The sequence below is a fragment of the Nostoc sp. 'Peltigera membranacea cyanobiont' 210A genome (genome assembly GCF_002246015.1).
In the GTDB taxonomy this organism is placed as follows: Bacteria; Cyanobacteriota; Cyanobacteriia; order Cyanobacteriales; family Nostocaceae; genus Nostoc.
Map to the genome: position 1 here is coordinate 1 of NZ_NOLJ01000016.1, position 57,671 is coordinate 57,671.

Genomic DNA, 57,671 nt, shown 5'->3' on the forward strand with positions numbered 1-57,671 from the left:
TCGCCGATCAAATTAACCTTATTCACATTCTCCTCCTTTTGTCAACTATCTACATGTTGCATTGTTCCATAATCCTTTTCCTGACTTACTTACAGCAATGTTAAGAAACATGTGACTAATGCATAGCCCGCAAGCGGGGAGGGGAGACAAAGCGCAGCTTTGGCGGGGTGGGGTTCTTGGGGTTTAGTAAGTAATCAAGCGGACATGATATTAGTCATGATTCCAGTGTCTAACTTGGCTGGGCGTTTCGCACATACAGCCCGAAAACCCATATTTATGCTTGGCTTTGCCGTCTTACCGATTCGAGGAGTGCTGTATACACTTTCGGACAATCCCTATTTTCTCGTTTCTGTGCAAATTCTGGATGGTATTGCAGGCGGGATTTTTGGTGTGCTTTCGGTGTTGATGGTAGCTGATTTGACTAAAGGCACGGGACGCTTTAATGTTACCCAAGGGATGCTCAACACTGCCATTGGTGTTGGTGCGGGTTTGAGCAACGTGTTGGCTGGGTTTGTAGTTAAAAGTGCTGGTTACAATGTTGGTTTTTTGATTTTAGCAGCGATGCCTGCGGCGGGCTATGCCTACGCAGTTGTGGCTTTAGCAGTTTTTTGGTTCTGTGTACCTGAAACAAAAACAGGAGTTAATAGAAAAGCATTACATCAAAAGCATTTAGCGAAATCATGATTGTTTTCAGATACATCATCATTGGGCTGACTTATATCGGTTTGGGTTTAGGATATCTCCCTGGTTTGCGGATGAACCGAGCCAGTATTGCTTTAGTTGGTGCATCTTTACTGATGGCTTTCGGGGTATTAGACCTCAAAGAAGCATGGCAAGCGATAGACTATAAAACGCTGATTTTCCTGTTTGGCATGATGGTAATCAGCACAAACTTAGCTTACGCTGGTTTTTTCCAATTAACCCTTGATACAGTTACACACTTTACTCGTAGCCCTTTGGGTTTGCTAATTGTTTTAACTTTTGGCAGTGGGATTCTCTCGGCTTTTTTTCTGAATGATACCATTGCTCTAATTTTGACTCCTTTGGTTCTCGGTTTAACCCAAACTTTAAACCTCAATCCCATTCCTTACTTACTTGCCTTGGCGGGAGCAACTAATCTGGGTTCAGTAGCTACCTTAAGTGGTAATCCGCAAAATATTTTGATTGGTTCCTTCTCTGGTATCAGCTATCTCGATTTTGCGAAAGCATTGACTCCCATCGCATTAGTCAGTTTGTTAATCCAAATTGGATTATTGTGGTGGCTTTATCCTGATGTTCGTTCTACTAAATCGTGTCCGAGTGTAACCCCCGTGCGTTACCGCATATTTAAACCGTTGCTTACTAAAAGCCTATTGATCACAGGAGGACTATTAATTGCATTCTTAATGGGGATACCTCCAGCCCAAGCAACATTTGTAGCCGCTGGTTTACTCTTCATTACTAGGCGAATCAAACCGCAACGAGTTTTAAATAAAGTAGATTGGGACTTATTGGTGATGTTTTCTGGACTATTTGTTGTGACTGCTGGAGTAGAAAAATTAGGAATATTGAATTTATTTAGCGGTTTAGTTTATACTCCTATGAACATATTAGGAATTACTGCTCTCCTTTCAAATTTAGTTTCTAATGTTCCAGCCGTATTGTTACTACAACATTTAATTCCCCATCCAGATACAAAAACCTGGTTACTATTAGCAGCAGGATCTACCTTAGCAGGTAATCTAACTTTGTTAGGTTCAGTTGCTAATTTAATTGTTGCTGAGGCTGTCGCAAAACTTGGTTATCAATTGTCATTCTGGGAACATCTGCGTTTTGGTCTACCGTTAACTGTCGTGACTCTCATCCTGGCTTATTTTTGGATTTAGGGACTTCCAAATAAAAAAATACTCAAAAAACCGGCGAAAAAACTCTCTCCTTCCATACGGTTCGGATAAGGTTTTTTGATGACACGCCGCTAATTGCAAAGACGCGATAAATCGCCGTCTCTACAATAATCAGTCCTTTGTAGAGACGGCGATTTATCGCGTCTCTTTCCTTAACCCAAGCGTATTGTCTTAGTCATTAGTCATTCGTCAACAATCAAACTTAAAATTTCAGGCTCAAAGCCGCAACGTTCAAGCTCAAAGGTGCAACGTTCAGGTTCAAAGGCGCAACGTTCATGTTCAAAGGCTCAACGTTTAGGTTCAAAGGTGCAACTTCCAGGTTCAAAGGCTCAACGTTCAGGTTCAAAGGTGCAACTTCCAGGTTCAAAGGCTCAACGTTCAGGTTCAAAGGCTCAACTTTGATATTTCAAGAGGCTTCCTTGCTTCCTGCTCTTGCTTCCCATCTTTTTATCAGTCAAGTTGCGGTGATGTGATGACTTTATCCCGGAAATTTTACGGTATTTTGTAACTGTTCTGCGAGTGATTGGCAGACAAAATCGGATTTTCAAAAGCTGGGCTAATTGCTCATCAGTATAAGGATTGGCGGGTGATTCTTCTGGAATTAACTGTATTAGCATCTGTTGGATTTGTTGAGGAGTACGTCCGCCTACTCCTACAGGAACACATAGTGAATGCAATGGAATTATCCGACTGTGTTGATTGCAAACTAATATATGCCGTCCCCGCACAATCCGGCTGACTGTAGAGTTACTAAGTCCTACCGATTGAGCTATTAATTGCTGAGGGGTAGACACTAAGTCTAATTTATCCCGACTCTGCAAAAAAGCTTGCTGGCGCTCAACTAAAAATTTCCCAACTTTGAGCAGATTTTCTTGCCATTGTTGCAAAGCTGTGAGTAAATTTCTAGCTTTTTGTAATAATGCTTCTAGTTGTTGGGTATCTCGCCTTGATTTTGGTGATTACTGGAAAAGCTTAATGGCTTTGGAATTCAGACAAAAACGTTGTTTGACTTCATAGGATAAAGTGCTAAAGCATGGCGGATAAAGTTTATTTCTAACTGAGCGATCGCTTGTTCTAAGTTCAAATTTATCTGATGTTCTTGATTAAAAATGAGATGCTCTGGAAGGATGGTTCTTCCTCCAGAAAAAACTGCTGCTCTCTCTAAAGTATTTTGCAGTTCTCGCACATTTCCTGGCCAATCGTAATCTCTGAGTTTTTTTAGGGCGGTTGAGGTGATTGCTAAATTTTTAATTCCGTTTCTTAGAGCAATAGAACTTAAAAAATGTTGGGTAAGTTGTTCTAAATCTTCGGGGCGATCGCGCAAAGGTGGCAGTTCAATTCGTACTACGTTAAAGCGATAGTAAAGGTCTTCTCGAAACTGATTGAGGCGAACTAATTGCTCTAAATTCCGATTGGTGGCAGCTAAAATGCGGACATCTACAGTTTTGGTTTGGTTACTACCCAAGCGCTCGAAGGATCGAAAATGCGATCGCGTTCTTCTGGTGCTAAACCTGCGCCAGTATCTTTTACCCAAGTCACTAAGTAGTCTTGCTCTTTGCTTACACCAACCTCTACTTCACTTTCCGGTGGACTAGCTTGGATGGCATTTAAGATTAAGTTAACCATCACCTGTCCTAACTCCCGACGGCGTAGTGGTACTTGGGGCAGAGGTTCAGCAGCAGAGCGATAAAAAAGCGTTACTCCCTGTTCTTCGGCTTTGAGACGTAATAGAGAAACTGATTCAGAAGCGATCGCTTCTAGGGAAGTAATTACCATTTCTTTCTGCTGATTTTGGTCAAAATACAATAGCCGTCGCACCAGCATCTCTAAACGGTCTACTTGTTCTAGTAAACTAGCGATCGGTAAAGTCGTAATTCCCTGCTTTTTTAATTGCCGTTCTGTATATTGCAAATTGAGGCGCATACTAGCTAAGGGATTGCGGACTTCATGAGCTACCCCTGCTACCAGTTGTCCTAGAGAAGCCAAGCGCTATTAGTCTAGTGTTGGCAAAAGCTAATTCTCTCTGATTTCTGGCAACAACAGCACCTTCCAGACTTTGAAATAGTTGTACCACTAACCACAAAGCAGCTCCACTTAAACCTAAAAAAAGGATGCTGAGGATTGTTAGCTGTCGCCGCAGTGTCCAACGTTGAGGTAACACAATAGGTTGCATGGAATAAGGGTTAGAACTTCTAGAAGTGCAAAAACTATAGCGGTTCTCGTTTGGATGCAGTATCCGTTGACCCCACCCCCAACCCCTCCCCGCAAGCGGGGAGGGGAGACAAAGCGTAGCTTTGGCGGGGTGGGGTTCCGAGTGGATTACAACGAAGCGCAAAAACTATGCCAAATTCCAGTCGCTCATTCTTCATCCTGCCTTACTAGCTAGCCAGTGTCTTGTATCTATGGCACGAGTTTTGCACTCTTACAGTTATGGTTAACGATTAAATTGAATTAAAGCAGATGAATAACTCTAAAGTTCGCATTCCGAAAGAAATTGCTCCCGATGTTTTCGCCTTGGCGGCTCAGTTGTATGCCCAAGAAAATCAGGATTATTGTTTAGAAGAAATTATGCAAGCTGGGGCGGAAGTACAAATTCCTCCAGAGGTGATTCAACAAGCAATACAGCAGATTCAAGCCAAGCAAATCCGAGATCGCGATCGCCAACGCTCTTTAAAGTTAATTTTAACTCAATACAGTTCAGTTAAGCATTTCTTTCTTCTCTCAGTGTCCTCTGCGCCTCTGTGGTTCGTTAAAAAAATTGACTTTGACAAAGAGTTTTAGCCTTAACTGAACCGTATTGAATTTTAACTAGTGGCGGCATCGGAGCAGCGATCGCACTTTTCGGTTTTTGGACATACAATACTGTTGCTAGTAATGCTACACCAAGTGGGCGATCGCTAAAAGCTAATCTCCCAAGCGCCAATTTACCCAATCCTAATCCTCTAGAGATTCCCCCAGCACCCCCACCAGGATTACCCCCCGCAGCCGGAACCACTTTCACCGGAGAGGTAAAACAGTATCTGCTCAACCCTGAAGGTAAGGTGGATGGGCTATTACTCAATAACGGGCTACAGGTGAAATTTCCTCCCCAGATGGCGGACAGTTTAGTGGCGATGATTACCCCAAACACGAAAGTGAGCATTTTTGGCAATCCTGGCTTTTCCACTCGCTTCGGACAGGAAGTGAGAGCCAAAAAAATCACCAATTCTCAAACTGGACAGACTTTAGTCGAACAACCTTCCACAACCGCCCCCCAACCCCCCAACTTAAACAACTACAGTACCTTATCTGCGGAGGGAACTGCTCAGAATTGGTTGGTGGGACATCAAGGAGAAATTAACGGCGTTATTATCTCTAATGGCACAATTGTCAAATTCCCGCCCCATGTAGGCGAACAGCTAGCCAGTATCGCGAACATCGGAAACACAATTCAAGCCAAAGGATTCGGCACTCGCAATCGTTACGGACAGATTTTAGAAGCTACGGCATTGTCAGTTAATGGGCAATCTGTATCTTTGCAACCAAAAGCCATCACCAGCCCGTAATACCATTGACAAAAATCTTTGCAACAGATGAATATGCTGTCGGGGCGTTTAGCTTGACAAAGTAGTAGTTTTACTTTTGGATATTCAGGTGGCTAGTAAAAAATGAGGGTATTGCTAACTTGTTAAGTTGCCAATACCCTCACGTAGACAAACTAAGTTTTTGTAGTAGCCTATAAGTCTAAGTTACTGCCTGAGCAACTACTGCCGAAAGTGACTCATTCGCTGCTTGCTTCAACAATTCGGCTTTATCGGTCTGTTCCCAGGGCAAGTCTAAATCAGCCCGCCCAAAATGACCGTAAGCCGCGACGTCCTGATAAAAACGTCCGCCTCGTTCACTTGGTAAGTTCCGTAAGTTGAAGGTATGGATAATCCCTGCTGGACGCAGTTCAAAGTGTTTGTTGATTAATTCCAGTAAGGTTTCTTCATCCACTTTGCCAGTGCCAAAGGTATCCACTAGGATACTTGTTGGTCGTGCTACACCAATAGCATAAGATAGCTGGATTTCAACTTTTTCTGCCAACCCAGCGGCGACAATATTTTTCGCTACATAGCGAGCCGCATAAGCAGCAGAACGGTCTACCTTTGTGGGGTCTTTGCCAGAAAAAGCGCCGCCACCATGCCGTGAATAGCCACCGTAGGTATCAACGATTATTTTCCGTCCTGTCAGACCAGAATCTCCTTGAGGGCCACCAACGACAAATTTGCCAGTGGGGTTGACTAAAAAACGTGTTTCCTCATTAGGTTTAACGTCAATGTCGCCAAAAACAGGTTCGACCACTGCTGACCAGAGGTCTTGTTTAATTTTGGCTTGTACCGCCGCCTCATCCGTAATTTCCCCAATACTAGCTGTATGCTGAGTGGAAATTAGAATCGTATCAATACCTACGGGGCGTCCATCTTCGTAGACTACAGTTACTTGGGTTTTACCGTCAGGACGCAGGTATGACAATTCACCTGTTTTACGGACTGCTGCCAATCGGCGAGCAATGCGGTGGGCGAGACTGATGGGTAAGGGCATCAGTTCTGGTGTTTCGTTGCTGGCAAAGCCAAACATTATACCTTGATCGCCCGCACCAATTTTGTCAAATTGTTCATCACTATCTTGTTCGCGGGTTTCTTGGGCGGTGTTAACGCCTTGGGCAATATCGGGCGATTGTTCGTCTAAAGCCAGCAGAACGCTGGTACTGTTAGCAGAAAAGCCATTGTCAGCATTGGTGTAGCCAATTTCAGCAATTTTTTTCCGGGCGAGATTGACGAAATTTACGTTAGCTTTGGTGGTTATTTCACCAGTGATTAGCACCAAACCAGTATTAACTACGACTTCAGCGGCGACACGACTGCTAGGGTCTTGTGTCAATAGGGCATCCAGAATAGTATCAGAAATCTGATCGCAGATTTTATCTGGATGACCTTCGGTGACTGACTCAGAGGTAAATAGATATCGACGAGACAAAGGAAATTCCTCCATCGAGAGTTTTTTCGTTGACTAAATGTGGATATTTAGTTCAACTACTAATTTATGAAATCATAACAATATTTATACTTCAGTCGTTAGTATCTTCTTGATATTGATAAAAACCACTAACTATAAGGTAAATATGCGTAAGTAAGATAAATGTATGCTAATTATTTTTTAGTTAAAATGTATTTAATAACACAAAAAAAGGGAGCACCCGGAAGCGCCCCCACAAGCTTTGACACAAACACTGCTGCTTTAAACCTGAACCGCTAACTTTGCTTCCGTAGCTGTCAACCGCTCATAAGCAGCACGCATCTTCAAACCTGTAAGCACTTGGAAGAAGCCAGTTCCATTATTGGAACCTGGATACTCGCGGTGCTGGAGTAACAAGTGAGTCAATTCACCCTGATATTTTGTGGATGTATTACTGAGATGGGTTTCGATGTAAATGACTTCTTCCAAGTTGTCAAATTGACCATCAACCTCTAATACTGAGACATAGCGGCCGTAGTAAACATCTGAACCGTAGTACAGTTGCATACCAGGATAAGAACAGGTCAGCTTGCGTCCACAGGGAGTCCAATTGATTGTTGATCCTTCATCAAATAGGTAGGTTGGATCGAAGCCTTCCTTACCTTCCCGCTGAAGCATACGTACCCGTAGAACTCTGCGCTCGGTGTCGTTTTTGATCAAGTTTGTGGGCAATACCTGAAGAACCACATCAGCAAATTCTCTTTGTGGTTCGATAAATTTATCAAAGTCAGGTTTGCGGGAATTGATTTGCGCTAACACATCTTCGTAGCGATGACCGCGTTCAGCCATATCTCGCTGGATTTTCCAGGCAATTTTGACCTCATCGCTAATGTCAAAATAAACACTGAAGTCGATTAGCGATCGCACCCGCTCATCATATAAAGGATGCAGTCCTTCAACAACTATAATGTGATTCGGCTCTACCCGCTCTGGCGGGTCAATCAAGCCGGTTTCGTGGTTGTAAATCGGCTTATCAATAGCTTGACCACTTTTGAGCGCTTTAATTTGCTCATACATCAAGTCAAAATTGTTCGCCCTGGGGTCTAGCGCCGTTATTCCCGTTTCTTTGCGCTGTTTGCGATCCAAGGAGTGATAGTCATCCAAGCAGATGACTGTCATTAAATCTTCACCAAACAAATCTATCAAACGACGCAAAAACGTAGATTTACCGCAACCAGAGTCTCCGGCTACTCCAATCAGTACCACGCGTTCCGGCTTACTTGTCATAAATCTCCTCTAAAATACTAAAGTTGTGTCAATAATTTTTCACACAGCAGATTTTGAAGCCAGGAGTTTACCCCTTTGGTTTATCCTGCGTTCTTGCTACCTAGCACATCTATAAGACACCAAGCGGGTAGGCAACAAAGTAATTAAGTTGCTACTCGTCGGACTAGCCTGAATGTTGGTGCCGGTAAGTATTTAATCCTAGTGATATATTTGATTTTAACAGAAGGGGGTATCCCATACAAGATTGCTGTCAAGAAGAATTAGCGTGGTTCCTCAATCATTTTTTTGTTAATTTAGTTGTTAATTTAAAAATGGGGATCAGCACTGCCCATCAGCGTTGCACCTTTATCAGTCTGCTACTTGTGACTCTATAGAATCAAGACTATAAGGTATAATTTATTATTGCCGCAAATTTTCTAATCTTTCTAAATTGTAATTCCTCCTCGACAATACTTAATATATTCAAAGCAAAAATCTATCCAACGAATGAGGAAATAACTTGCATTACCCAAATTTTTGGCTGTAAATTTATGAATATGCTCATATAGAAGCGTTGACGTTATGGCAAAGTACTGATGCAAGGTTGACAGATTTTTCACATCAAGTGAAACTAATTACAGTTGCTTAAATTATGATTGTCTATCTCGTGATATTTGTGGCTGGAGTTGTCGTAGTTATGTAATTGTCCATAGATAGGTAATGAAGATAGCTAACAACATTCCAGAAGAGTAGTAGATTTGGAGAAGTAAAACCAATCAGAAGAAAACCTTCCTTTCTTGGCATTCTCCGATTTAAACCCCTGGAGTAAGCAAGCACAAGGGAAGCTTTTGGAGGTAAACTGAGCGGTAGCTTCCACCGATCAAAGTAGCCCTCCGAGAATATCTACTATTGTGATATTGTGAGTTGCTCATAGGGTACTAAGGTAAAAAGCTATCTCCCTGATGGGGGTGCTAGTTAACGAAAAAAAGATTAAATTGATTCATTATTAACATTCTCCACAAGACTTATCCTTTACCTTAGAAGGTGAACAGGTGTGTTTTTTGCTATGCCTGCATGTCTTTGGTGAGTGTACTTAGCAAGGCATTAATTTAATGATGCCGTTTTTCCTTCTTTCTCCAGTTTTGTGAAACGAAAATCCGGTAAACTAAAGCTGGCAAGGTAGGGGAATAGTTTTTTTTTGAAAAACGGTTAAGTAAATTATCGGAGTGGTAGAACGAATGTACAATCAAGGTGCTGTTGAGGGTGCTGCCAACACAGAATTAGGTAGCCGCATCTTCCTTTATGAAGTGGTGGGTTTGCGTCAAAGCGAAGAAACCGATCAAACCAACTACCCAATTCGGAAAAGTGGCAGTGTGTTCATCAGAGTGCCTTACAACCGCATGAATCAAGAAATGCGACGTATCACTCGTCTAGGCGGCACAATTGTTAGCATCCAGCCTGTAACTGCTCTAGAGCCAGTTAATGGTAAAGCCTCATTTGGGAGTGCTACAAGCGTTGTCAGCGAGTTAGCTACATCTGGGGAAACTGCTAACAGTGAAGGGAATGGTAAAGCCACACCTGTAAATGCTCATAGTGCTGAAGAGAACAAGGACAAGAAAGGCAACACCATGACTCAAGCGAAAGCCAAAAAAGACCACGGTGACGTTCCTGTTAACACTTACCGTCCCAATGCTCCGTTTATTGGTAAGGTAGTATCTAATGAACCGCTAGTCAAAGAAGGTGGTATTGGTATTGTTCAACACCTTAAATTTGACATTTCCGCTGGGGACTTGAAGTATATAGAAGGTCAAAGTATTGGGATTATTCCACCAGGATTAGACAAGAACGGCAAGCCGGAAAAACTTAGACTGTATTCTATCGCCTCAACTCGTCATGGCGATGATGTAGATGATAAGACAGTATCATTATGCGTCCGCCAGTTGGAATACAAGCACCCAGAAACTAGCGAAACAGTCTACGGTGTTTGCTCTACACACCTGTGTTTCCTCAAACCAGGGGAAGAAGTGAAAATTACAGGGCCAGTGGGTAAGGAAATGTTGTTACCCGATGACCCCGAAGCTAATGTGATTATGTTGGCAACCGGAACGGGTATTGCCCCGATGCGGGCTTATCTGTGGCGTCAGTTTAAAGATGCAGAAAGAGCAGCTAACCCAGAATACCAATTTAAAGGATTCTCTTGGCTAATATTTGGTGTGCCGACAACTCCAAACCTTTTATATAAGGAAGAACTGGAAGAAATTCAACAAAAATATCCTGAGAACTTCCGCCTCACTGCTGCCATCAGTCGGGAACAGAAAAATCCCCAAGGCGGTAGAATGTATATTCAAGACCGCGTAGCGGAACATGCAGATGAATTGTGGCAATTGATTAAAAATGAAAAAACCCACACCTACATCTGCGGTTTGCGCGGTATGGAAGAAGGTATTGATGCAGCCTTAACTACTGCTGCTGCTAAGGAAGGCGTAACCTGGAGTGTTTACCAGAAGGAACTCAAGAAAGCTCATCGCTGGCACGTAGAAACTTACTAATTTGGTCATTAGTCATTGGTCATTGGTCATTAGTCACTTGTACTGAGCGTTCGCGTAGCGTCTCGTAGAGAAGTCGTTGGCGTAGCCTCTCGTAGAGAAGTATTAGTTTTAGACAAAGGACAAAGAACGAAGGACAAATGACAAAGGAAGCAGGATAATCAGTAGGTAGGGCAAACGCTCTACCTACAATTGTTATTGGTGAAATTGGGTGCAAAATGGGTGTGAAACTAGGAATACTGGGATTAGGCACCGTGGGAACGGGAACAGTGCAGTTGTTGCAAGATAGCGCTGGGCGTCACCCATTGTTGCAAGAGATAGAAATTTATCGGGTGGGAGTCCGATCGCTAGATAAACCCCGTGCAGTAGAATTGTCTACGGAAGTCTTAACTACAGATTTAGAATCAATTGTCAACGATCCAGCGGTGGATATAGTTGTCGAGGTGATGGGTGGGCTGGAGCCGGCGCGATCGCTAATTCTCAAAGCTTTAAGTAATGGCAAACACGTAGTTACAGCCAATAAAGCAGCGATCGCCCGCTTCGGAGCAGAAATTTTCACTACTGCCAATCAAGCTGGCGTATACGTCATGTTAGAAGCCGCTGTGGGTGGTGGTATTCCAGTGATTCAACCCCTAAAGCAATCTTTAAGTGTTAACCGAATTCATACTGTAACAGGTATTGTTAACGGTACAACAAACTACATCCTGACGCGGATGCAAACAGAAGGCAGCAACTTCAATGATGTCTTAGCTGATGCCCAGCGCTTGGGTTATGCTGAGGCTGACCCGACAGCTGATGTCGATGGCTTAGACGCAGCTGATAAAATTGCCATCCTCGCATCATTAGGCTTTGGTGGACGCATCAACTTGCAAGACGTTTATACTGAGGGGATTCGGCAAGTCAGCAAAACAGATATTGCCTACGCCGAGAAATTGGGATTTGTGATTAAATTGTTAGCGATCGCTAAACGTGATACTCCCTCATCCCCGCTTTCTGTCAGAGTTCATCCTACCTTAGTGCCTCAAGCCCACCCTTTGGCTAGCATCAACGGCGTTTACAATGCCATTCTTGTCGAAGGAGAACCCATTGGACAAGTAATGTTTTTTGGCCCTGGTGCTGGTGCTGGTGCAACCGCCAGTGCTGTCACGTCAGATATTTTGAATTTAGTTGCTGTTCTCAAAACTAATACAGCAGTTACAAATCCATTATTAGCTTGTGGGCATCAGGAATACTGCCAAATTGCGCCGATGGCAGAATTGATAACTCGATTTTACGCCCGTTTCCTCACCAATGACCAACCCGGAGTTATCGGTAAATTGGGGACTTGCTTTGGCAACTATGGCGTTAGCTTAGAGTCAATTGTCCAAACAGGCTTTCAAGGAGAACTAGCAGAGATTGTGGTTGTTACCCATGATGTGCGGGAAGGCAATTTTAGGCAAGCTTTGGCAGAAATTCAGAATTTCTCAGCGATCGAAAGCATTCCCAGCTTACTACGTGTACTTTGAGATTAGTCGGGAGTGAAGCTCGTCAACTTGCTTTGCTCCAATTTTTAATTATCTCAAAGGATTCTTAGCTGCGAGTAAAACTTGGTTAAGTACGCAAGCTAAACTAAAAAATAAACTTCACCCAGCGCGAGGCTAGACCTATGACCTCTGCAACCGATCCATCCACCGCCCTCACTCCTTTCCCCGATCATACGCAGCTACCAGAGTCAGACGGTACATTTGTGAAAAATTGGCAAGAGCATCCCCAAAGCATCTTACTCACTGACTCAATTACACCTATCCTCAAACAATTACATCCTGAAGGTGAATATTGTATAGGTCAGGACTTAGGTATTTACTGGCGCTTGACAGATCCGCCAGAACGAGGTGCAGAAGCACCAGATTGGTTTTATGTAGGAAATGTACCGCCCTTACTCGATGGACAAACGCGGAGGTCTTATGTACTGTGGCGAGAATTTATTGCACCCTTGATTGCCTTGGAATTTGTTTCTGGGGATGGTAGTGAAGAACGGGATAAAACCCCTTGGCAGGGGAAATTCTGGATTTATGAGCAAGTAATTCATCCGGCTTTTTATGGTATTTATGAAGTGAATAAAGCCAACTTAGAAGTTTATGAATTAATTGGTGGACAATATCAGTTATTAGCAGCAAATGAACGCGGACATTATCCGATTACCCGCTTGGGAGTTGAGTTAGGTTTATGGCAAGGAGAATATCAAAACGCTCAATTGCCCTGGTTACGTTGGTGGGATTTGCAGGGTAATTTGTTGTTGACTGGTGAGGAAAGAGCCGAACAGGAAAGACAAAGAGCCGATCGCTTGACTGCCCAATTGCGATCGCTCGGTATTGAACCAGAGGTTTAAGTATTTGCTTTAAGGGTGCGATCGCGCCAATTTTAGATTTGCCTGGGGAACGTAAACAAGTAATAGACTAGGTACGTAGAGGCGCAAAAATTCGCGCCTTTATGGTTTGTCGAGATAGTAGGATTGAAGTACGCCAGCTAAAGAGTCCCATTTGCTGATGTAGTACCAATAAACATCAACAATAACTGAATGGGTGTTAATAATAAGGAGTAAGCGCCGTGGTCAATTTGAATAATTATAACGCAGAATTAGCTGATAAAGAAATTTTAGATGACGAAGACAATGATGAAGAACAATATGAAAAAGTAACTTTTCAATACGATCCAGAAAAAATAAATATCGCTACAAGGGAGCCAACCATTTTTTCATAAATGTGCTGATATATTAAGTTCATCTATAACTAAAAGATAATTTTGACCCTTACCATCTATTAAATCCCTGTATGCTAGCCCTAAAGCGCGGATGAAGTGTCCCGAATAAAATTTATACATAATAGAATTACCTTGACTTTGTGGCAATAGCTTTCCCACAAAATCAGAATAAGTATATTCGGGATGAAATACAGTCTTAATTGTATTGTCTAACATATTACTCAGTGAATCAAAATGTATTTTTAAATCATTTATTGCAATTGAACGAATCTGGTAACTTTTACCGATACCAGGACTACCAAAAATAATCTTTTGGATTGGTTTTGTTTGCTGATTCATAATTTAGGTTTAGCTTTGTTTATTATTTAGAAAATCATGCTAACTCTAACTCATATCAAAAAATTGGATAGTAAATCTTCAGTATTATTTAATACTTGTGCTTAATTTAGTAAATATAATTAATTACGCAATGTGGTTGCTAATGTAGTGAAATGAAGCAATCCTAGCCCTTGCGATTGCTTCGCTCCGGTCGCAATAGCTGTAATTAATTTTGTTGAGTTGCTTAACAAGTTCCCGTTGAGTCACTTGATTAAATAGTTTTAAAAGCTAAGTCACTTTATATACCTATTTTTTAACAATCAAGACTTGGATTCCCTAGCAAGCATAAAAAGTTGGATGAAAATATACTTAAGTATGTACTTTGGTATGCAACTTTTTCCACACCAAAGTACATACATATAAATATAGGTGATAGCACTCTACCGCAGAGACAGCACCATTATGAAATCAACTTGAAGCACAGAATTTTAAAAAAGTCAAGTTTGGTATAAATTATATTAAAAATTTTCTAGTAAGTTCTTAGGAATTATCAGAAACAGGTTTTATAAAGGGATTATAACCAAAAATTATATTACTAAGTCTGACATATAATTTTTCTGTATTCCAGCTATCCGTTGCAATCCTGTCTCATAGGGTAAATTGATTTTATCCCTTGAGAGAAAACTGAGAGAAAAACAAAATACTTAAAAAGTGGGTGACGAGGGAATCGAACCCGCAACCAATAGATTAAGAGTCTACTGCTCTACCGTTGAGCTAGTCACCCACACGAATAACAATCGTAGCATAACCTCTGATAATTTAGCTAGTGCTATGCCCAAAAAAGTAATTAAAAGGGGAATTTGACGGTGAAGGTGGTTTCACCTGCTGCACTCTCTACATAAATTGAGCCACCTAAATGTCTGACCATTTTCTGCACTAATGCCAATTCCAGCCCCGTGCCGCTATGTTTCCAAGGATCGTGTTTGGAAAGGTGATAAAAAGGTTCAAAAATCCGCGAGAGTTCATTGCTGGTAAGCTCTATTCCTGAATTGGTAATATTAAGCTCGACTGCATCCCCAATCAACTGAGCAGAGACTGCGATCGCTTCCCCGGCAGGGGTGTATTTGCAGGCATGGTTGAGCAGTTCGGTGACAATCCGCTCCAAATCAGTGATATCTGTCTCCAAAGGCGGCAGCGCGCGATCGACACTCAGGTTTAACTGCTGTCGCTGGCAGTTGGTGAGGTCTCGAAAAGACTCGATAATGGGGTGAAGCCAGCTTTGAAAGTCAATGGCAATCAAGGTTGGAGGATCGGGTTCCGCTTCGAGATATGTGAGTGTGAGTAAGTCGTTAATTAACTTACTTTCTCGCCCACACTCGTTATGCAGAATCTGCAAGAGTTGCGGTACTATTTCTATCTCTGATATTTCTGCTGGTGTGAGGACACTTTCGAGAGTTTGGACTGCAAGGCTGATGCTGGTTATTGGTGTCCGCAGTTCTTGGGAAAGAGTTCTGAGAAATTGGTTTTTGAGCCGATCGCGTTTTTCTAGTTCTTTTACCTGTGCCTGGTTTTGTTTGTAAAGCTGGGCTTGACGAATGGCGATCGCACATTCATTTGCTACCTGCTGCATTAGCTCGATTTCAAATTCGTCAAAAGCCTCTTGTGATGGTCTTGTCAACCAAATATTTCCTAAAATTCCTTGAGTATCAAAAATTGGACAAGCCATCTGGGACATAACTAGCAACTTTGGTTGCCATTCCGGCGCCATTTCCAAAAATTGCAATGGTTGTTTTTGCAACAGCGGCTGATAAACTTCAAGATGGTCTGCAATCTGTTTGGTTAATCCTTGACACTGGGGCAAATTAATACTGTATTCGTAAGCAATAGTAACTAGAGTTTGACAGGTACTGTAGAGTTCAATTTGGCAACGCTCAAGGTTTAGTAACTTTACTAATTCCTGGGTAAGTGTCTGCAATACCTGAGTTTGATCCAGACTGTCGCGGATTTGTTCTGTCATGCGTCGCACCAAGGCTTCAAAGTTTCGCACCTGCTGCAACTGACTGATGTGCTTCTGCTTCTGTAACTCCATCTTGGCTTTGAGATCCTGGAGTTGCTGATGAAGTTCTGCCTGTTGGACTGCAATGCCAATTTGAGTTGCCAACTGCTTGAGCAAGTCAGTTTCCGTTTGCTGCCATTGACGCGATTCACGGCAATGCTGGGCAATCAACAGTCCCCACATATCTTGCTTTTGGAAAATTGGCACGACGAGATTGGCTCTTATCTGCAAAGATGTCAGGAAATCTATATGGCAAGGATGCAAACCGGCTGCATAAATATCTTCGACAACTTGAATGCAACCTCGCCCGTAGAGTTCTCGATGTTTGCCACCCAAGCAGGGATCGCTGATGTTTTTTCCCAATAGGGGATCGCTGGCAGCTACAGTTGATTCGGCAATGATTACTCCACTACCATCAGCCTCGAAACGATAAATCAACACGCGATCGCAATTCAAAAATTGCCGCAGTTCAATTGTAGTCTGATGCAGAATTGTCTCTAATTCTACAGATTGGTGAATCCGTCCAGCGATCGCTTCTAGCAGTTGCTCTCGTTCAACCTGGAGTCCAACTGCTTGCTCTGCTTGCTTCACAGAGGTAATATTACTACTAGTACCAATCAATCGATAAACCTTGGAGTTAGCATCCTTTAGTGGGGTGAGAGTCGTACTCCACCAAGTGGGAACTCCCTGGAATTGCAAACATTGTTCGTAAGAAATAGTTGTGCCGAAGCTTACACAGTCAGCATAATGTTGACGCACCTTTGCAGCATCAATAGCAGAGAGAATATCCTCTGGTTTTTTGCCCCGGAGATCGTCTGAGCGAATCCCTATCCACCGTTCATGAGTGGGATTAAGTGCCACATATCGGAAATCTCCATCCTCCAAAACATCAACTACAAATATTGATGCCTGTACAGAATCGTACATGCTTAGTAGAAACTGCTCGCTACTACTTTTTTCATCTACTTCTGTGCCGAAAAGAATTTGAGGTGGTGATAATTTTGTCAACTCCATAGTTGATTCCACTGGATTTATATTCATGCGAGAGTCCCACTCTTGTATTACTGACTCTTCTAGGCGCTCTCTTGTCGTTAAGCTTGTAGTAGATGCACTTTAGCGCCTATAGCAAAGTATTGTCAGCTGTTGCTCATCGAAATTTTGATCTTTCTCTACTTCTTGTCAGAAATCTAGGAAAGCTAATAGGAGTCAGCTTAACAAAATCCTGCTTTTTGAAGGTGAAAATACATTTGCAGGTTAAGGCAAACTTACTGTAATTTATTTTTAACAGTTTTTTAAGATTATTGCATATATCTAAGTACAAACCTAAGTATATATCAATTAAGTTTATTATTCTTAATAAAAATGCGATTAATGCGTCTGTGGTAACTTAAGATCGCAATTTGTGAGCATTGATTCCTGTGAGGATACCAACCAGTAGCCAAGTGATGCCTAAGCCGATGACTTCGCCTAAAAATAACTGGCTTAAGTGACGCCAGATCATCCCCACAGCAGAACCCACGGGAACAGCGACAGCCCAACTTGCCGCAGAGACAAATATCCATCGCCACGCTACAGGTTGGGGAATTGCTAACCATTGTGCTAATCCAATCCCCAAGCCGCCAAATGCTCCATAAACCGCCCCTGACAGGATTCTCAGGGGAAGAATCTGAGTGCTAGGTACAATCCAACCCACAGCACCAATACCGATCGCAGTGATAATACTCCAACCCAAAAGACTTGACAAAATCCACCTGATACAAAATATAGGTTGTTTGAGGAGACAACCTTGAGGAAGTGCGATCGCAAATCCGCCGATAGCCGCCTCTACCACGCCAATATCTGGCTTTTCGCCGACTTCAATTAAGAGTAAACTCAATAAAAATCCGCCAAAAGTAGCTAAAGTCCACAGCAATGTAAAGCCAAATCTAGTATTATTAGGCGCGAATGGCATCAAAGTTTCTTTGTTTTTAATAGTCTGACAGTTTTTGCATTAAACATCTCAAAAAAACCTTTGCGTCGCTGTTGGGGTGATTCTGGTACGATGTAACCCCACAGACTCTCCCAGTAAAAAAAGGAGATACCATCAAAATTGCGATCGCGCACTACTTGAACCTGTTCTCTAACTTGTGCCATTTTTACCGGATTACCTACCGTTCCGGTTGATATCCCAATACCTACAGGAATTAGACTTTGAGCCAATTTTATAGATGGAAGTTCTAGTTGAGCGATAAAAGACTTTTTGTCATTTCGATACACCTGCAAAATCAACTCATTAACTAAACCTTTTTTTACCCAGTTTTCCCAATCTTGCAAATAGTATTTATAAGCAAAAGCTTGATAGTTGGGAGACAGAGATATTTTGATTTTGGGCTTAACTGCCTTCACAGCTTGATAGATTTCTGCCATAAAATCAGTAATTTTATCTGCCCGCCACCGCATCCATTCTGGGTTAAAAGGGTCATTAGGGGGACTTTTACCTTGATGTTCTTGCTGGTATAGTTCAATAGTGAAGCGATCGTAGCCGAACTGTACAGGCATTCCAAAATGGTCGTCAAGCTGAATACCATCCACATCGTAATCCCTGACTACTTCTAAAATTAACCCTTGGATAAACTCTTGTACTTGTGGATGTAAGGGATTCAACCAAGCTTGTTTAGTTATTAAAAGATTGTCGATTTCTTCTGGTGGGGCATCTTGAATAGAGTTAATACCTTCTTGCCCAATTGTCAACCAGTCAGGATAACGCCTTGCTAATTGTGAATAATGCGGCGTCATGAACCCGTATTCAAACCAGGGAATGACTCTCAAATGTTTATTTTTGGCAAGTGTTACTATTTTTGCTAAAACATCCTGTCCACCGTGCATGAAGTTCAGCAAAGGTTGAGTTTCTGAACCTGTAGTTATTTTGGCTACAGCACTCTTATAAAAAGTATGTCCTCGGTTCCAAACTACAGGATAAATCGTATTAAAGTTGAGAGTCGATAATTGATTTATGGCACGGTTAATACCCCAAGGGACAAATAGTACACCACTAGCAACATTAGTAAGCCAAACGCCGCGAATTTCTGTAGTTAAAGGACTGGTTTTTTGGGAATAAACTGGCAGTGAAGAGGGTAAAAAACCTGTTAAAGCGACTACTAATCCCAAACACAGCAAGTAAGCAACACAACGGCGAGCAACCCGATTCATTTGTAAGCGTGACCTAGTGCGATCGGAATATATATATAACTACAAAATAAAGTTGCAATCCTCCGGATGATGTAAAGAAATGATGATTCAGAACTCAGAATTCAGAACTCAGGAGTCAGAATAGTTGAAATAGTATAGCCATTTTCAATCCGGTGAGGTACAAGTATGCAAATAGACCTAACCCCCTAACCCCCTAACCCCCTTCCCGAAGCGGGAATGGGGAACAATTCAAAGCCTCTCTCCTATCCGGGCTATCCATTACCCGCATCTTTCTCAACAAAAATACAACTTACTTAAAATATGCCAAAAGCATTGATAGGTATAGTTTTTGAGAGAAGAGAATATTTGAGGGTAATGGTGCATCATGGAAAAATGGGCAGCATCCGAATTAAAACAGGCAGATTTAGGAGACGCAAGACGAAACAAGCGTCTGGTAAGGATCGTAGAAGACTTGGCAGCACAACCAAGCAGCAGCGTACCTCAAGCCTGTGGAAACATANTCGCCGATCAAATTAACCTTATTCACATTCTCCTCCTTTTGTCAACTATCTACATGTTGCATTGTTCCATAATCCTTTTCCTGACTTACTTACAGCAATGTTAAGAAACATGTGACTAATGCATAGCCTAAGAGGAGAGAGGTTTGGAGAGAGGTCAAAATTGTACCTCACGCTTGTCGAGAACCGCTATACGGAGCCAGTTTTGGTAATGAATATACTTAACGATACCAAAACCTAATAACTTATGACTCAAAACTCCAAACTCCTGAATTCTGACTCCTGAATTCTTTCTTATTAAAATCTTTCCACACCTTCAAATTGCTTGAGTGCCGATGCATTTGCTGCTTCTCCACAAGTTCGTGGTGTGGGGAATATCTTTTCGGGATTTGCTAAACCTTTTGGATTAAAAACTTGCCGCACCCATTGCATAGTTTCTAAATCAACTTGGCTAAACATCTGTGGCATATAGCACCTTTTCTCTGCACCGATGCCATGTTCACCAGAAATACTACCACCGACTTTAACACAAAGTTTAAGAATTTTTCCACCCATTTCTTCTACTTGTTCTAATGCTCCAGACACAGAATTATCATAAAGAATTAGCGGATGAAGATTGCCATCACCAGCGTGAAACACATTAGCAACACGATAACCGTATTGTTTACTCAATGCCTCAATTTCATGTAAAACATAAGGCAACTGAGTCCGAGGAATTACACCATCTTGTACATAATAATCTGGACTTAAGTGCCCTGCCGCAGCAAAAGCCGCTTTACGTCCTTTCCATAATTTCAATCGGGTTTCTGGGTCAGTAGCAGAAGTGACATTCCGCGCCCCATTCTTTTTACAAATTTCAGTAACTCGCTGCTTATTTCCTGCAACTTCCACTTCTAAACCATCAATTTCTATTAGTAAAATAGCAGTAGCATCGCGGGGATAACAATTAGTTGCTACAACATCTTCAACTGCATTGATGCTGAAGTTATCCATCATTTCCATACCACCAGGAATAATGCCAGCGCTGATGATGTCAGAAACAGTTGCCCCGGCAGCTTCAATGCTAGTAAAATCTGCCAATAGTACACAAATTGATTCCGCGCTTTTGAGAATTCGCAAAGTAATTTCTGTGGCAATTCCTAAAGTGCCTTCAGAACCAACAAAAACACCTGTTAAATCGTAACCAGGCATTTCTGGAATTTGTCCGCCTAAATCAATAATTTCCCCTTCCGGCGTAACAATTTTTAATCCTAAAACGTGGTTAGTAGTAACGCCGTATTTGAGACAATGTACGCCACCAGAATTTTCGGCAATGTTACCCCCAATAGAGCAGATAATTTGACTAGAAGGGTCAGGAGCGTAGTAAAATCCAGCACCACTAACAGCTTGTGTTACCCAACTATTAATTACCCCTGGTTGTACAACTGTCCGTTGATTTTCTAAATCAATGCTGAGGATTTGCCGCATTAATGAAGTGACAATTAAAACAGAATCTTCCACTGGTAAAGCGCCACCCGATAGACCAGTACCAGAACCGCGTGCGATGAAGGGTATAGAATATTGATTGCATATCTTCACCACTTGGGCAACTTGTTCTGTAGTTCTGGGTAACACTACCACAGCCGGACGTTGGCGATAACCAGTTAAACCATCGCATTCATAAGTAATGAGTTCTTCGCGGCGTTGCACCACACCATTTTTACCAAGGACAACCTCGAATGCTTTGAGAATGGGTTTCCAGTTGTGTTGTTTTTTATCTTGGGTAAGCATAGTTTTTTCAAATTCAAGGTAGATGTTGCAGGCTGGTTAGTATAGCTGTAATTACTATTGTTGCAAGAATAGCAGTCAAAAGTGCGTAAGTGCGATCGCTCCTATCTTCTGAATTCAGTTTAAGGAGTCGGAGGCAAGCAAATTGCTTATATTTATTTGTTTAGGGTACGGACTAAAGTGAGGTAGGGTCACTTAGCGGTTACAATTAGCCCTTACAACGTCATATAGGAATCCTGTTTGATTCCTGAATAAGATTTCAGATAAAACCCTGATAAAACGGGCTTTTCAGTCTCAGGATTTTTTCAAAAATCAAATCAGATTCTTATATATTAATAAACAAACTTTCCTATCTTGTCTATATAATGCTCTCGTCCACCAATCGAAACCCATGCCATTCCTTCAGAAAAATCATCAGCGCCATCAAACTGGACTGAGATTACTATCTTTCCTATCTTATCAATATAGCCCCACTTTTTACCAATCTTAATCCGTGCCAGCCCTTCAGAAAAATCTTCAGCATTATCAAACTGGGCTGAGATTATTAGCTGCCCTTTTTTGTCGATATAGCCAAATTTATTACCCATCTTAAACCGTGCCATCCCTCCACAAAAGTTATGAGCATTATCAAACTGGGATAGGATGACTTGCTGCCCTATCTTATTGATATACCCCAGCTTGTCAGCAATTTTGACTAACGCCAATCCTTCAGAAAATTTACAAGCATTTTTAAATTGAATTGGGATAACTAGCTGACCACTCTTGCCAATATAGCCTAACTTATCGCCCATTTTAATTAATGCTAGCCCTTCGGAAAAGCTCCAAGCATCATCATAATTGGGTTGAATAACAATTTGTCCAGTCTTATTGATATAACAAGATTTTTCGTCAATCCTGACTTTTCCTAAACCTTCAGAAAAGTTCCAAGCATCATCAAATTGTAGTGGGATAAGTAGCTGCCCTGTTTTATCAATATAGCCAAATTTTTCATCAATCTTGACTAATGCTAATCCTTCACAAAAGTTCTTAGCATCATCAAATTGTAGTGGGATAACTAGCTGCCCCGTTTTGTCAATATAGCCAAATTTTTTATCAATCTTGACTAATGCTAATCCTTTAGAAAAATCCCAAGCATCATCAAATTTTAGTGGGATAAATAGCTGCCCCGTTTTGTCAATATAGCCAAATTTTTCATCCATCTTGACTACTGCCAATCCTTTAGAAAAGGCCCAAGCAATATCAAATTGGGGTGTAATGGCTATCTGCCCCGTTTGGTCAATATAACCATACTTTTTATCAATCTTTATCCGTTTTAATGAGGTAATAAGTAATGATGAAAATAAACCAGCCTGATTTAAGGCTTGCAAAGCCTCACCTGCATTTGAGTAGCGCTCGTGAGAACTATACCGCACCATTTTAGTCAAAATTTCTACCAGTGTGTTGCTTACTTGGGCTTGTTCTTGCCAAATAACTTCTAATGTATCCGCATCTATTCGTAATTCCTGCGGCGATACTCCAGTTAAGGCTTGAATTGCCGTCATTCCCAGTGCGTAAATATCACTGCATAACTTGGGATGCCCATGAAGCTGCTCACTTGGCATATAGCCGCGAGTACCAATTGGAATTGTGCTACTGATTTTACCTTGAGCATTCACCCCCAAAATGCTAATTTCTTTGACAATCCCAAAGTCTATTAAAACAAGCTTGTTATCTAAATATCGCCGCATCAAATTTAATGGCTTAATATCTCGGTGAATCACATTATGTTGATGGACAAAAGCTAACACCTCCAAAATTTCTTGTAAAAGTTGAATTACATCAGCTTCACTTTGCGGTTTTCCTGAAATGATTTCGTTACTCAGGTCATGCCCTTCAATGAATTCCTGGACAATATAAAATTCTCTATTTTCCTCGAAGAAGTCATACAGTTCAGGAATTTGCGGATGTTCTTTACCCAATTTGAACAGAATTGCTGCTTCTTTCTTAAACCTTTCTTCTGTATCTAAGTCTGGTGTCGGGGGTCTGGTCAGCCGTTTAATGACACATTTATACTTGGGGCTGACAGGTAAATCCTGTGGGTATTCAGCCAAATAGGTTTCCCCAAAACCACCCGCTCCTAGTTTTTGGATAATTTTGTAACGCTGTCGCAGTATGTATCCAATCATCATGCTAATGCTAAAGACCTTTATCTGTAGATTTTGACACAACCTATCCGTTATTGTAGGTAAACGACTACGTACCCTCCTACCCTGAATTAACTAACCTAGAAATAACGCTCTCAAATACTGGATAAAATTATGGTTCAGCAAGTTTTAATCAATGATGATGATTACTATGTGCCAGATGCCAACCAGCTAGTCACTGAAAATGAAACTTTAGAGAATTTTGCTACTTCCAAACATAAACGCCTTTTAATTAGTTCTCTTTACAGTTCTTTACAGCAGCAAAGTTTTTTAGCAGCAGCGAATGTCGGTATTTACCATACAGATGAACAACCCGCAATTGTACCCGACGTTTTTCTTAGCTTTGATGTGCAACTATCTCAAAATTGGTGGGAAAAACAAAATCGTTGTTATATGGTTTGGCGTTTTGGCAAACCTCTAGAGGTTGTCCTCGAAATTGTCTCTAATAAAGAAGGTGATGAACTTGGCAAAAAGCTGAAAATTTATGAACAAATGCGGGCTAGTTACTACATTGTATATGACCAGAATCAGCAATTAGGAGAAAAAGTGTTGCGCGTTTATGAACTTAGAGGAAGGCGCTACTTTGAAACTTCAGAAAATTGCTTAGAACAAGTTGGTTTAGGTGTAACTTTGTGGGAAGGTAAATTTGAAGATAGACAAGATACTTGGTTACGCTGATGCTACCAAGATGGTAATGTTTTATCGACTGGAGATGAACGCGCCGAACAGGAACGACAACGCGCCGAACAAGCAGAACAACGCACCCAATTACTAGCAGATAGGCTACGCGCTATGGGCGTAGATCCCGACACCCTATAGGACACTTACTGTAAAGACGCAAAAAATTTTGCGTCTTTGCATGAGTAAAAAACTTCTCACTAACTTGTACAATTCATAAACTCATTTATCCGCAGCCAAACCTTCTCTAATAAATCAGGAGCATTCGCATCAAACCATTCAATTTGCGGATAGGCTCGAAACCAAGTGCGTTGTCGCTTGGCAAATTGTCGCGTATGTAAAATGATTAATTCTTTCGCTTCATCTAAGGAAATATCCCCAGCTAAATATTGCTTAATTTCTTGATAACCCAAAGTATTCAATAAAGACAAATCAGCGCCATATTTTTGACAAAGATACTCCACCTCAGCAACTAAATCATTTGTTATCATCTGTTGAGTACGCTGTTGAATACGAGCGCCTAACTTTTCAACATCGCAATCTAAACCAATTTGCAAAATCGGATAATCGGGTGGATTCTCCCCTTGCTGTTCTGAAATTGGATATCCGGTGACGTAAAATACCTCTAATGCTCGTAAAGTCCGCACTGAATCGTTGCCATGAATTTTTTGTGCGGCAACTGGATCGACTTGTTGTAAAATTGCGTAGAGTTGTGGTTGACCTAGAGATTCAAGCTGCGATCGCAATTCAGTTTGTGGTGCAACTCTCGGAATTTTCATTCCTTGAACAATGGAACGGATATATAAACCAGTACCACCAACTAGCAACAGTGGCCTAACATCAACAGAAGCAATTAAGGCTTGTGTTTGTTCCTGGTAGTCTGCTACTGTCATGGTGTCTGTAGGATCGCAGATATCTATTAAATAGTGCGGCACTAATTTTTGTTCAGTCACAGATGGTTTCGCCGTCCCAATATCAAACTCACGGTAAACTTGACGAGAATCGGCACTAAGAATTACAGAACCCAACCGCATCGCCAAAGCCAAAGTCAAACTCGATTTACCCGTTGCCGTCGCACCACAAATCACAATTAATTTAGTCATTAGTCATTAGTTATTAAGCTATTCTCGCCCTGCTTCCCCTACCTCCCCTGCTCCCCCTGCTCCCGTGCCATCTTCTACGGTAGTGCAACCCTAGTATAAACTTCTCTTGAAAATGCCCTACAGACGCTAGCAGGGCTTTTGTGTTACAATTTTGGAGTGTTTTTGCTTTTATTTATTTTTAGGCGAGTTTAACCCCACGCATCAGGAGAGTTTACATGACGAGCAGTTACAGTGCCGATCAGATTCAAGTTCTGGAAGGTCTGGAAGCCGTCCGCAAAAGACCAGGAATGTACATCGGTACCACTGGGCCGCGAGGACTCCACCATCTAGTTTACGAGGTGGTGGACAATTCAATTGATGAGGCTTTGGCGGGTCATTGCACTCATATAGAAGTGGATATCAACGCTGATGGTTCCGTGACTGTAACAGATGATGGTCGCGGTATTCCTGTTGATACTCATTCGCGCACCGGAAAATCGGCTTTGGAAACCGTGATGACGGTACTGCACGCTGGTGGTAAGTTTGGCGGCGGTGGCTACAAGGTTTCTGGAGGATTACACGGGGTTGGTATTTCTGTTGTTAATGCCCTATCTGAAGTTGTAGAAGTTACAGTTTGGCGAGATAAAAAGGTTCATCTCCAACGCTATGAACGCGGCATCCCAGTTACTGAACTGCAAACCAAAGCTTACAAGGAAGCGAGAACTGGAACTTCTGTCACTTTCAAGCCAGATACCCAAATCTTTACAATTAGCATTGAGTTTGATTACATCACTTTATCAGGTCGCCTACGGGAGTTGGCGTATCTGAATGCAGGTGTCAAAATTACCTTTACTGACAATCGTCTAGAACTACTAAAAAGCGATACACCAAAGGTAGAATCCTACGATTACAAGGGTGGTATTAAAGAATATATCGCCTACATGAACCGCGAGAAGCAGCCTCTGCATGAAGAAATTATCTATGTGCAGGGGGAACGCAACAATGTACAAGTGGAAGTTTCCTTGCAATGGTGTACTGATGCTTACACGGATAATGTGCTAGGTTTCGCCAACAATATTCGTACCGTCGATGGTGGTACGCACTTAGAAGGGTTGAAGGCGGTTTTGACTCGGACATTAAATGCGATCGCTCGCAAGCGCAATAAAATTAAAGAGAATGAAACTAACCTAAGTGGTGAACACGTCCGCGAAGGTTTGACTGCGGTAATTTCCGTTAAAGTCCCAGATCCAGAATTTGAAGGACAAACCAAGACTAAACTCGGTAACACCGAAGTACGGGGGATTGTCGATTCTCTGGTAGGAGAAGTCCTCACCGAGTATCTAGAATTTCACCCGGCGATCGCAGACTCAATTTTAGATAAAGCTATCCAAGCTTTCAAAGCCGCAGAAGCAGCGCGTCATGCGCGGGAATTAGTTCGACGCAAATCTGTACTAGAATCTTCGCCATTGCCTGGTAAATTGGCAGATTGTAGTTCTCGCGATCCTAGCGAATCTGAGATATTCATTGTGGAAGGGGACTCAGCAGGCGGGAGTGCCAAACAAGGACGCGATCGCCGCACTCAAGCTATCTTGCCTCTACGTGGTAAAATTCTCAACATTGAAAAAACCGATGACGCTAAAATTTATAAAAATAACGAAGTTCAATCGTTAATTACAGCACTCGGTTTAGGTGTCAAAGGTGATGAATTCGATTCTACCCAACTGCGCTATCACCGCATAGTCATCATGACAGATGCTGACGTAGATGGAGCGCACATCCGTACTTTGTTGTTAACATTCTTCTATCGATATCAACGGGCACTCATCGAACAAGGCTTTATTTATATTGCTTGTCCCCCACTATTCAAAGTAGAACGGGGACGTAATCATGAGTACTGCTATAGCGATCGCGAAAAAAATCAAGCGATCGCCAAATTCCCTGCTAACGCCAACTATACCATCCAACGCTTCAAAGGTTTGGGTGAAATGATGCCACAACAACTCTGGGACACCACAATGAACCCAGAAACTCGCAAAATGAAGCAAGTCGAAATTGAGGATGCCGCAGAAGCCGATCGCATCTTTACAATTTTAATGGGCGATCGGGTCGCACCCAGACGAGAATTCATCGAAACCTATGGCTCTAAACTCAACTTCACCGATCTAGATATCTAATCTCAACAGTCCTAAATCATTCGTAAAAAACAAGATCCCCGATTCCTCAAAGAAATCGGGGATCTTTAACTTTGAAATATTACTTGACATTCCTGCAACAGATTTTGCTAAAGAATTTATATCCAAAATTTCTGTAAAAACTACCTCTTTTGGATGATGACAAGCTGTATAATTTATAAATTTATTGTATTAACATTTTTCATACTACAAATTATGTCGTTATAGTAAGTGACTATATCCACAAATTCATTAACTATTATTAATAATTCCCTATTTAACTGGATTCTACATCAAGGTATGAAAGCGAACAAAGACATAGTAGGAAAAGCATTGTTAAATATTATTGGCATCGGTAGCTTAGTTGCTCTGTCTGCCTGCGCTCAACCTGTTGCAGAAACTCCTACAGCAACTGTCCCACCCGTCACGCCAACTCCTACTGCCACTATTGCAACCCAAAATTTAGCAGAATTGGCAAAGTCAGCAGCTAGTTAAAGTTCTGCCACCTAATTTTCCTGCAAGTCTAAACACAACACCAACACCACGGTAGTTCAGCAAAGTTCATAGTCTTCAGTTGAAAGGCAATCAATGCTCGATTGTTAGCAAAACTACCAACTTTATTGGAAAGTTAGTCCAGATAATACTCTTTGCTCTGACTCGTTGATTAATTTGAACCACCAGCTAGAAACACATTTGTTATGCTTTAAGAAAATAACTGAACATCATCTATCCAACAGTAATTAATAAGTATTTTGAGGATTTCTCATCATAAGATGACAGAAACTTACCGAAATAAAAGTATTGAAATTTACAATTGATTTACGCAAAAAAGCTTTGTAACTAAATCATCAGGTAATCTGCTGGGTTCTATGTGTTCGAGGTAATAGCTGTTGGAAATACACACCATAAGGCTGAAAACTTGTTAATATCTTCATGTAGTGCCGTGGCGATCGCGATCGTATCGTATGTATCTAAATGTACTTTTGCCTAGGATAAGACGATATTGGCAAGTTCACAGGACAAATTGTTTTTGAATTGATTAAAATATCCTTGTATACAATAAAAAAAGTTTGTCAAGTTTCATAGGGCTGAAATCGCCACAGTGCGCTAACGTGTGAATAAGACCGAATTAGTAAACCTAAATTGATCTCCGATCGGGTCGATTCTGCCAGCGCCTCAACTCCTCAGTTAAGGTAGTTAGTACGCAGAAGGTTAACTGCTTTCAGGCAAGCACCACCACCGTTGTTGTATTTACCCAAGGACAAGACCCGTTTTAGTCTAAGGGATGCTTAATTTATGAAGGAAATGTAAAAATGGGTAGGTTAAGACGAATAGTCTGAGTTAACATAAAATGCACTCTTTCTCAGTAATTAATGTTGTGTAAAATACATGAAATTCGGCAGGAGCAAGCGTACTTACTTCGTAATGTAATAAGAGCGTCACTGCAATTCCGAAAAGTGGAGAAAGAATTTCCGGGTATAAATCCCGTTTTCAATGTCTTTTTGGTGAAAGTAGCTAAAGGTTACTTAATGAATTCATGATTAATACACAAAAAGAGTGCAATTTCTGTGAAACAGGCTACAATCGGAAGAGTCTTTATACGAAAATCTGCCAACAGTCTGAACTCATTTGTATAGAGTGGCAATTTTTTTGATAAAGGCAAGTATTTTTTTGACCAGTTAGTTGAAAGCAATATGTGATAGCAACACATATAACATTTACTAAAGTGAGCAAGTAACCTTTAGTATTCGCTTAAACTAAAGTAAAAACCCTCCTACCGGAGGTGTAAAACTTCCGAAAATATCTCTGGCAAATCTGCCAAAAAACTTATTTTCGGTTGGCAATTGGCTCGTTTAAAAGAGCAGTAAACACATCTTGAGTAATTGATTCTGCAAGGAGCATGAGGAACGCGGCATGAACCAGGCTAACAACGTACTCGAAAGCATATATCAGCCTGACCTAGAAATAATGAATCAGCCTGAGCTCGAGTTAGAAGAACTCTTAATAGACGATGAAGAGGACTTGCTGATCATCGATGAAGGTGACGAGGAATTTTTAGAGCCTCAGTCTGATGAGGACGACGCAAAGTCTGGAAAAGCCGCTAAATCGCGTCGTCGGACACAAAGCAAGAAAAAGCACTATACCGAAGATTCAATTCGGCTTTACTTGCAAGAAATTGGTAGAATTCGTCTGTTGCGGGCAGACGAAGAAATTGAATTGGCGCGGAAAATAGCCGATTTGCTGGAATTAGAGAGAGTCCGCGAAAGACTCTGTGAGCAATTAGATCGCGATCCTCGAGATAGTGAATGGGCAGAAGCAGTACAACTGCCACTACCAGCCTTTCGTTATCGCCTCCATGTTGGTCGTCGGGCGAAAGACAAGATGGTGCAATCTAACCTCCGTCTTGTAGTTTCAATTGCTAAGAAATACATGAATCGTGGTTTGTCGTTCCAGGACTTAATTCAGGAAGGCAGTCTCGGTTTGATTCGTGCCGCTGAAAAGTTTGACCACGAAAAAGGTTATAAGTTCTCCACCTATGCAACATGGTGGATTCGTCAAGCAATTACCCGTGCGATCGCAGATCAATCCCGCACAATTCGTCTTCCAGTTCACCTTTACGAAACCATTTCTCGGATTAAGAAAACTACCAAGTTACTATCTCAAGAAATGGGTCGCAAACCCACTGAAGAAGAAATCGCTACTCGCATGGAAATGACTATTGAGAAGTTGCGGTTCATTGCTAAATCTGCCCAGTTACCTATCTCACTAGAAACGCCTATTGGTAAAGAAGAAGATTCTCGATTAGGCGATTTTATTGAATCCGACGGTGAGACACCAGAAGACCAAGTTTCCAAAAATCTTCTGCGCGAAGACCTTGAAAAAGTTCTCGACAGTCTCAGCCCACGCGAACGTGATGTTCTCAGACTGCGTTACGGCTTGGATGATGGTCGCATGAAAACCCTTGAGGAAATCGGCCAGATTTTCAACGTCACCCGCGAACGGATTCGTCAAATTGAGGCGAAAGCACTCCGCAAATTACGCCATCCAAATCGCAACAGCGTTCTCAAGGAATATATTCGGTAGTCAATTAGTCATTAGTCATTGGTCATTATCCTTAAACAAATGACTAAGGACAAATGACAAATGACAAATGACAAAAAAATAAAAAACCTGGAAGTGAATTAGCACTCCAGGTTTTTTTATTTATAGGTCATCTTTGATATTAAAACTTACAGGATGCCCCAAAAATGTAGGAAGCCTTGACCAGAAAAAGCCTCAACCAAAACGGCTGCTGAAAAGCCAATCATTGCCAAGCGACCGTTCCAAACTTCTGCTTGTGGGGTAAAGCCCCAACGCCAAGCGTTGCGATCTTCAATTACAGGAGTAGTGACTTTTGTTGTGCTTGCATTTGTCATGGTTAGGACTCCAAACTTAATTTTTAAGGTTTATTGCCTTATGTAAACTAATATAACAAATATTTTTAGAAAAGCAACATTTTTTATACTTTTGTTTCTAGACCTTGACATAAAGAGAAATAGCTATTTATACAAATTAAAACATCAGTCTTCAGTGAGATTTACTGAGACAGAAGAAATGTTATCTAGATTTTTACTTGATAAACAATATAATCTTATTAAAATTAATTATCAAGTAATTGATTGATATTGCTTGACCGTAAATATATTTTGGATTTTAAAATAAAAAATTATTGATAATTAAATTCAGTAGTAGACAATTTCCATTTCTTTTGAAGTCGAGACAAAACTAAGCTTCTCATAGATACGTTTACCATCCTCAGTAGTGTGAAGCCAGAGGCGTTTTGCCTCAGTTACTCTCACAAAGCTAATAATTTCCTTTAATAATGCTGTTGCAATTCCCTGTCCTCGCCACATCGGAATTGTATAAACGTTCATAACGTAGGCTTCTAAGCCTGAGAGATTGCCGTTGTAAGGGGGTCGTTGAAAAAATACCAAGCCGCTAGTGGCAACAATTTGGTTATCCACTTCAGCTACCCAAGCTAAAAACTCACCCAACGGCATTTTTTCGCCAAGATATTTTCGAGTTGCTTCTGCTAGGTTTGTGGTGTCAGAATTACCTTTAATCTCGCCAGCCTCTCGCAGGAGTTGGAGACGCAGTTGGATTAGCGCCTCTAAATCCTGCAAGTTCGCTTGTCGGAAGTTGAACATCACTCTAATTTACGATCGCACTTCAGCCACAGTAATGATTTTTTCATCGCGGCTGAGTTGGATAATGCTTTCACCTTTGACATCTTTCCCTAAAAGCGGCACTGTTTCCACAGGGATTCGCACTACCCGCTCCTTATTAGTTACTAAAGCTACTTCGCCAGATGCGATCGCCATTACCATACCAGCTAAGTTGTCAGTTTTGCTAGCAAATTTCAGCGCTTGTGTACCTAAATCGCCGCGATTAGCCGCTCTTAACTGACTCGCAGCCATCCGCTTGGCATATCCTTCTTGAGTAACTAGTAGCAGTTGGTCATCTTTACCGACAGTCACACAGCCAACCATTTGCTGATTTTTCAGTAACCGAAATGCTTGTAAACCCATCGCTGTGCGACCCATAATCGGCAATTGTTCATCATTGACTGCAAAGCGCAACATTCGCCCACCGGAACTAGCTAAAATCAGATGCGCCCCTGGAGCGGTGAATTGGGTAAATGACAATTCATCATCATCTTTGAGCTTCAAAATCGTGATGCCGCGCCGAGTCAGGTTAGCAAATTCTGCGAGAGACAGACGCTTAATTCTTCCCTGTTTTGTTAAGAGAATCATCTGTCTAGTTTCCAGATTTTCCGGCAGCAAAAAGCGGCTGACCACAGCTTCTTGAGCGCCTTGAGCAGTACTACTGAGCATCGTAATCAAAGGTTTTCCTCGTGGAGAACGCCCAGTCGTTGGGGGAATTTCTCCTACATTTACCGGATAGACTTTGCCGCCACCAGTTAGTATTAGCAAGTCTTTCCCTGTGTCGGTCAACACAGTTTGGATAATAAAGTCATTATCGTGCAGACCATTTTCAGCTTTTGACTTTCTCCCAGATGGCTGAGTGCGGCGAACATAACCCCGTTGGGTAAATTCTAAAATCGCTTCTTCTACTGGTTCCGAAGATTTAAGTTCCTCCTCCTCTGCTCCTCTGCTCCTCTGCCCCTCTGCCCCTCTGCCGCTCTGCTCCTCTGCCCTAGACTTCTGCTCCTCTCCAATTTTTGTCCGCCGGGGATCGTTGTACTTGCGCTTGAGCGATCGCAAATCTTTTTTCAGCGCCTTCAATAATTCGCGGCGATCGTTGAGTAATTGCTCCAATAAACTAATTTGTCCACTAATCTGCTCAAATTCCTGCTGCAAATTTTGCTGTTCTAAACTAGTGAGGCGGCGCAACGGCATAGCGAGAATTGCATCTCCTTGTACCTCACTCAAATCCAGTTGGCTACAAAGATTAATTTTTGCCGTACTACCATCGGGAGCTTGGCGCAAAATTTGAATTACCTCATCCAAACTCGACAGCGCTTTCAGCAAACCTTCTACCAAATGCACGCGACTTTGGGCCTTAGCCAACTCGTAATTGTAGCGACGGTTCAGCGTCTCTTCCCGGAATTTCAAAAACTCCTGCAACAGTTGACGCAAACTTAATTGGCGGGGTTGTCCATCCACGATTGCGAGGAGAATCGCCCCAAAAGTCATCTGTAAAGCAGTTTGGTGATATAAATGCTGGAGAATTTCTTGGGGATTGGTATCGCGTTTGAGTTCAATTACCACCCGCATCCCTTCGCGATCGCTCTCATCCCGAAGATCGGAAATTCCTTGCAAGCGTCCTTGATTTACTAAGTCCGCTACCTTCTCAATCCAGGCAGCCTTATTCACTTGATAAGGCAATTCTGTAATGATAATTGCCGTCCGACGCTTGCTTCCCCTACTGGCTGGAATTTCCTCCAGAGTCGCGACTCCCCGCAGCAGAATTCCACCTTTACCTGTGGTGTATGCTTCCCGAATTCCCGTCTCACCAATTATTTCTCCACCAGTGGGAAAGTCTGGCCCTGGAATTAGCTCAAATAATTTTTCATCTGGCAAATCTGGGTTGTCAATTAAAGCAATCAACCCATCGACAATTTCCCCCAAGTTGTGGGGTGGTACATTTGTTGCCATTCCCACAGCAATACCAGAACAGCCATTGAGTAACAGAAACGGCAACTGAGCAGGTAACACCGTTGGTTCTTGCTGGGAATTATCGAAGTTCCCGACAAATTCCACAGTTTCTTCACCAATTTCTGTCAGCATTCCCTCATGGCTGATCGGTGCGAGGCGCGTTTCTGTGTAGCGCATCGCCGCTGGCGGGTCATTATCGACACTGCCAAAGTTACCGTGTCCTGCCAGCAAGGGATAGCGGCTAGAAAAATCCTGCACCAGCCTGACTAAAGCATCGTAAACTGATTGGTCGCCGTGGGGATGGTATTTACCCAACACATCACCCACTACACGGGCACATTTTCGATAGGGTCTATCTGGTACTAAACCGAGTTCGTGCATTGCATACAAAATGCGCCGATGCACTGGTTTTAAGCCATCACGCACGTCTGGTAGCGCTCGCCCGACAATCACGCTCATGGCATATTCTAGATAAGACCGTTGCATCTCGGTGTGCAGGGCTGTTGGAATTACCTGTCCCGTTGAGAGAAGGTTTAACTGTTTTGCCATGAGTTTTTTCCCTGAAATTTAACTACACAAAAGCCGATGGAACTCAACACTGCGGCAACCACAGCATAACGGATGAAATGAGATTCATAACAAAATTTTGATAGTCACAGAAGAAAAAGCAGTAGTATCATCCTTGATGACGAAGATGCATATTGACTATTAAAAAGGATGCACACGAGTATAATCTACATAAACTTAGTAGCTATGATACTTACCATGATTGCAAATCTTTAATTTTGTATTCTGGAATTCTTGAATCTCCTCACCTCTATAACTAAAATTCTCATGAAAACTGTTTTAATTGTCGAAGACGATCTAATTAATGCTCGTGTTTTTTCCAAAATTTTGTCCAAGCGTGGTGGCTTGGGTGTGAAACACACTGAAAATGTCGAAGAAGTCATCAAAATTGCCCAATCAGGAGAAGCCGACCTGATTTTGATGGATGTTTCTCTCTCCAGAAGTGTTTACCAAGGCAAGTCGGTTGATGGAATCAAGATTACACAAATGTTAAAATCCGATCCAAAAACAGCAAACTTACCTGTGATTCTGGTGACAGCACATGCTATGGAAGGCGATCGCGAGAACTTTCTCAAGCAAAGCGGTGCTGATGGCTACATTTCTAAGCCAGTTGTTGACCATCAACAGTTCGTTGACCAAATCATCGCACTTCTACCCACAGACGAACACTGAGAATTAAAGACTTATTTCAGGAATACTCGCCCGCAAATGTTTTTGGGCGATTAGTTCCTGTATTTATTTAGTATAGATGTACTATGAAAAGGTACTATTAGGCAAGTGGCAATAAGAGAGTTAGGAGTTAGGAGTTATGAATTGAAATATTTAACTCCCAACTCCTAACTTTTAACTTTTAACTCCTAACTCCCCACTCCTATTGAGTAGGCTGTTTTCTAGGCGTAGGCGCTGATGATGAGTTTTCTCGTTGCTGTATGGCTGCTTGAATACGGGGTAATTCTAGGAATTTTTTCGTATCAGACAGTAGACGATCGCCCCAGAGATTTTCTTTGAGGAAATTCAAATTAGCATAGCGCGAATCGATACGGAGTGCAGCTTCTCCCAAGGTTAGTCCTTGTTGGCGCTCGCCTTTAGTATACAGTGCCACGGCTAAGGCCAATAAAGGTTCTGCGGCTTGTTTATCAAGGGTTACAGCAGATTGCCATCGCTTAATCGCTTCGGGGATATTACCCTGTTCGTAGTTGATTAAGCCAATATTGTTGAGCGCCGGCCAGAATTTTTTATCTTGGGAGACGGCTTTATCGTACTGGGCGATCGCATCAGGCAATTTACCCAGCAAATAGTAAGCATTACCCAAATCAAATAAACCCTCTGGATCGTTGGGTTTTAATTTCAAACCATCTTGATAATTGACAACAGCAGCCTGGTAATTTTTCTGCTGAAAATTTGCTGAACCCAAAGCAAACAAAATATCGCCATTTTTAGGGTTGATAGATTGTGCTTTTTTCAGACTGGCGATCGCGTTATCAAACTCTTTCGTTTGCAGTTGCAATCCACCTAAGAGCAACCACACTTTATCATTCCCCGGAGCCAGTTGACTAGCCAGCCGCGCTCGTGGCAAAGCTAAGTCAACCTGTTGAAACTGAGCTAGTTGAGCCGCCTCTTGTGCCAAGCTCAACCCCTGCTTTTCTAACTTTGTCGCATCTAGTTGCAGTGTATGGGGTATTAATGCCTGCGCGTTAGCGGCTTTTGGCATACTCCATAAACTACAGACCATTAAAAGAGAAATCAAACGAACATGTTTAGGCACACTACCGCCTTTAAGCCACTAATCAAAGAATCTTTCAGCTAGCTTAAACGATCTGCGCTGTTGGCGGTAGCAAAATCTTACCAATCTTGGGGAAAGGGATGCGGGGAGTAGGGAATAGGGTACAGATTATTCCCTATCACCTGTCACCTATCACCTCTACCCTAATCCCAATGTCCAATGCATAATGCCCATTAAAAAAATTGGTGACTTTGGTCATACATCAGTCTGGAATTACTAATGACTTTGGTCATACATCAGTCTGGACGTTTTGACCGATAATTATTATGTATGAATTTATACGATGAGGTAAATATTAAACACTTTGATATCAAAAAAAAGCAACTGTCTAAGATTGCTTAATTCATATCTCAGCAGAATAGAACTTTACTTGTAAATAAGGAGTCAATTTCATGTTGAAACCAAACCGGATATCGATAGTATTAGCTGCTGCTGCCCTGATAATTGTTCCTACTCTCTTGACTGCACCTGCAAGTGCCCAGACGAAAGTCTACGTTGGTGGCGATCGCGATCGAGATTGGAACCGCGACGGCAGATCCAATTCTAGAGAAGTCAGAAACTCTAGAGACAGGGATAATAATTGGAACCGTGACGGCAGATCCAATCCTAGAGAAGTCAGAAACTTTAGAGACAGGGATAATAATTGGAACCGTGATGGCAGACCCTATCCTGTAGAAGTCAGAAACCCCAGAGATCGGGATAATTGGAATCGTGACAACCAATTTAATGGCAGAGTAGTCAGACTTGGTAATGGTGATATCAGATATCCCAATGGGCAAATTATTCCTTCTAGATCCATAGTCAGACTGCGCGATCAAGGTTACTTCAGACTTCCTAACGGGGATATTCTGCTTCCCAATCAAGAAATTATTCCTGCTGGGAGATTAGTGAGAGTGCGTGATGATTACTTCAGACTTCCTAGTGGATTAGTATTGCAAATAAACCTTTAAACACTAAAAACTCAAAATCATTGTCAGTATTAGGCTACCAGGCTATAGTTTTAGCCGTGAATAAGTAGCTCGGTAGCCGTTCCTTATAGACAAAATGGATATGAAAATTGATACAGCAAATACCGTAGATTCCTCAGTTATAGTTCCAGAGGTAAAGAAAAAAAAGGGCAGACGTAATTGGCTCTCTTGGCTAATTGCTCTTTGCCTTTTAGGTGGAATTGGCTATGCCGTTTATTACCAAGTAACGGTTGTTTCCCGTCAACAAGCCAGCCGCCGGGTGCTGACAAGACCTGTAGAAAGGCAGAGTTTAACAATCACAGTTTCAGCGAACGGAACGGTGAAGCCTGAGCGGTCAATCAACCTCAGCCCGAAAAATTCCGGCATCTTGAAAAGCCTGCTGGCGAAAGAAGGAGATATCGTCAAACAAGGACAGATTGTCGCTTACATGGATGATTCCAACCTCCGGGGGCAACTTACCTCTGCACAAGGACAATTAGCACAAGCCGAGGCGAATTTGCAAAAAGCGATCGCAGGTAATCGTCCTCAAGATATTGCCCAATCACAGGGAGCATTAGACGAAGCCGAAGCGAATCTGCAAAAGGTACAAACAGGGAATCGCTCTCAAGATATTGGTCAAGCACAGGCACGCTTGCAAAGCGCTCAAGCCGCCCTCCGCCAAGCAGAAGATGATTTTGTTCGCAATCAGCAACTTTACAATGCAGGCGGTATTTCCCTTCAGACTCTAAATCAAAACCGCTCCAATCGTGACAGCGCCCAAGCTAATGTAAATGAAGCACAGCAAGCACTGGGTTTGCAAAAAGCTGGATCGCGTCCAGAAGATGTTGAGCAAGCACGAGCTGTGGTGAAGCAGAGACAGCAAGCTTTGGCACTCCTGAAAGCCGGAACGCGCCAAGAAGATATTAACGCAGCCCGCGCCCAGGTAACATCGGCTCGTGGTTCGCTGCAAAACATCCAAGCCGAAATCAATGACACGATCATTCGCGCCCCCTTTGATGGTGTGGTGACAAAGAAGTTTGCCGATCCAGGTGCTTTCGTGACACCTACAACTGCCAGTAGTGAAGTAGCTTCTTCTTCTTCTTCTTCAATCTTGTCTCTAGCTTCTACAAATGAAGTTGTCGCCAATTTAGCGGAAACAAATATTTCCAAAATCAGCCTTGGTCAAAAAGTCTCGATTAAAGCAGATGCCTACCCAGGAAAAACCTTTGAAGGTAAAGTAAGCCAAATTGCTGCCCAAGCAATAGTGGAGCAAAACGTCACCAGTTTTGAAGTGAGAGTATCACTTTCAGACCCTCAAAGACTACTGCGGTCTGGGATGAATGCGGAAGTAGATTTTCAAGTCGGTCAAGTTCAAAATGTTTTAGTAGTGCCAACAGCCTCAGTGGTACGCCAAGAAAATGCCACAGGCGTGTTTGTGCCAGGAAAAAATAACAGACCTGTGTTCACTCGCATCGAGACTGGTGTCACCGCGAATAACTTTACCGAAGTTAAGTCTGGATTGACAGGAGACGAAAGGGTGCTGCTCAGTTTCCCACCAGGATCGCGTCCGCAATCAACACCAAGAGGAGGAGTTTTCCCTGGTCTAGGTGGAGGTGGAGGAGCCGGAGGAGCAGGTGGCGGCGGAGGTCGTTCCGGCGGCGGTTCAGGTGGTGGTGGTCGTTCTCAAGGCGGTGGTTCCCCTTAAAGTTAGTTTTAAATAGAACATTATGTTTAAGATATTTAAGGGCTTTTACAAAGCGAAGAATACCCGCACAGTACCATTGCTCGAAATATTGACAATGGCGGCAGAGACTCTGTGGAGTAACAAATTACGCACAGGTCTAACTATGTTGGGCGTGATTATTGGGATTTCTTCAGTGATTGCCATTACTTCTGTCGGTCAGGGAGTGCAAAAGGGGGTTGAGCAACAGATACAAGCATTGGGTACAGATGTGATCCAAATCTTGGCGGGTGCGGCAAGAAGCGGGAATGTCCGTCAAGGAGTAGGTTCTAGCAGTACCTTGACTTGGGAAGATGCGAAAGCGATCGCAACACAAGCGCCATCAGCACAGATGGTTTCTGCTTATCTCCAACGGACTGCTCAAGTTGTCTATGCAGGACAGAACACCTCAACAACCATTTATGGCACTGATTTGAACTACCCAGAAGTCAGAAATACTCACCCCCAACAAGGGAGATATTTTACTCAGGAAGAACTAGATACTGCTGCACAGCTGGCCATTCTTGGCCCTACAGTTCAAAAAACACTCTTTGGACAGGGTGAAAATCCGATCGGCGAGAAAATTCGGATTCAAGGAGAGGCTTACGAAGTGATTGGGGTGATGGAACCTAAAGGCGCTCAGGGGCCGATGGATCGAGATGACCAGATTTTTATTCCTCTAACTAGTATGTCGAAGAGACTAGTTGGGAACAATGCTCTGGTGGGCGTTTCTGTAAATGGAATTCTAGTCAAAGGCGCTAATCAGGAAGAGTTAGAAGCCGCTCAGTTTCAAGTCACCAATCTTTTACGGCTGCGTCATAACATTTATCCGCCACAAGCTGATGATTTTCGACTGACTAATCAAGCTGATATTGTTAGTACCTTTACTAGTATTGTGGGTTTATTTACAGTCATGGTGGTAGCGATCGCTGGAATTTCTCTGGTAGTTGGTGGTATTGGTATTGCCAACATTATGCTGGTTTCTGTGGTCGAGCGGACGCGGGAAATTGGGATTCGCAAAGCGGTAGGAGCTACTAATTCAGCCATTCTCAATCAATTTTTAGCTGAAGCGATCGTGATTTCCATCGTCGGCGGAGGTATTGGTATGGTGACTGGTGTTTTATTAGCCTTTGTGGCTGCAAACGTTTTCAAATTTCCCTTTGTAATTTCTTTCTTGTCGATTGTTGCTGGCTTTGTACTCTCGTTAACCGTTGGCTTAATCGCTGGCGTGATTCCAGCACGAAACGCATCTAAATTAGATCCAATCAACGCTTTAAGAAGCGACTAAATAATTCGTAATACTTCGGCTACGCTCAGTACAAGTTCGTAATTCGTAATTCTTATGCCAACAATGATTTGGATGGAATCTATTACTAAAACCTACTACTTGGGAGAAGTTAGTGTTCCCATACTCAAGGGGATTGAACTCTCGATTGAGGAAGGGGAATATGTCTCAATTATGGGTGCGTCAGGTTCGGGAAAATCCACGCTGATGAATATTTTGGGATGTCTGGATCGTCCCACAACTGGAGACTATATTTTTGAAGGCAGAAACCTGACGACTTTTGATGATGATGAATTAGCCTATATCCGCAACCAAAGGATAGGTTTTGTTTTCCAACAATTTAACCTATTGGCGCGGGCGACAGCGCTAGAAAATGTTATGTTACCAATGGTTTATGCTAACTTGCCTAAGTCAAAACGCCGTGAAAGGGCATTAGATGCCTTGGAAAAGGTAGGACTAGGGGGACGCATATCTAACCGTCCTAGTCAACTCTCTGGCGGACAACAACAACGGGTAGCGATCGCTCGTGCTTTGGTCAACCGACCTGCATTAGTTTTGGCAGATGAGCCAACAGGAGCTTTAGATACTGAAACTTCCCATGAGGTAATGAATTTACTGACTGAACTTAATAACCAAGGGATCACAATTGTGATTGTCACTCATGAACCTGATATTGCTGCTCAAACCCAAAGGATTATCCGAGTTCAGGATGGTTTGATTGTCGGCTAATTTGTTAAGATCAACCCTTGGAGGAAGAATTTAAGATTTAAATCTCTGTAGGTCAATCAGGATGAAAACTTTTGATTATATCCTCAAAAGAACCTAATTAATTACTATATCTAGATTATGAATTTCAGCTTATTATTCGTGCATTTTACCTGGGTTACTGTCGCAATCGCGATTCTTTTTCCAAATGCAGCAAGTGCAGCAACTCCGCCAAAAGCACAGAATTCTTCAAGCTCTGTACAAGTTCCCGATCGCCTCAACCCCAGCCCCAATCCTCTGCAATTTCCGACTAAACCGGAGGAAGTAAGGATTCAGGGAACTGTACCAATCAGTTTGGCACAAGCTTTAGAACTCGCAAAACGCAACAATCGAGACTTACAGGTAGCTATATTACAGCTAGAACGCAGTCGCTCGGCGCTACGCGAGTCTCAAGCTGCCTTATTTCCTACTCTTGGTATTAACAGTAGTGTGACTAATAGTGGTAATGGTTTTAGAAACAATTCATCTCAAGCCAGCACATCTTTTAATGGTTCAGCACAACTGAATTATAATCTCTATACTTCTGGGAACACGCTAGCGACTATCCGAGCCGCAGAGGAACAGCTACGGATAGATGAATTAAATGTTGAAAGTCAGTCTTTGATAATTAGGTTGAATGCCACCACTCAATACTACGATTTGCAACAAGCAGATGAGCAAGTCAGAATTAATCGGTCTGCTGTGCAAAATGCCCAGGCTAGTTTGCGAGATACTCAGGCTAGAGAACAGGCTGGAGTGGGGACGCGGTTCGATGTGCTGCAAGCTCAGGTAAATTTAGCAAATGCCCAACAACTACTTACTAATGCGATCTCACAGCAGCAAATTGCCCGTCGTCAGCTTGCCACGTTGTTAAGTTTATCGCAGTCATCTGAGATCAGTGCCTCAGATCCCGTACAATTAGCGGGTCTTTGGCAGCAGACGGTAGAACAAAGTATTGTCCAAGCTTTTCAAAATCGTCCAGAGTTGCAACAGCAATTAGCACAACGTAACATTAGCGAGCAACAGCGACGACAGGCACTTTCACAGCTAGGGCCGCAAGTTAGTTTGGCAGGAAACTACAATCTGCTAGATCGGTATGATGATGGTGTCAGCATTACTGATGGCTATTCAGTAGGACTTCAAGGAAATCTAACGGTGTTTGATGGGGGAGCAGCAAGAGCAAGGGCGGCTCAGTCGAGAGCTAATATTGCGATCGCAGAGACTCAATTTGCTAACCAGCGCGACCTAATTCGCTTTGATGTAGAACAGTACTATGCTCAATTGCAATCTAATTTAAATAATGTGCAGACTTCTAGTGTGGCCTTAAATCAAGCAAGAGAAGCTCTGAATTTAGCAAGATTGAGGTTCCAAGCTGGTGTGGGCACTCAAACAGAGGTAATTGATGCTGAAAATGACCTGACAAGAGCAGAAGGTAATCGCGTCGCAGCTATTTTGGATTACAATCGCGCTCTAGCTAATTTACAAAGATCGGTAACATCCAGAGCTTCGCGCTAAGACCAAATCATTAGACCTATCCTTAATATAAGCTTTGTGGGATAATCAACCAAGAATTAAGAAATATGTATATTGAATAATGACAAGTCCTCTGGCAAGAATTGAATCACATCCGCAAGAAGCAAAGCGATTAATCGGTATTGATTATGAGCAATTTTTAGCATTAGTAAGTTTAGCGGAAAAATGCCATTTAGAAAAACGTGCAGAAATCGAAAGGAATAAAACTCGTATTATTGCCCCTGGGGGTGGACGAAAACCGGAGATATCTTCAAAAGAAGGGATCTGCTTATGCCTAATTTATCTTAGACAAAAACCAATTTTTGAAATATTAGGTTTACTCTTTGACATCTCCAAAACAAAAGCTAATGATACATTTAATTATTGGGTAGAAATTTTAAGAGAAGTTTTACCAGCCTCTCAAATAGAAGAAGTAGAAAAAGATAGCAAAAAATATCAAAATTTACGTAAAATACTTGGTGAATACGAATTAATTGTAGATAGCGCAGAGCAAGCCATAGAAAGACCTATGGACTACCAAAACCAGAAACAATATTATTCTGGTAAGAAAAAAATGCACACTCTAAAAAATCAGTTTATTGTGCTGCCAAAGGGAGAAGATATTGTTGATGTATATGTTGGTAAATTAGGTAAAACAAGCGATATAGGTTTATTTCGAGAAACACGGCATAAATTCAATGTTGAACAAAAGTTTATTGGTGACAAAGCTTATATCGGAGATAATGCAATTACTACACCACATAAAAAACCCAAAAAATCAGAGATTTCACAACTGCAAAAAGAACAGAATAAACAATTATCTTCACGGAGAATTGGTGTTGAACACATGATATGTCGAGTGAAAATATTTCGAGTAGCGAGTGAGAAATTTCGTTTATCTCGTCATCGCTATAATCGGGTAATAATGGCAGTATGTGGACTTGTCAGATTGCGACTTAATTGCTCATGGTTTTTATCTGTTAATAATTGAGTTTATCGGGAAAAAATAAATTTTCACTCTTTCTATCTTTTCCTTGCTAACTGATAAATTAGCTCGATTAATTCCCCTAAAGCCTTATTCTTGCGTCCACCAAGCGCAAGCGATCGCAAGCCATTAAAATCGCTAAAAGCATTGTATAGTAAACATTTCAGATTTTTGGATAAGTCTATTAGATATCTGGTGAAATTAAATATGCGTTATCCAGAACCCTTGTAGAGACATAGCAGTGCTACGTCTCTACATTCTTTTTTACTCCAATGTCTATCAAATTAACGTATAGTTTATTGCTCAAAGCTTTGAAGCAACTGGGTTTATACTCACTACTCAGCACTCTTAAGGTACAGTAATTACTGCTACTGGGCAATGAGCTTTACTCAGAATTGCATCGACTCTATGACCGAAGAAAACGCGACCCGTAACCATGCGGATATTACTCCCTAGAATAATTAGGTCAACTTCCTCGGTTTTGGCAAACTTGAGGATTTCCTTTTCTGGGCTGGTTCCTTGAAGAATATAGGTTTTGACATCAGCGCCCAGATTGCGGGAAATTACTGCTTGCTGTTCGAGCATATCGTGAGCAATTTCTTTCACTGGAGCTAGCGATCGCTGTTCGTAAAGAATATACTCAACCTGTGGCAAATTAATCACGTTAACGATCATCACTAATGCCCCGGTTTGAGCTGCGATCGTACTTGCCATCTCTACAGCATTTTTACTATATTCTGTCCCTACCGTTGGCACCAAAATCTTTTTCAGCTGTTGTTGAGGGATTTTGCATATCTCGTCTTTCGGTTGGGGTAGATGCGACTTCACCACCATCGTTGCACAAGGCGCTTCTTGGACAACCCGATCGACAAGCAAATTAAACAATGCTTTCTGGGGGCTTATCTGTTCCGAAGCTCCCAGTACAATCAAGTCATAGTTTTTGTTTGCTTCATTCAAAATTACCTCCGCTTTATTACGCCCGGACTCCGTTTTTGTTTGCAAGGTGGTATCAGCAGGTAGCTGCATTTCCTCAGTCACAGCAGTTAGAGCTTGCTCGGCGGCAGTATCTTTAACCTGGGTTGCCTCCATCCGGCGGGCTTTGCTTTGAGGTTGCTTATCACTCAGGGCATATAGAGATGTAACTTCTATCGAGTTTTGGTGAGCCATGTAACCGACTAGTTGCGCCGCCAGTTGGATGTTGGGGCCACCACTAGTAGGTATTAAGATACGGTGAATCTGCTTGATAAAGCTGCGGCTATCCTGTTCTTCTTGTTCCAAACGTCGAGCTTCCTCTTCACCCATAACCACTTTTGATAAAGTCCAGCGCAGCAGGGGTGGAGCCATTAGGGAAGTGACGATCGCTACCATGACAATAATCGAATACATCTGGGGATTCAGCACTCCCAAAGATAAACCAATGGTGGCAACGACAATTTCCATCGCCCCGCGAGCATTCATCCCGGAACCCATCGCCAAACCTTCCCAATGACTCAAGCCGCCCGCACGAGAACCAAGGTAAGCACCTGTAAATTTACCAATACAAGCGACAGCGAGAACAATCAAGCCAAATATCAATGTTTGAGGGACTAACAGAGCTAGCAAATTAACTTTCAAGCCCGCTGAAGCAAAGAAAATTGGCGCTAGAAAGGCTGCTGTGAAGACTTCTAACATGTGTCCAGCTTCATTGCTAAAGCGGCGGGATTGACCTGCTAGAATCCCCATTACAAAAGCACCTAATGCCGCTTCTAGACCTAATCCGTGGGTAAGTGCTGCTGCCGAGAGCGCAAGAATCAGCACAACTGACATACTCGCGGCGATGCCGCCAACGTAGTCATCAACCCAGCGCAAAATCTGGTCTACAATAGTACGCCCAATTGTAAAGGCGATCGCTAAAAATAATATGGCCGCGCTCACAGAATGGAAAATTGTCCCCAGGTCAAATTTGCCGCTACTAGCTAAACCTGAAACCACAGAAAGTAAAATCCAGCCGATGGTGTCGTCAGTCATCCCAGCAGCTAAGGTAACTTGACCAATGTCACGGCGAATCAGGTTTAAGTCCATCAGAACCTTCGCAATCACTGGTACTGCTGAAATACTCATTGCTGTGGCGATAAATAGACTAAATACCAATCGCTTTTCTGGATCGGCTAAAAAACTATCTGGCAATAGCCAGCCCAGTCCAAATCCGGTGATAAACGGGACAATAATTCCGCCCAGTGAAATCAACAGAGCCGTTTTACCCTTACGCAGAATCAGCTTGAGATCCGTCTCCAACCCAGTCACAATCAGCAAAAATAACACGCCTAACCAAGAAATCACCGAAAGTAAATTAGACTGTTCTTGACTTTTGGGAAAGATGTGCGCCTGTAAATCTGGAAGAAGTAAACCAAATAGAGAAGGGCCAAGCAGCACACCCGCCAGTAATTCTCCAACAACAGGCGGTAGGTTAATCCGGCGCATCAACTCACCTAATCCCCGCGCTACGAGAAGCAATAGTGACAGTTGTACTAGCACCAACAGCAGTTCGTGATGACCGAGAGGTTTAATTAAACCGTCACCTGCTGCTTTCTGGGCAGCGAGTACAGGTACTAATATTAGGGACAGGTTTTGCATATAAGTGTCCAAAGGTTGGATTACAAATTTTTCAAGGGGCTGTTCAAGTAAATCCTGAAAATGTTTACTTGCACATCGGTCTAGGAGATTAAAATGTCATTGTCATTATTAATCGCAAGATTATCATCTGCGATCGCCCGAAGCTGTAAGTTCAAGAACAAAGCTTTGCTCATCAACTTATTTTTGAGCGCGAACAAAGAACTTTGTAGTGTCTATCCAAAGACCTTGCTCGGTTGCTAATTTCTCAATTTCTGCTTTGTACTCAACTTGCAATTGATTTAATTGTTCTTGTGATAATTTTGACAACAGAGGATTGCCTTTAAAATTTATATTAATTACTGTCATCGATAATCTGTTATCACTAAGAGGGTGATAACGTCCTGATGGTTCAATCTTAATTTCGATATCTCTAAAACCTACCCGAACAAGCAATTTCCGACATTTTTCTGGAGTTCCCAGTGGTTCAAGGATATGTGGTAGCGATACACCCAAAACTCTAGCGCAGATCCTCTGCTGAAGAGAGGCCATAAAAGCAGTTTCGGGAGGACAGGTGAATGCCACAAATCCTCCTGGTTTCAAGAAGCGATACCACTTTTTTAAAATAGTAATTATATCAGGAAAAAGTACAATTGCCTCACAGCAAAAGACAACATCAAAACTACTATCACTAAAGTTGAAATATTCTGCATCTGCCTCAATCAACTCGATATTTTGTAATCTTGCTGCTGCAATCTTAAGTCTTGCTTGATGCAACATTCCAGGGGTCATGTCAATTCCAATCACGTAGCCCTCTGAACCAACTTTTTCAGATGCGGGTATCGCAACTAAACCCGTTCCAGTTGCCACATCAAGGATTTTTTGTCCCGAATGTAGCCCAACAAATTCAAGTAAAAGCTTGGCTTCTAAAGGATGGCGAGTATCTTTTTCATAGTCATAAGTCGTTCTACTACCATAAAATTCTTTTAGTTGCTGCTTATAAATATCCATATCGGTCATAACCAAATGTTAAATTTTCTCCACTTTATAGTACCTCTTGTTGCGATCTTGAGTTGTTCGCTGCTGAACCCAACCCTGACAGCACAAGCAGCGTCTTCATCCACCACTGTTTACGAACAACGGATAATCCACAGTCCAGATGGTATCGGCAAATACTACATGGGGCGCGAAATTGCCAAAGTTATGGGATACACTGGCGCTGGCTGGCTAGAACGTCCCAGCCGAGAGCGAGAAGAACAGCCAAGTAAGGTAGTCAGCCTCCTCAATCTCAAACCTAATGATGTGGTGGCGGATATTGGCGCTGGTACAGGTTACTTAAGCTTTCGCATCGCGCCGTTATTAACAACAGGTAAGGTGGTAGCTGTAGATGTTCAGCCAGAAATGTTGGAAATTATTGAGTTATTCAAAAAAGAGAAAAATATCACCAATGTTGAGCCAATTTTAGCCACTTTTACTGACCCCAACTTACCATCTGAAAGTATCGATTTAGCCTTAATGGTGGATGCTTATCATGAACTTGAGTATCCCCAAGAAGTGATGCAAGGAATTGTGAAAGCACTTAAACCAGGTGGGAATGTGGTGCTGGTTGAGTATCGGGGTGAAAATCCTTTTATTATGATTAAACGTCTGCACAAGATGACTCAAAAGCAAGTTCGCCAAGAAATGCAAGCTGTTGGTTTGGTTTGGCGGGAAACTAAAAACTCGTTACCTCAACAGCATTTAATGGTGTTTGAGAAACCCAATACTAATTCGTAATACTTCTCTACGAGAGGCTGCGCCAACGGCTACGCTCAGTACAAGTTCGTAATTCGTAATTCGTAATTCGTAATTAAGGTGTCAAGCCATAATAAAGTAAAACTTCTTGCTATCTAGGAAAATCATGGTCAACCTATCATTCAAGCAGCGAATTCCTTATTTAGAAAATGGCGATCGCCTGACTCGCTACGAATTTGAACGACGCTATCAAGCAATGCCCCGTCATCAAAAGGCAGAATTAATTGAAGGAGTTGTATACTTGGCATCCCCATTACGCTTTGAAAGTCATGCTGAACCACATGGTCATACAATCACTTGGTTGGGAGTTTATGAAGCATCAACCCCTGGTGTGAGATTGGGAATTGAGCCAACAGTCCGATTAGATCGAGACAATGAACCGCAACCAGACGGAGTGTTATTAATCACACCAACATCTCAAGGACAATCTCGTTTAAGTAATGATGATTACATCGAAGGTGCGCCAGAACTTGTAATAGAGATAGCAGCTAGCAGTGTTGCTATTGATTTACATGACAAGAAAAAAGTTTATGGGCGGAATGGAGTAAAAGAATATATTGTTTGGCAAATATTTGAAAACAAATTAGATTGGTTTCGCCTGCAACAAGGAGAATATGTCTCCTTGGAAGTGGATGCAGATGGAATTATCAAAAGTCAAGTATTTCCTGGTTTGTGGTTATCAATGCCCGATTTCCTTGCTGGCAATATGCAGCAAGTATTGGCTGTGTTGCAGTTGGGATTAAATTCGCCAGAACATCAAAGATTTGTGCAGCAGTTGTCTGGGGAAGGAAGATAGTCACAGCCATTTTCTGGTATTAGTCTATTTTTTGGGGAATGAGACTGGCGCTTTTGGTGACACTATCCCAAACAATCCAGTTAAGAGAATTATCTAAATCATCGGGGCTATTTGAAACTTTGAAATATAGCTTTTCTTCACGTTTTCTTTCAATGGCAAAGTCGGCATTTTGAGCATAAGCGACTATAAAACCTTTGTCTCGCAAACAATACATCGCCCAGGCTTTCAATGATTGCTTGTATGGTTCGTGTGGAATTGGCGGTTTTGCGATCGTGTCTTCAATTACTTTAAATATTTCCGTGATTTTAGCGGCCATAGTTTTACTGACAAATAATTATTTAATGGACATCTGGATCGCAACGAATTTCAATCATAAAGCCATCTGGATCGTAAAAATACACTCCTCTACCAGTAGGACGAGTGACTGGGCCATGTGCGATCGCTATTTTATTTTCCCCGATCACTGTCACCGCGCGATCGAATAACTGCGGATCGATATCAAAAGCTAGATGATAGGCTCTAGTGAAGGTCTTTTCTGGATTGGGATCTGGTGGTGATAATTCTGGTTCCCCAAATAAATCCAAAATTGTACCATCGGGGGTGATGAAGTTGGCTACTTTCCCAGATGCGACTAGTTCCACTAGGGTTGCAGGTACTTCGTCGCCTGTGAGTTCGTGCAAACCCAGGATTGTGCCATAAAAATAGCGCGAGGCTTGCATATCCTTGACGTTGAGGGCAATGTGATGTACTCTACGCAGACTTCCTGGCGCAATAACACTGTTCAGGGATTGGGTGCTAGATAGCATAATTAACAAAATCTCAATACTTAGATAGAAGTTGAACTTTTTTTTAAAGTTTACTATTTCTAATAAAAATCTATCATGGCTTTTGATTATTCTTTAGACTTTAAAAATATTGATTTTCGCCAACATCCTGAACTCTATCGCGTGGGGAAGGGTGAGCAGGGTGTACTTTTGGTTGAACCATACAAATCAGAAATTCTTCCTTACTGGCGGTTCAAAACTCCTGAGATTGCTAGAGAGTCGAGTGAAAAAATCTATGAGATGTTTCTTGATTATTTAGATAAAGATGATTTTGTCGGCGCAGATATGGCACGAAAGTTTATCCAAATGGGTTATACTCGCTCTCGCCGTTATGCTAATCATAAAAGCGGCAGGAAGTATAAACAGAATTCGGAAGATTCAGGTTCCAAAAAAGAAATTCTTCCTTATGAAGTTGACCCAGTGAAAGCGGAATCGGCAGCAATATTTAAAGCGAAGTGGGTAGAAGCAAAGACAAATGAGAAATATCAAGAGCTTTTAGCCAAACATAAGCAGATGTATGAAGTAGATTAATAACCTTGGTAGGTGCGTTAGGACCGTAAAGCACCTTCTAAGATGTTTTTACTGCGTTATGCTGTTGCTAACATACTCTACCAAACAGCCAATGAGTCTTTTATACTCGTGAACGAGGCTTTGATACTCGCCGACGAGTCTTTGATCCTCGTGAACGAGTCTTTGATGCTCGTGAACGAGTCTTTTATACTCGCCGACGAGTCTTTGATGCTCGTGAACGAGTCTTTTATACTCGTGAATGAGTCTTTTATACTCGCTGACGAGTCTTTGATGCTCGTGAACGAGTCTTTTATACTCGTGAATGAGTCTAGAGGACTGATTGCAGAAACTTTTTACATTGTGGCTAATTAATTTAAGAGTAACGCGATCGCATTTCCCCACTTAGCAATCCAGCAATAATCATAGTTGCTTATCGCCATACCTGAACCAGCATCAAATCGAAATGATAGTCATACGTCCACACTGGTAGCTTCATTTCTTCTGACAAAATGGCAGTGACAGCATCGCAGAGAGTAATGCGTTGATCTGGAAAACGTGCAGCTTTTTCAACTGCTGCTATATATCGTTCCTGTGAAGGATTGACGAAATGAACCGCTCCTATACATTGTCTAGCAAAGCTAATCGCTTGTTCAGTTCCGAGACGATATAGCAAAAGATTATATGTTTCCAGGTAAATAGGAAAGGGAACTAGAATTATTAAATTTTCTGTATTTATACGTTGTAGTTCGGCTTGCGATCGCTCATGATATTGGTCGTCTACATCTACAGCAGCATATAAAGGCCCAGTGTCAGCAATTACGGCTCTCAAGGTGTGTTTGGTGGCAATGACTGCGAAAACGTTTGTTCAGCTAGAATTTTATCGTGATTTACTGACGTATCTTTAAATCCACTTCCCTTGGATGCAGGAGTTAGGCGTAAACCTTGCTTTTGTGGAGGTAAATAACCACGTTGGCTGAGGAATTCTTCGAGGGCATTTTCTACGATAGCGTTAGCAGGTAAAGAAACTTCTTGATCGCCAATGTAAGCACTTAGAGCATTAGCGATCGCATCTGGCAGTGTAATATTCAGGGATTGCATAAGCTGGTTATATTGTCGTCAATTAATTTTAGATTAACGCGATCGCATTTCCCCACTCAGCAATCCAATAATAATCATAGTTGCCTAAGCGATCGCATCTGGCAGTGTAATATTTAGGGATTGCATAAGCTGGTTATATTGTCGTCAATTAATTTAAGAGTAACGCGATCGCATTTCCCCTTATCCCTCCACCTCAAATTGACTACGGTCAAACAACCACCCATCGCCGACAATCTCCTCTAGGCGTTGATTGAGCCGAGGGAGGAAATATTCTGGATCAATTTGCTGGGTAAACCAAGTATCGAAAGCTTCCTTTGTTTCAATTCCTTGGGCACTTGCCGCATCTAATATAATTTTGAAACTATCCTTTTGAAGTTCTTCTAACTGGAGATGACCTTCACCTCGGCGGCTGCAAAAGAACATTGCCGTTGCTCCTAGCAAAGCTTTTAGTTCATCTCCTTGAGGCACTTTATTATATAAAACACGGATAAGTCTAATGCTTTGTTCTAAGGGTGCTTGAATTTTCAGCGTCAACCAGATTGCTTGAGCTAGGTAAACCAAACCGTTACTTTCATCTGCTACGCCTAAATTACTCAGAACTGTTACCAAATCACTGTATGCACGAACCTGTATAAGTGCTGAAACAGCTTGCAAATTTAGCTCTAATTGCCTAACTTTATCTCCAGTTTTACCTGCAAAAGAAGCCATGTTGTTGAGGGTAGTGGCTTTACCTTTGACATCGCCAATCTGCTCAGATATTTCCAAGTCTTGCTCCCAGAGTGCGATCGCTCTAGGTATGTCCCCTTGTTGGGCGATTACCTGTGCTATGTTGCCCAAGGTAGCGGCTTTACCTTTGATATCGCCAATTTGCTCCTTTATTTCCAAGGATTGTTCCCAGAGTGCGATCGCTCTAGGTATGTCTCCTTGTTGGGCGATTACCAGTGCTATGTTGTTAAGGGTAGTGGCTTTACTTTTGACATCGCCAATCTGCTCAAATATTTCCAAAGATTGTTCCCAGAGTGCGATGGCTCTAAGTATGCCACCTTGTTGGGCGAATACCTGTGCCATGTTGTTGAGGGTAGTGGCTTTACCTTTGACATCGCCAATCTGCTCAGATATTTCTAAGGATTGCTCCCAGAGTGCGCTCGCTCTAGGTATATCTCCTTGTTGGGCGATTACCAATGCCATGTTGTTGAGGATAGTGGCTTTACCTTTGACATCATCAATCTGCTCAAATATTTCCAAAGATTGCTCCCAGAGTGCGATTACTCTAGGTATGTCCCCTTGGTCGGCGATTACACTAGCCATGTTATTGAGGATAGTGGCTTTTTCTTGTAATTCCTTTTCAGGGCAAAGGTCTAAAGCTTTATGATAATGGGCAACAGCCTCTTGCACAAAACCCAAAACATATTCGGCATGGGCGACGGTTCTCAAGATGCGGTAGTCTTGGAAAACTGCCAGAACTTGCTCACATAAATCAAAAGCTTCCACAAAGCGGGAATTGTTTAGCCAATAGGTTGCAATCCTATTTCCAATGCTGACAGCAATTTCCTGCTCTTTTGCCAGCAACCCCAAACGTAGAATTTCCAGTGCTTGCGCTTCTATTTTTTGCTTAGACTCCTCCCACCAAACTTGATAAATTTTCCTCACCGCTTGGTGTCGCATTGCTTGCCATTCTTCCTCACTTAACACTGATTCCAGCAATGGTTCTAAAATTGTCGTCACTCGGTAATTAGCTAGCTGAGTGGGGTGAGTGGTGGAAAACTCGACTAGGCTAAGGCTGATAAGCTTTTGCAGAGGAGGGGTAGAGGAAGAAATAGCATTGATGATTTCAACAGTAACGGGCAAGTGAAAAACACTCAACCGTGCAAGAAACTTTTGTTCTTCCGGTTCCAAAGCATCCAACAGAGTTTGTGCCAAGATATTTTCACGGAATTTATCTTTAGTATCTTCCAGGCGAGTCAGTAGTTCATTCACCGCTAGTTCAGGCTGCTGAATCACCTCTAACAACCACTTCAGCAAGCGGGGATTTCCATCGGCAATATTAATAATCCTCTGATCTTTTAACTGCTGCCTAACTTCTTTATCTAAAGGAAAGCAGATTTTATCAATATCACTACTACTCATCCCTGCCAAAGATTCCAAGTGCAGGCGGTGGGGTGGCAAAGTGTCTTCTTTCAAATAGCGACAGGTGACAATCAGCCGACTTTCTGCCCCGGTTTCTGTTAATGCCGCACAAATCGCCCGTAAAATTTCGTAAGCTTCCGCCGTCATCCGCAATGAGCCATCTTCAATGTTAGCTGCGGGGATGTTTTGCTCAAAGTCATCCAGCACCAACAGTAAGGGTTGGTTGTGTTCGTTTTCAATTGCCTCAAAAAAGTTTTGTAACCGCCCTTTAAGAGAAACCTTTGGTTCATTCAAAAGTGCGGGCACATTTACAAACCGCTCAAATTTATTAGACAGCTTATTCAGCAAACCTATTTCATCCAGAGGCCCAATCAACACGACTCGTGCAAAGTTAGGACGCTGCGCCTGCACCCGCGTACATAACCGCGCCGCCAAGCTACTTTTACCCAGTCCACCCATCCCCGCAATAAACACGCCTATTTGGTCGCTGGTTTCCTGCAAAGCTTTGAGACACCGTTGCAAAGGTCGTCTGCGTCCGACAAACTCAAACCGACTGGCAACTTTAACTTGATTATTCTCATCCAAAAATTCTTGCTCTGGCGCTGTAAACTTCAGCTTTTCACGATTTTTTGTTCTCAGCGCAGTCACTAGTTGGTTAATGGGGCGCGTATCCCGATACATCCGCAACAGATGCCAGTCGGTGCATTCTTTCTCAATCATCTCCTGCTGCGCCGCTTTGACTGCTTCTTCAACAGTTGCCCCCGTCGCCAAAGCTTGATAAAGTGCCTGTGCCGCTACAATACCCGTGCGGTCATACACCGGACGCGCCCAGCCTAAAACTATACCTGCTCCCGCCCTCACCAATGCCTGCGCCATCGAGGGTACTGTCCCTTTGTTAGGAACCTGTCCTGTATGACAACCAGAGAGAAAAGTTACACGCGGCCAGCGTCCGCGAAAGGCTTTTGCTAAATCATTGACAGTAGTAAGTTGCATATTCCCCACCTCATCTTCAGTGATGAAGCAGGGGGTATTGTCTGCCAGCGTTGTACCTTTTGGCAGCAAAGAGCCGTAATCTTTTTTGGTATAAATTATCCCGTGTCCCGTGAGGTGAAAGACATCAAAATAGTTTTCTTCGTAGGATTTCACCAAATTGGCTAACTCTGCAACGGAGCCGCTTTCCTCGACAATCAAATCTATGGTCTGATTCTGATCTTTGATTGCTTGCAAAATATTCGCTTCTTCCTGCTCAAACCCTAATGGCGCAACTCTGGGATCTTCAGGAGAAGTCGCCATGAACAGCAACCGCAAGGGGCGATTTTGCACGCCAATCACTTGAGTTTGACGCTGCTGCACACAACGCACTAGCAAAACGGAAATATCCTCGCGTTCTAGTAAAAACCCTCCAAGATCGTGTAGCAACTCCCAAGGCAAATGTCCCAATCCCAAGGCTACCCGTTCTGTTTCTGGGTTCAACCCCTGCGCTTCGCTGGTTTTAATTAAATCTAGATGAATCGTTTGCTCATCCGCCTCATCCAGCGCCTTTCTCAACCAACCTTCTTTACCATCCAGCCATTGATAAAGTTGCCGTCCCAACTGGGTGAGATAAGGTAGATAATCTTTTTGTTGAGTGTAATAATTTTGCTCGCACAAATCAATTAGTGCTGCCAACTCCGTTTTATCCAGGCAACGCGAGCCATAATCACAGCGCAGGTCAAAAGTTTGCTGTTGACTGAGGGCGAAGGTAAAGTTTAGGGGCATGGCTGACAGCAGTAGTTTCCACAGTAACCTTCACCGTATTATCACCTTTTTCCCGAAATTATCGCCGATACTCGTCGCCGCAATCGCCGATAAGCTGGTACAAATCGCGTGATTGGCGAGATACTGCATTGATGCGATCGCGATCGTCTTCATCTAAACTAAAACTAAATACTTTGGCGTTATCTTCTATATGTTCAGATACACCAAGTCTGGCACCAACTATCACACCTCCCACAGTTGGCTGATCTAAAATGTAACGTACTGCCACGTTAGAAATGCTTACCCCATACTTATTAGCAATTTCCTTCAGGATAGCCAGCAACTCTTGAAATAATCGCCAACCACCCCAAGCATCGATCATATTTTTATATTTTTTCAAACTAGCAGTAGAGAGATCAAATCCTTGCGGTTCTGGTTTACCCAAATAGTTTTCTGATAACAAACCGCCGCACAGCGTACCGTAAGTAAAAAGCTTTATGTCATGCTGTTGACAAAACTCTACCATATTAACTTCAGGACGGCGATCAATAAGTGAAAATTGCACTTGATTAGAAACAATTTTGATGCCTGCTTCAGTAATAATCTTCAAGTTTTCCGTGTCAAAATTAGTTAAACCTAGATGCTTGATTTTACCATCAGTCTGAAGTTCTGCCATATATTTGAGGGCATCCAGGTAATTTTTATCCTGATATTCCCACCAATGGAATTGCATCAAATCTAACGATTGCACATTCATTCTTCTCAAGGAAATATCAATATTTTCCTCGACGAGTTTTTTTGTCATTTTGCCTGGACGAGGTACCCATTTCGTAAAGGCTTGTACCTGAGATAAAGCATCTTTACCACGAGTATCAATTAGTTGGCAACGAAACTCACCAATAAAGTCTTCCGCAGGGCCATAATGATCTGCTAAATCCCAAGTAGTAAAGCCAGCATCTAAATATTTGAACATAGTCTCAATAGCGGCTTGGGGATTGATCTGTCCGTGTCCGCCGGAGACTTGCCACATCCCATTTAATATGCGGCAGATGTTCAAATCGGGAGTAAATTGGAGACGACTAGCTGCGGGTAAGTTCATTTTCAATTTATGAGTGAAAAGTTAGGAATGGGAAGACTTAACAATTACTAATAGATAAATCATAACTGATAATTCTTAATTCCTAACTCCTAACTTTTTAATGCCAGCCTTTTTCAGCTTGTTCGAGAACGTAAGCAGCAACGTCTTGAATTTGCTGTTCAGTGAGACGCTCTTTGTAGGCTGACATATTATTTTTACCATTGGTAACTATAGATGTAACTGCCTCTATTGAATCCATACCATACTTTTTCAGGGCTGGCTTTTTGAGATTTTTACCTCGCCTGATGATGTTGCTACCGTTGATATGACAACCAGCACAATGAACACTAAATATTTGTTCGCCATTAACTGTGTCTGCTGCACTAGCAGGCAAAGTAAAAGTACTGATTAATAACAAAAACGTTACTAATACTAATGTAAGTAGTTTCTTCAATTAACTTCTCCAGATTTGGACATACTAGTTGTAAGCATAAGTATCAGAACCAATACTAGAGAGATTCAAAGTCAGTTGTAAATCCAGCAAAATTTGCACAATCTTCTTGAAAAGCTTCTGCATCACTAACATCCTCAATTTTATAAGACATGATACGCGTCCCATCTGGCATTTTTTTAGAACCAATCAATTCACCTTGATATTTGGCTGCGATCGCTTTAAAATCAACACCATAGATTTTCCAAGCATCATCCGAACAAGTAATATTTACTCGCCACATATTTCACTCCCAATTACTACCACTAAATATTCATCATCCCACAAATGGTCAACATCTTACACATCACCTCCTTGGGACTGCAATTTTCTATCTAAAGGAAGTACCGAGCCATATCTGGCTACGCCATAATGTGGATGTAGGAACATTTCTAGAAAATTTTATCCAAATTAGTTAAACCCCAAGAGTTGAAAATGCCTAACAATATCAAGCAACAAATTCAAGCCGACTTGCAACAAGCGAAAGAAACTGGACAATTAAGAACTGATCGGATTCGAGAAATAGTAAAATCCGCGGTTTCTCAAGTAGCTTCTGAGTTTAAACAAGGTTCTAGTGAAGTTCGTGGCATTGTGAAAGATGCAGTTTCTGCTGTAATTGAAAACTTCCAAGAAAAAGGTGGCGAACTCAAAGATGAAGTGACAGCTTCCATTGAAGGAGCGCTGGAAGGGATTAATAGCAAAAGACACGAAAGCATTGCTCAAACTCAAACAGATATAAAAAGGTTACAAGCTCAACTGGATGGTGAAGAAGAACAACTCCAACAAGAGGTTGATGTAATTTTGGCAGAGATTGAAGAGACAGGTAAGGAAAAACCTGCGAGTACCAAAACTGCCATTGATTCTGCTGTCAATGCTATTAAAGATAGTGAAGAAGTAGGATTGTTAAAGAAACGTTACGCGCAACTGCAAGCACAGCTAGCCATTGTCCGAGCTAATATGGCTGCACGCTACGGTGGACGTAATATGGAGGTTCAAGATTATCTAGACGAGGCTAAACACTGGTACGATAAGGCTCGTCCCCAAGCAGAGTCTATGGCTGTACAGGTAGGAGAGAAGCGATCGCAGTTAGAAGATAAACTGGGTGAAGCTGGTACATCTCTAGCCAGAAAAGAGCGTCAAATCAAACAAACCTTGAGAGAGTTACTTTTAACGGCAGCTGACTTATTCAAAGATAAGGAACCTGCTAAAAAAGAACGGGAGACTATTCACAAATAGGCTGCTTTAGCGTTTAATTGACTGAGAAAAAGAGGGTGGGAAATTCCCACCCTTTTTTTTTGTTAAAACAACAGTTTTATTAGACTTCTTGCATGAATCAAAAGCCCTCACCCTAAATCCCTCTCCCAAACTTGGGAGAGGGACTTTGAAATTGACTCCCCTTCTCCCAATATTGGGAGAAGGGGTTGGGGGATGAGGGCTATACCATTGCACTGTAATTATTAAAAATAGTAAATGGGTAATTGTCGTGCAACAATTACCCATTTCTTAAATTACTATTGCGTATTAGTAAATATTTCCTTCTCTATTGAGTTGTTCATCATGCTTGGCAATAACCCA

At 42.2% G+C, this 57,671-nt stretch carries 52 protein-coding genes, 1 tRNA gene and 3 pseudogenes (1 of these 56 running past the window's edge); 25 read left to right on the top strand and 31 right to left on the bottom strand.

Going from position 1 to position 57,671, the window contains the following annotated elements:
* Positions 1 to 216 precede the first annotated feature (216 nt).
* Both CDG76_RS33620 and CDG76_RS33625 read left to right on the top strand, forming a co-directional pair.
* A complete protein-coding gene (locus CDG76_RS33620; protein WP_223265503.1) occupies positions 217 to 684 on the top strand; it encodes an MFS transporter in 468 nt (155 codons plus the stop codon).
* Positions 681 to 1,865, top strand: coding sequence for an anion transporter (locus CDG76_RS33625; RefSeq protein ID WP_094353170.1), 1,185 nt, complete (start codon positions 681 to 683; stop codon positions 1,863 to 1,865). The genes CDG76_RS33620 and CDG76_RS33625 overlap by 4 nt, the downstream gene beginning before the upstream one ends.
* A 220-nt stretch (positions 1,866 to 2,085) precedes the next feature.
* Here the strand turns inward: CDG76_RS33625 and CDG76_RS36780 are convergent, their stop codons facing one another.
* The 5 genes and pseudogenes from CDG76_RS36780 to CDG76_RS36785 form a co-directional block, all read right to left on the bottom strand.
* On the bottom strand, positions 2,086 to 2,271 hold the full coding sequence (locus tag CDG76_RS36780; RefSeq protein WP_143854218.1) for a hypothetical protein: 186 nt from the start codon (positions 2,269 to 2,271) through the stop codon (positions 2,086 to 2,088).
* A gap of 4 nt (positions 2,272 to 2,275) precedes the next feature.
* Positions 2,276 to 2,803, bottom strand: a pseudogene (locus CDG76_RS33630) (RNA polymerase subunit sigma-54); the annotation flags it as partial.
* A gap of 68 nt (positions 2,804 to 2,871) precedes the next feature.
* Positions 2,872 to 3,348, bottom strand: a complete 477-nt coding sequence (locus tag CDG76_RS33635) for a sigma 54-interacting transcriptional regulator (RefSeq protein ID WP_223265505.1) — start codon at positions 3,346 to 3,348, stop codon at positions 2,872 to 2,874.
* Positions 3,321 to 3,869 carry a sensor histidine kinase gene (locus tag CDG76_RS33640; RefSeq protein WP_094353172.1) on the bottom strand — a complete coding sequence of 183 codons (549 nt, stop codon included), beginning with the start codon at positions 3,867 to 3,869 and terminating at the stop codon, positions 3,321 to 3,323. Before CDG76_RS33640 ends, CDG76_RS33635 begins: the two co-directional genes overlap by 28 nt.
* Positions 3,829 to 4,056, bottom strand: coding sequence for a hypothetical protein (locus tag CDG76_RS36785; RefSeq protein WP_143854219.1), 228 nt, complete (start codon positions 4,054 to 4,056; stop codon positions 3,829 to 3,831). The genes CDG76_RS33640 and CDG76_RS36785 overlap by 41 nt, the downstream gene beginning before the upstream one ends.
* 287 nt (positions 4,057 to 4,343) lie before the next feature.
* Here CDG76_RS36785 and CDG76_RS33645 point away from each other — a divergent pair, with 287 nt between their 5' ends.
* Positions 4,344 to 4,664, top strand: a complete 321-nt coding sequence (locus tag CDG76_RS33645; RefSeq protein WP_094353173.1) for a hypothetical protein — start codon at positions 4,344 to 4,346, stop codon at positions 4,662 to 4,664.
* Here the strand turns inward: CDG76_RS33645 and CDG76_RS36790 are convergent.
* Entirely contained in the window at positions 4,633 to 5,025 is a 393-nt protein-coding gene (locus tag CDG76_RS36790; RefSeq protein WP_143854220.1) for a hypothetical protein, read from the bottom strand. The genes CDG76_RS33645 and CDG76_RS36790 overlap by 32 nt on opposite strands.
* Here CDG76_RS36790 and CDG76_RS33655 point away from each other — a divergent pair.
* Complete coding sequence (locus tag CDG76_RS33655) at positions 5,018 to 5,428, top strand: hypothetical protein (protein ID WP_143854221.1); 411 nt, start codon at positions 5,018 to 5,020, stop codon at positions 5,426 to 5,428. The genes CDG76_RS36790 and CDG76_RS33655 overlap by 8 nt on opposite strands.
* A 178-nt stretch (positions 5,429 to 5,606) precedes the next feature.
* On the opposite strand, the gene metK is transcribed toward CDG76_RS33655, so the two are convergent.
* Entirely contained in the window at positions 5,607 to 6,881 is a 1,275-nt protein-coding gene (gene metK / locus CDG76_RS33660; RefSeq protein ID WP_094353254.1) for a methionine adenosyltransferase, read from the bottom strand.
* A 261-nt stretch (positions 6,882 to 7,142) separates the two neighbouring features.
* Entirely contained in the window at positions 7,143 to 8,147 is a 1,005-nt protein-coding gene (locus tag CDG76_RS33665) for a phosphoribulokinase (protein WP_094353176.1), read from the bottom strand.
* A gap of 1,217 nt (positions 8,148 to 9,364) precedes the next feature.
* Here CDG76_RS33665 and petH point away from each other — a divergent pair.
* From petH to CDG76_RS36795, 4 genes are all read left to right on the top strand, one after another.
* On the top strand, positions 9,365 to 10,675 hold the full coding sequence (petH, locus tag CDG76_RS33670; RefSeq protein WP_094353177.1) for a ferredoxin--NADP reductase: 1,311 nt from the start codon (positions 9,365 to 9,367) through the stop codon (positions 10,673 to 10,675).
* A 215-nt stretch (positions 10,676 to 10,890) separates the two neighbouring features.
* Positions 10,891 to 12,177: a homoserine dehydrogenase gene (locus CDG76_RS33675; protein ID WP_094353178.1), complete on the top strand. Its 1,287-nt coding sequence runs from the start codon at positions 10,891 to 10,893 to the stop codon at positions 12,175 to 12,177.
* A gap of 140 nt (positions 12,178 to 12,317) precedes the next feature.
* Entirely contained in the window at positions 12,318 to 13,040 is a 723-nt protein-coding gene (locus CDG76_RS33680) for a Uma2 family endonuclease (RefSeq protein ID WP_094353179.1), read from the top strand.
* A gap of 218 nt (positions 13,041 to 13,258) precedes the next feature.
* The gene (locus tag CDG76_RS36795; RefSeq protein ID WP_223265506.1) at positions 13,259 to 13,411 is read left to right on the top strand and encodes a hypothetical protein; all 153 of its coding nucleotides are present in this window, start codon (positions 13,259 to 13,261) and stop codon (positions 13,409 to 13,411) included.
* Here the strand turns inward: CDG76_RS36795 and CDG76_RS33685 are convergent.
* The 5 genes from CDG76_RS33685 to CDG76_RS33705 all read right to left on the bottom strand — a co-directional run bounded on the left by CDG76_RS33685 (position 13,406) and on the right by CDG76_RS33705 (position 18,974).
* Positions 13,406 to 13,750, bottom strand: a complete 345-nt coding sequence (locus CDG76_RS33685; RefSeq protein WP_190241067.1) for a hypothetical protein — start codon at positions 13,748 to 13,750, stop codon at positions 13,406 to 13,408. The two genes, CDG76_RS36795 and CDG76_RS33685, sit on opposite strands and share 6 nt — an antisense overlap.
* Positions 13,751 to 14,441: 691 nt before the next feature.
* Positions 14,442 to 14,513: transfer RNA gene (locus CDG76_RS33690), tRNA-Lys, on the bottom strand.
* A 63-nt stretch (positions 14,514 to 14,576) separates the two neighbouring features.
* Entirely contained in the window at positions 14,577 to 16,826 is a 2,250-nt protein-coding gene (locus CDG76_RS33695) for a GAF domain-containing protein (protein WP_094353180.1), read from the bottom strand.
* 346 nt (positions 16,827 to 17,172) lie between these two features.
* The gene (locus CDG76_RS33700; RefSeq protein ID WP_094353181.1) at positions 17,173 to 17,736 is read right to left on the bottom strand and encodes a hypothetical protein; all 564 of its coding nucleotides are present in this window, start codon (positions 17,734 to 17,736) and stop codon (positions 17,173 to 17,175) included.
* Positions 17,736 to 18,974, bottom strand: a complete 1,239-nt coding sequence (locus CDG76_RS33705; protein ID WP_094353182.1) for a glycoside hydrolase family 10 protein — start codon at positions 18,972 to 18,974, stop codon at positions 17,736 to 17,738. Before CDG76_RS33705 ends, CDG76_RS33700 begins: the two co-directional genes overlap by 1 nt.
* Before the next feature lie 364 nt (positions 18,975 to 19,338).
* On the opposite strand from CDG76_RS33705, the pseudogene CDG76_RS36800 reads away from it, so the two are divergent.
* Positions 19,339 to 19,479, top strand: a pseudogene (locus CDG76_RS36800) (IS4/Tn5 family transposase DNA-binding protein); the annotation flags it as partial.
* 289 nt (positions 19,480 to 19,768) lie between these two features.
* On the opposite strand, the gene glcD reads toward CDG76_RS36800, so the two are convergent.
* Both glcD and CDG76_RS33720 read right to left on the bottom strand, forming a co-directional pair.
* Positions 19,769 to 21,241: a glycolate oxidase subunit GlcD gene (glcD, locus tag CDG76_RS33715; protein ID WP_094353184.1), complete on the bottom strand. Its 1,473-nt coding sequence runs from the start codon at positions 21,239 to 21,241 to the stop codon at positions 19,769 to 19,771.
* A gap of 329 nt (positions 21,242 to 21,570) precedes the next feature.
* Positions 21,571 to 23,406, bottom strand: coding sequence for a WG repeat-containing protein (locus CDG76_RS33720; protein WP_190241068.1), 1,836 nt, complete (start codon positions 23,404 to 23,406; stop codon positions 21,571 to 21,573).
* 129 nt (positions 23,407 to 23,535) lie between these two features.
* On the opposite strand from CDG76_RS33720, the pseudogene CDG76_RS33725 reads away from it, so the two are divergent.
* Positions 23,536 to 24,240 (top strand): annotated as a pseudogene (locus CDG76_RS33725) (Uma2 family endonuclease).
* Between the two features lie 59 nt (positions 24,241 to 24,299).
* Here CDG76_RS33725 and miaA read toward each other — a convergent pair.
* Positions 24,300 to 25,202 carry a tRNA (adenosine(37)-N6)-dimethylallyltransferase MiaA gene (gene miaA / locus CDG76_RS33730; protein ID WP_094353186.1) on the bottom strand — a complete coding sequence of 301 codons (903 nt, stop codon included), beginning with the start codon at positions 25,200 to 25,202 and terminating at the stop codon, positions 24,300 to 24,302.
* A gap of 215 nt (positions 25,203 to 25,417) precedes the next feature.
* Between miaA and gyrB the strand changes: the two genes are divergently transcribed.
* The 3 genes from gyrB (at position 25,418) to rpoD (ending at position 30,436) form a co-directional block, all read left to right on the top strand.
* Complete coding sequence (gene gyrB / locus CDG76_RS33735) at positions 25,418 to 27,355, top strand: DNA topoisomerase (ATP-hydrolyzing) subunit B (RefSeq protein WP_094353187.1); 1,938 nt, start codon at positions 25,418 to 25,420, stop codon at positions 27,353 to 27,355.
* A gap of 297 nt (positions 27,356 to 27,652) precedes the next feature.
* Positions 27,653 to 27,847 carry a hypothetical protein gene (locus CDG76_RS33740; RefSeq protein WP_190241069.1) on the top strand — a complete coding sequence of 65 codons (195 nt, stop codon included), beginning with the start codon at positions 27,653 to 27,655 and terminating at the stop codon, positions 27,845 to 27,847.
* Positions 27,848 to 29,266: 1,419 nt separating this feature from the next.
* A complete protein-coding gene (gene rpoD / locus CDG76_RS33745; RefSeq protein WP_094353188.1) occupies positions 29,267 to 30,436 on the top strand; it encodes an RNA polymerase sigma factor RpoD in 1,170 nt (389 codons plus the stop codon).
* A 146-nt stretch (positions 30,437 to 30,582) separates the two neighbouring features.
* Here rpoD and CDG76_RS33750 read toward each other — a convergent pair whose 3' ends face one another.
* The 3 genes from CDG76_RS33750 to gyrA all read right to left on the bottom strand — a co-directional run bounded on the left by CDG76_RS33750 (position 30,583) and on the right by gyrA (position 34,059).
* A complete protein-coding gene (locus tag CDG76_RS33750; protein ID WP_094353189.1) occupies positions 30,583 to 30,768 on the bottom strand; it encodes a chlorophyll a/b-binding protein in 186 nt (61 codons plus the stop codon).
* A 306-nt stretch (positions 30,769 to 31,074) separates the two neighbouring features.
* Positions 31,075 to 31,539, bottom strand: a complete 465-nt coding sequence (locus CDG76_RS33755; RefSeq protein WP_094353190.1) for a GNAT family N-acetyltransferase — start codon at positions 31,537 to 31,539, stop codon at positions 31,075 to 31,077.
* 9 nt (positions 31,540 to 31,548) lie between these two features.
* Positions 31,549 to 34,059, bottom strand: a complete 2,511-nt coding sequence (gyrA, locus tag CDG76_RS33760) for a DNA gyrase subunit A (protein ID WP_094353191.1) — start codon at positions 34,057 to 34,059, stop codon at positions 31,549 to 31,551.
* A 285-nt stretch (positions 34,060 to 34,344) separates the two neighbouring features.
* On the opposite strand from gyrA, the gene CDG76_RS33765 reads away from it, so the two are divergent.
* Positions 34,345 to 34,749 (top strand): response regulator, encoded by a 405-nt coding sequence (locus CDG76_RS33765; protein WP_094353192.1) that lies wholly within the window; start codon positions 34,345 to 34,347, stop codon positions 34,747 to 34,749.
* Between the two features lie 199 nt (positions 34,750 to 34,948).
* Here CDG76_RS33765 and CDG76_RS33770 read toward each other — a convergent pair whose 3' ends face one another.
* Positions 34,949 to 35,842: a tetratricopeptide repeat protein gene (locus CDG76_RS33770; protein ID WP_094353193.1), complete on the bottom strand. Its 894-nt coding sequence runs from the start codon at positions 35,840 to 35,842 to the stop codon at positions 34,949 to 34,951.
* Between the two features lie 410 nt (positions 35,843 to 36,252).
* Between CDG76_RS33770 and CDG76_RS33775 the strand changes: the two genes are divergently transcribed.
* The 6 genes from CDG76_RS33775 to CDG76_RS33800 all read left to right on the top strand — a co-directional run bounded on the left by CDG76_RS33775 (position 36,253) and on the right by CDG76_RS33800 (position 43,059).
* On the top strand, positions 36,253 to 36,810 hold the full coding sequence (locus tag CDG76_RS33775) for a hypothetical protein (protein ID WP_094353194.1): 558 nt from the start codon (positions 36,253 to 36,255) through the stop codon (positions 36,808 to 36,810).
* A gap of 100 nt (positions 36,811 to 36,910) precedes the next feature.
* Positions 36,911 to 38,512, top strand: a complete 1,602-nt coding sequence (locus tag CDG76_RS33780) for an efflux RND transporter periplasmic adaptor subunit (protein ID WP_094353195.1) — start codon at positions 36,911 to 36,913, stop codon at positions 38,510 to 38,512.
* Between the two features lie 22 nt (positions 38,513 to 38,534).
* Positions 38,535 to 39,815 (top strand): ABC transporter permease, encoded by a 1,281-nt coding sequence (locus CDG76_RS33785; RefSeq protein WP_442946405.1) that lies wholly within the window; start codon positions 38,535 to 38,537, stop codon positions 39,813 to 39,815.
* A gap of 54 nt (positions 39,816 to 39,869) precedes the next feature.
* A complete protein-coding gene (locus CDG76_RS33790) occupies positions 39,870 to 40,541 on the top strand; it encodes an ABC transporter ATP-binding protein (RefSeq protein ID WP_094353196.1) in 672 nt (223 codons plus the stop codon).
* A 117-nt stretch (positions 40,542 to 40,658) separates the two neighbouring features.
* Positions 40,659 to 42,071 (top strand): TolC family protein, encoded by a 1,413-nt coding sequence (locus CDG76_RS33795; protein ID WP_094353197.1) that lies wholly within the window; start codon positions 40,659 to 40,661, stop codon positions 42,069 to 42,071.
* 79 nt (positions 42,072 to 42,150) lie between these two features.
* Positions 42,151 to 43,059, top strand: coding sequence for a transposase family protein (locus tag CDG76_RS33800; protein WP_094348222.1), 909 nt, complete (start codon positions 42,151 to 42,153; stop codon positions 43,057 to 43,059).
* Between the two features lie 342 nt (positions 43,060 to 43,401).
* Here CDG76_RS33800 and CDG76_RS33805 read toward each other — a convergent pair whose 3' ends face one another.
* Together CDG76_RS33805 and CDG76_RS33810 are read right to left on the bottom strand one after the other, a co-directional pair.
* The gene (locus tag CDG76_RS33805; protein ID WP_094353198.1) at positions 43,402 to 45,666 is read right to left on the bottom strand and encodes a cation:proton antiporter domain-containing protein; all 2,265 of its coding nucleotides are present in this window, start codon (positions 45,664 to 45,666) and stop codon (positions 43,402 to 43,404) included.
* 177 nt (positions 45,667 to 45,843) lie between these two features.
* Positions 45,844 to 46,662: a class I SAM-dependent methyltransferase gene (locus tag CDG76_RS33810; protein ID WP_223265507.1), complete on the bottom strand. Its 819-nt coding sequence runs from the start codon at positions 46,660 to 46,662 to the stop codon at positions 45,844 to 45,846.
* 6 nt (positions 46,663 to 46,668) lie between these two features.
* Between CDG76_RS33810 and CDG76_RS33815 the strand changes: the two genes are divergently transcribed.
* Together CDG76_RS33815 and CDG76_RS33820 are read left to right on the top strand one after the other, a co-directional pair.
* The gene (locus tag CDG76_RS33815; protein ID WP_190241070.1) at positions 46,669 to 47,418 is read left to right on the top strand and encodes a class I SAM-dependent methyltransferase; all 750 of its coding nucleotides are present in this window, start codon (positions 46,669 to 46,671) and stop codon (positions 47,416 to 47,418) included.
* Between the two features lie 124 nt (positions 47,419 to 47,542).
* Complete coding sequence (locus CDG76_RS33820) at positions 47,543 to 48,232, top strand: Uma2 family endonuclease (protein WP_094353200.1); 690 nt, start codon at positions 47,543 to 47,545, stop codon at positions 48,230 to 48,232.
* 19 nt (positions 48,233 to 48,251) lie between these two features.
* Here the strand turns inward: CDG76_RS33820 and CDG76_RS33825 are convergent, their stop codons facing one another.
* Both CDG76_RS33825 and CDG76_RS33830 read right to left on the bottom strand, forming a co-directional pair.
* Positions 48,252 to 48,548: a hypothetical protein gene (locus CDG76_RS33825; RefSeq protein ID WP_094353201.1), complete on the bottom strand. Its 297-nt coding sequence runs from the start codon at positions 48,546 to 48,548 to the stop codon at positions 48,252 to 48,254.
* Positions 48,549 to 48,570: 22 nt separating this feature from the next.
* Positions 48,571 to 49,038, bottom strand: coding sequence for a VOC family protein (locus CDG76_RS33830; protein WP_094353202.1), 468 nt, complete (start codon positions 49,036 to 49,038; stop codon positions 48,571 to 48,573).
* Between the two features lie 75 nt (positions 49,039 to 49,113).
* On the opposite strand from CDG76_RS33830, the gene CDG76_RS33835 reads away from it, so the two are divergent.
* Complete coding sequence (locus CDG76_RS33835) at positions 49,114 to 49,587, top strand: DUF4385 domain-containing protein (protein WP_094353203.1); 474 nt, start codon at positions 49,114 to 49,116, stop codon at positions 49,585 to 49,587.
* A gap of 42 nt (positions 49,588 to 49,629) precedes the next feature.
* Entirely contained in the window at positions 49,630 to 49,938 is a 309-nt protein-coding gene (locus CDG76_RS33840; protein WP_094353204.1) for a hypothetical protein, read from the top strand.
* A gap of 58 nt (positions 49,939 to 49,996) precedes the next feature.
* Here CDG76_RS33840 and CDG76_RS33845 read toward each other — a convergent pair whose 3' ends face one another.
* The 6 genes from CDG76_RS33845 to CDG76_RS33870 form a co-directional block, all read right to left on the bottom strand.
* Complete coding sequence (locus CDG76_RS33845; RefSeq protein ID WP_094353205.1) at positions 49,997 to 50,395, bottom strand: type II toxin-antitoxin system VapC family toxin; 399 nt, start codon at positions 50,393 to 50,395, stop codon at positions 49,997 to 49,999.
* The gene (locus CDG76_RS33850; protein ID WP_094353206.1) at positions 50,392 to 50,664 is read right to left on the bottom strand and encodes a hypothetical protein; all 273 of its coding nucleotides are present in this window, start codon (positions 50,662 to 50,664) and stop codon (positions 50,392 to 50,394) included. The genes CDG76_RS33845 and CDG76_RS33850 overlap by 4 nt, the downstream gene beginning before the upstream one ends.
* Positions 50,665 to 50,844: 180 nt before the next feature.
* Positions 50,845 to 54,549 carry a tetratricopeptide repeat protein gene (locus tag CDG76_RS33855; protein ID WP_094353207.1) on the bottom strand — a complete coding sequence of 1,235 codons (3,705 nt, stop codon included), beginning with the start codon at positions 54,547 to 54,549 and terminating at the stop codon, positions 50,845 to 50,847.
* A gap of 58 nt (positions 54,550 to 54,607) precedes the next feature.
* Positions 54,608 to 55,627 carry an aldo/keto reductase gene (locus tag CDG76_RS33860; RefSeq protein ID WP_094353208.1) on the bottom strand — a complete coding sequence of 340 codons (1,020 nt, stop codon included), beginning with the start codon at positions 55,625 to 55,627 and terminating at the stop codon, positions 54,608 to 54,610.
* 97 nt (positions 55,628 to 55,724) lie between these two features.
* A complete protein-coding gene (petJ, locus tag CDG76_RS33865) occupies positions 55,725 to 56,060 on the bottom strand; it encodes a cytochrome c6 PetJ (RefSeq protein WP_094353209.1) in 336 nt (111 codons plus the stop codon).
* Positions 56,061 to 56,115: 55 nt separating this feature from the next.
* Positions 56,116 to 56,340: a hypothetical protein gene (locus CDG76_RS33870; RefSeq protein WP_094353210.1), complete on the bottom strand. Its 225-nt coding sequence runs from the start codon at positions 56,338 to 56,340 to the stop codon at positions 56,116 to 56,118.
* Between the two features lie 191 nt (positions 56,341 to 56,531).
* Between CDG76_RS33870 and CDG76_RS33875 the strand changes: the two genes are divergently transcribed.
* Positions 56,532 to 57,332, top strand: coding sequence for a histidine kinase (locus CDG76_RS33875; RefSeq protein ID WP_094353211.1), 801 nt, complete (start codon positions 56,532 to 56,534; stop codon positions 57,330 to 57,332).
* Between the two features lie 285 nt (positions 57,333 to 57,617).
* Here the strand turns inward: CDG76_RS33875 and CDG76_RS33880 are convergent, their stop codons facing one another.
* Positions 57,618 to 57,671: the 3' end of a YqaE/Pmp3 family membrane protein gene (locus CDG76_RS33880; RefSeq protein WP_094353212.1), read on the bottom strand. 138 nt of this gene lie beyond the right edge of the window; 54 of the gene's 192 nt are visible here — the last part of the coding sequence; its start codon lies off the right edge, out of view; the stop codon is at positions 57,618 to 57,620.

What these genes read in the sequence shown, in the direction of transcription:
- CDG76_RS33870 (WP_094353210.1), bottom strand. Translation starts at nt 56,340, where the DNA reads ATGTGGCGAGTAAATATTACTTGTTCGGATGATGCTTGGAAAATCTAT.
- glcD (WP_094353184.1), bottom strand. Translation starts at nt 21,241, where the DNA reads ATGCTTACCCAAGATAAAAAACAACACAACTGGAAACCCATTCTCAAA.
- CDG76_RS33855 (WP_094353207.1), bottom strand. Translation starts at nt 54,549, where the DNA reads ATGCCCCTAAACTTTACCTTCGCCCTCAGTCAACAGCAAACTTTTGAC.
- CDG76_RS33875 (WP_094353211.1), top strand. Translation starts at nt 56,532, where the DNA reads ATGCCTAACAATATCAAGCAACAAATTCAAGCCGACTTGCAACAAGCG.
- CDG76_RS33820 (WP_094353200.1), top strand. Translation starts at nt 47,543, where the DNA reads ATGGTCAACCTATCATTCAAGCAGCGAATTCCTTATTTAGAAAATGGC.
- miaA (WP_094353186.1), bottom strand. Translation starts at nt 25,202, where the DNA reads ATGACTAAATTAATTGTGATTTGTGGTGCGACGGCAACGGGTAAATCG.
- CDG76_RS33705 (WP_094353182.1), bottom strand. Translation starts at nt 18,974, where the DNA reads ATGAATCGGGTTGCTCGCCGTTGTGTTGCTTACTTGCTGTGTTTGGGA.
- rpoD (WP_094353188.1), top strand. Translation starts at nt 29,267, where the DNA reads ATGAACCAGGCTAACAACGTACTCGAAAGCATATATCAGCCTGACCTA.
- CDG76_RS33765 (WP_094353192.1), top strand. Translation starts at nt 34,345, where the DNA reads ATGAAAACTGTTTTAATTGTCGAAGACGATCTAATTAATGCTCGTGTT.
- gyrA (WP_094353191.1), bottom strand. Translation starts at nt 34,059, where the DNA reads ATGGCAAAACAGTTAAACCTTCTCTCAACGGGACAGGTAATTCCAACA.
- CDG76_RS33825 (WP_094353201.1), bottom strand. Translation starts at nt 48,548, where the DNA reads ATGGCCGCTAAAATCACGGAAATATTTAAAGTAATTGAAGACACGATC.
- CDG76_RS33795 (WP_094353197.1), top strand. Translation starts at nt 40,659, where the DNA reads ATGAATTTCAGCTTATTATTCGTGCATTTTACCTGGGTTACTGTCGCA.
- CDG76_RS33775 (WP_094353194.1), top strand. Translation starts at nt 36,253, where the DNA reads ATGTTGAAACCAAACCGGATATCGATAGTATTAGCTGCTGCTGCCCTG.
- CDG76_RS33645 (WP_094353173.1), top strand. Translation starts at nt 4,344, where the DNA reads ATGAATAACTCTAAAGTTCGCATTCCGAAAGAAATTGCTCCCGATGTT.
- CDG76_RS33700 (WP_094353181.1), bottom strand. Translation starts at nt 17,736, where the DNA reads ATGCCATTCGCGCCTAATAATACTAGATTTGGCTTTACATTGCTGTGG.
- CDG76_RS33785 (WP_442946405.1), top strand. Translation starts at nt 38,535, where the DNA reads ATGTTTAAGATATTTAAGGGCTTTTACAAAGCGAAGAATACCCGCACA.
- CDG76_RS33800 (WP_094348222.1), top strand. Translation starts at nt 42,151, where the DNA reads ATGACAAGTCCTCTGGCAAGAATTGAATCACATCCGCAAGAAGCAAAG.
- CDG76_RS33835 (WP_094353203.1), top strand. Translation starts at nt 49,114, where the DNA reads ATGGCTTTTGATTATTCTTTAGACTTTAAAAATATTGATTTTCGCCAA.
- CDG76_RS33790 (WP_094353196.1), top strand. Translation starts at nt 39,870, where the DNA reads ATGCCAACAATGATTTGGATGGAATCTATTACTAAAACCTACTACTTG.
- CDG76_RS33695 (WP_094353180.1), bottom strand. Translation starts at nt 16,826, where the DNA reads ATGAATATAAATCCAGTGGAATCAACTATGGAGTTGACAAAATTATCA.
- CDG76_RS33850 (WP_094353206.1), bottom strand. Translation starts at nt 50,664, where the DNA reads ATGCAATCCCTGAATATTACACTGCCAGATGCGATCGCTAATGCTCTA.
- CDG76_RS33860 (WP_094353208.1), bottom strand. Translation starts at nt 55,627, where the DNA reads ATGAACTTACCCGCAGCTAGTCGTCTCCAATTTACTCCCGATTTGAAC.
- CDG76_RS33805 (WP_094353198.1), bottom strand. Translation starts at nt 45,666, where the DNA reads ATGCAAAACCTGTCCCTAATATTAGTACCTGTACTCGCTGCCCAGAAA.
- gyrB (WP_094353187.1), top strand. Translation starts at nt 25,418, where the DNA reads ATGACGAGCAGTTACAGTGCCGATCAGATTCAAGTTCTGGAAGGTCTG.
- CDG76_RS33830 (WP_094353202.1), bottom strand. Translation starts at nt 49,038, where the DNA reads ATGCTATCTAGCACCCAATCCCTGAACAGTGTTATTGCGCCAGGAAGT.
- CDG76_RS33620 (WP_223265503.1), top strand. Translation starts at nt 217, where the DNA reads ATGATTCCAGTGTCTAACTTGGCTGGGCGTTTCGCACATACAGCCCGA.
- CDG76_RS33625 (WP_094353170.1), top strand. Translation starts at nt 681, where the DNA reads ATGATTGTTTTCAGATACATCATCATTGGGCTGACTTATATCGGTTTG.
- CDG76_RS33740 (WP_190241069.1), top strand. Translation starts at nt 27,653, where the DNA reads ATGAAAGCGAACAAAGACATAGTAGGAAAAGCATTGTTAAATATTATT.
- CDG76_RS33750 (WP_094353189.1), bottom strand. Translation starts at nt 30,768, where the DNA reads ATGACAAATGCAAGCACAACAAAAGTCACTACTCCTGTAATTGAAGAT.
- CDG76_RS33755 (WP_094353190.1), bottom strand. Translation starts at nt 31,539, where the DNA reads ATGTTCAACTTCCGACAAGCGAACTTGCAGGATTTAGAGGCGCTAATC.
- petH (WP_094353177.1), top strand. Translation starts at nt 9,365, where the DNA reads ATGTACAATCAAGGTGCTGTTGAGGGTGCTGCCAACACAGAATTAGGT.
- CDG76_RS33675 (WP_094353178.1), top strand. Translation starts at nt 10,891, where the DNA reads ATGGGTGTGAAACTAGGAATACTGGGATTAGGCACCGTGGGAACGGGA.
- CDG76_RS36785 (WP_143854219.1), bottom strand. Translation starts at nt 4,056, where the DNA reads ATGCAACCTATTGTGTTACCTCAACGTTGGACACTGCGGCGACAGCTA.
- CDG76_RS33685 (WP_190241067.1), bottom strand. Translation starts at nt 13,750, where the DNA reads ATGAATCAGCAAACAAAACCAATCCAAAAGATTATTTTTGGTAGTCCT.
- CDG76_RS33665 (WP_094353176.1), bottom strand. Translation starts at nt 8,147, where the DNA reads ATGACAAGTAAGCCGGAACGCGTGGTACTGATTGGAGTAGCCGGAGAC.
- CDG76_RS33810 (WP_223265507.1), bottom strand. Translation starts at nt 46,662, where the DNA reads ATGACCGATATGGATATTTATAAGCAGCAACTAAAAGAATTTTATGGT.
- CDG76_RS33680 (WP_094353179.1), top strand. Translation starts at nt 12,318, where the DNA reads ATGACCTCTGCAACCGATCCATCCACCGCCCTCACTCCTTTCCCCGAT.
- CDG76_RS36790 (WP_143854220.1), bottom strand. Translation starts at nt 5,025, where the DNA reads ATGCTCACTTTCGTGTTTGGGGTAATCATCGCCACTAAACTGTCCGCC.
- CDG76_RS33840 (WP_094353204.1), top strand. Translation starts at nt 49,630, where the DNA reads ATGTTTTTACTGCGTTATGCTGTTGCTAACATACTCTACCAAACAGCC.
- CDG76_RS33780 (WP_094353195.1), top strand. Translation starts at nt 36,911, where the DNA reads ATGAAAATTGATACAGCAAATACCGTAGATTCCTCAGTTATAGTTCCA.
- CDG76_RS33815 (WP_190241070.1), top strand. Translation starts at nt 46,669, where the DNA reads ATGTTAAATTTTCTCCACTTTATAGTACCTCTTGTTGCGATCTTGAGT.
- CDG76_RS33720 (WP_190241068.1), bottom strand. Translation starts at nt 23,406, where the DNA reads ATGATGATTGGATACATACTGCGACAGCGTTACAAAATTATCCAAAAA.